60 protein-coding genes and 1 other annotated feature are annotated in these 57,671 nt (G+C 37.1%); of the genes, 39 read left to right on the plus strand and 21 right to left on the minus strand.

Translation table 11 applies throughout. The features are described from left to right. Positions 1-926, plus strand: a 926-nt coding sequence (locus ACQKIH_RS06990) for a hypothetical protein (protein WP_427764446.1), incomplete at its 5' end; no start/stop codon positions are given. Between the two features lie 307 nt (positions 927-1,233). On the opposite strand, the gene ACQKIH_RS06995 is transcribed toward ACQKIH_RS06990, so the two are convergent. Next, positions 1,234-2,178, minus strand: a complete 945-nt coding sequence (locus tag ACQKIH_RS06995; RefSeq protein WP_427764448.1) for a BMQ_0737 family morphogenetic spore coat protein — start codon at positions 2,176-2,178, stop codon at positions 1,234-1,236. Between the two features lie 411 nt (positions 2,179-2,589). On the opposite strand from ACQKIH_RS06995, the gene ACQKIH_RS07000 reads away from it, so the two are divergent. Further along, entirely contained in the window at positions 2,590-2,967 is a 378-nt protein-coding gene (locus tag ACQKIH_RS07000; protein WP_427764712.1) for a DUF3992 domain-containing protein, read from the plus strand. A gap of 365 nt (positions 2,968-3,332) precedes the next feature. On the opposite strand, the gene ACQKIH_RS07005 is transcribed toward ACQKIH_RS07000, so the two are convergent. After that, entirely contained in the window at positions 3,333-3,773 is a 441-nt protein-coding gene (locus ACQKIH_RS07005; protein WP_427764450.1) for a hypothetical protein, read from the minus strand. Here ACQKIH_RS07005 and ACQKIH_RS07010 point away from each other — a divergent pair. Further along, on the plus strand, positions 3,757-4,002 hold the full coding sequence (locus tag ACQKIH_RS07010; RefSeq protein WP_427764452.1) for a hypothetical protein: 246 nt from the start codon (positions 3,757-3,759) through the stop codon (positions 4,000-4,002). The genes ACQKIH_RS07005 and ACQKIH_RS07010 overlap by 17 nt on opposite strands. Before the next feature lie 592 nt (positions 4,003-4,594). On the opposite strand, the gene ACQKIH_RS07015 is transcribed toward ACQKIH_RS07010, so the two are convergent. After that, on the minus strand, positions 4,595-6,904 hold the full coding sequence (locus ACQKIH_RS07015) for an exosporium glycoprotein BclB-related protein (protein ID WP_427764455.1): 2,310 nt from the start codon (positions 6,902-6,904) through the stop codon (positions 4,595-4,597). A 223-nt stretch (positions 6,905-7,127) separates the two neighbouring features. Further along, on the minus strand, positions 7,128-8,207 hold the full coding sequence (locus ACQKIH_RS07020; RefSeq protein WP_427764458.1) for a glycosyltransferase family 2 protein: 1,080 nt from the start codon (positions 8,205-8,207) through the stop codon (positions 7,128-7,130). Positions 8,208-8,715: 508 nt separating this feature from the next. Here ACQKIH_RS07020 and ACQKIH_RS07025 point away from each other — a divergent pair. From ACQKIH_RS07025 to ACQKIH_RS07035, 3 genes are all read left to right on the plus strand, one after another. Further along, the gene (locus ACQKIH_RS07025) at positions 8,716-9,084 is read left to right on the plus strand and encodes a hypothetical protein (protein ID WP_427764460.1); all 369 of its coding nucleotides are present in this window, start codon (positions 8,716-8,718) and stop codon (positions 9,082-9,084) included. An 83-nt stretch (positions 9,085-9,167) separates the two neighbouring features. Then, positions 9,168-9,317: a hypothetical protein gene (locus tag ACQKIH_RS07030; protein WP_427764462.1), complete on the plus strand. Its 150-nt coding sequence runs from the start codon at positions 9,168-9,170 to the stop codon at positions 9,315-9,317. 75 nt (positions 9,318-9,392) lie between these two features. After that, the gene (locus tag ACQKIH_RS07035) at positions 9,393-9,596 is read left to right on the plus strand and encodes a hypothetical protein (RefSeq protein ID WP_427764464.1); all 204 of its coding nucleotides are present in this window, start codon (positions 9,393-9,395) and stop codon (positions 9,594-9,596) included. Positions 9,597-9,705: 109 nt separating this feature from the next. Here the strand turns inward: ACQKIH_RS07035 and ACQKIH_RS07040 are convergent, their stop codons facing one another. Then, positions 9,706-10,077 (minus strand): VOC family protein, encoded by a 372-nt coding sequence (locus tag ACQKIH_RS07040; RefSeq protein WP_427764467.1) that lies wholly within the window; start codon positions 10,075-10,077, stop codon positions 9,706-9,708. Positions 10,078-10,217: 140 nt separating this feature from the next. Between ACQKIH_RS07040 and ACQKIH_RS07045 the strand changes: the two genes are divergently transcribed. From ACQKIH_RS07045 to ACQKIH_RS07055, 3 genes are all read left to right on the plus strand, one after another. Beyond that, positions 10,218-10,760, plus strand: coding sequence for a hypothetical protein (locus ACQKIH_RS07045; RefSeq protein ID WP_057982951.1), 543 nt, complete (start codon positions 10,218-10,220; stop codon positions 10,758-10,760). Between the two features lie 358 nt (positions 10,761-11,118). Beyond that, the gene (locus ACQKIH_RS07050) at positions 11,119-13,083 is read left to right on the plus strand and encodes a methyl-accepting chemotaxis protein (RefSeq protein ID WP_427764470.1); all 1,965 of its coding nucleotides are present in this window, start codon (positions 11,119-11,121) and stop codon (positions 13,081-13,083) included. A gap of 130 nt (positions 13,084-13,213) precedes the next feature. Further along, complete coding sequence (locus ACQKIH_RS07055) at positions 13,214-13,552, plus strand: DUF3889 domain-containing protein (protein ID WP_427764473.1); 339 nt, start codon at positions 13,214-13,216, stop codon at positions 13,550-13,552. 5 nt (positions 13,553-13,557) lie between these two features. Here ACQKIH_RS07055 and ACQKIH_RS07060 read toward each other — a convergent pair whose 3' ends face one another. From ACQKIH_RS07060 to ACQKIH_RS07070, 3 genes are read right to left on the minus strand one after another with little or no spacing between them, the layout of a single operon-like run. Further along, a complete protein-coding gene (locus ACQKIH_RS07060) occupies positions 13,558-14,412 on the minus strand; it encodes a dTDP-4-dehydrorhamnose reductase family protein (protein ID WP_427764476.1) in 855 nt (284 codons plus the stop codon). Further along, complete coding sequence (locus ACQKIH_RS07065; RefSeq protein ID WP_427764715.1) at positions 14,409-15,437, minus strand: polysaccharide biosynthesis protein; 1,029 nt, start codon at positions 15,435-15,437, stop codon at positions 14,409-14,411. The genes ACQKIH_RS07060 and ACQKIH_RS07065 overlap by 4 nt, the downstream gene beginning before the upstream one ends. Before the next feature lie 36 nt (positions 15,438-15,473). Continuing rightward, positions 15,474-16,073, minus strand: a complete 600-nt coding sequence (locus tag ACQKIH_RS07070) for a glycosyltransferase family 2 protein (protein ID WP_427764479.1) — start codon at positions 16,071-16,073, stop codon at positions 15,474-15,476. Between the two features lie 341 nt (positions 16,074-16,414). Here ACQKIH_RS07070 and ACQKIH_RS07075 point away from each other — a divergent pair, with 341 nt between their 5' ends. The 3 genes from ACQKIH_RS07075 (at position 16,415) to ACQKIH_RS07085 (ending at position 19,631) form a co-directional block, all read left to right on the plus strand. Next, positions 16,415-17,515 (plus strand): glycosyltransferase, encoded by a 1,101-nt coding sequence (locus ACQKIH_RS07075; RefSeq protein WP_427764482.1) that lies wholly within the window; start codon positions 16,415-16,417, stop codon positions 17,513-17,515. Positions 17,516-17,554: 39 nt separating this feature from the next. Next, entirely contained in the window at positions 17,555-18,529 is a 975-nt protein-coding gene (locus ACQKIH_RS07080; RefSeq protein WP_427764484.1) for a glycerophosphodiester phosphodiesterase family protein, read from the plus strand. A 157-nt stretch (positions 18,530-18,686) separates the two neighbouring features. Beyond that, a complete protein-coding gene (locus ACQKIH_RS07085) occupies positions 18,687-19,631 on the plus strand; it encodes a methyl-accepting chemotaxis protein (protein WP_057982965.1) in 945 nt (314 codons plus the stop codon). A gap of 81 nt (positions 19,632-19,712) precedes the next feature. Here the strand turns inward: ACQKIH_RS07085 and ACQKIH_RS07090 are convergent, their stop codons facing one another. After that, positions 19,713-20,918: an iron-containing alcohol dehydrogenase gene (locus ACQKIH_RS07090; RefSeq protein WP_057982967.1), complete on the minus strand. Its 1,206-nt coding sequence runs from the start codon at positions 20,916-20,918 to the stop codon at positions 19,713-19,715. A gap of 346 nt (positions 20,919-21,264) precedes the next feature. Between ACQKIH_RS07090 and ACQKIH_RS07095 the strand changes: the two genes are divergently transcribed. The 4 genes from ACQKIH_RS07095 to ACQKIH_RS07110 all read left to right on the plus strand — a co-directional run bounded on the left by ACQKIH_RS07095 (position 21,265) and on the right by ACQKIH_RS07110 (position 24,380). Continuing rightward, complete coding sequence (locus ACQKIH_RS07095; RefSeq protein WP_427764488.1) at positions 21,265-21,759, plus strand: RNA polymerase sigma factor; 495 nt, start codon at positions 21,265-21,267, stop codon at positions 21,757-21,759. Beyond that, a complete protein-coding gene (locus ACQKIH_RS07100) occupies positions 21,752-22,588 on the plus strand; it encodes a hypothetical protein (RefSeq protein ID WP_427764490.1) in 837 nt (278 codons plus the stop codon). Before ACQKIH_RS07095 ends, ACQKIH_RS07100 begins: the two co-directional genes overlap by 8 nt. Positions 22,589-22,762: 174 nt before the next feature. Beyond that, positions 22,763-23,908: a DUF418 domain-containing protein gene (locus tag ACQKIH_RS07105; RefSeq protein ID WP_427764493.1), complete on the plus strand. Its 1,146-nt coding sequence runs from the start codon at positions 22,763-22,765 to the stop codon at positions 23,906-23,908. Positions 23,909-24,251: 343 nt separating this feature from the next. Then, the gene (locus tag ACQKIH_RS07110) at positions 24,252-24,380 is read left to right on the plus strand and encodes a hypothetical protein (protein ID WP_427764495.1); all 129 of its coding nucleotides are present in this window, start codon (positions 24,252-24,254) and stop codon (positions 24,378-24,380) included. Positions 24,381-24,494: 114 nt separating this feature from the next. Here ACQKIH_RS07110 and ACQKIH_RS07115 read toward each other — a convergent pair whose 3' ends face one another. Continuing rightward, positions 24,495-25,127 (minus strand): hypothetical protein, encoded by a 633-nt coding sequence (locus tag ACQKIH_RS07115; protein WP_427764498.1) that lies wholly within the window; start codon positions 25,125-25,127, stop codon positions 24,495-24,497. Between the two features lie 394 nt (positions 25,128-25,521). Between ACQKIH_RS07115 and ACQKIH_RS07120 the strand changes: the two genes are divergently transcribed. Then, complete coding sequence (locus tag ACQKIH_RS07120) at positions 25,522-26,046, plus strand: DUF3841 domain-containing protein (protein ID WP_427764501.1); 525 nt, start codon at positions 25,522-25,524, stop codon at positions 26,044-26,046. A gap of 360 nt (positions 26,047-26,406) precedes the next feature. Next, positions 26,407-27,369 (plus strand): S41 family peptidase, encoded by a 963-nt coding sequence (locus ACQKIH_RS07125; protein ID WP_427764503.1) that lies wholly within the window; start codon positions 26,407-26,409, stop codon positions 27,367-27,369. A 100-nt stretch (positions 27,370-27,469) separates the two neighbouring features. Here the strand turns inward: ACQKIH_RS07125 and proS are convergent, their stop codons facing one another. Then, positions 27,470-28,906 (minus strand): proline--tRNA ligase, encoded by a 1,437-nt coding sequence (gene proS, locus ACQKIH_RS07130; protein ID WP_427764506.1) that lies wholly within the window; start codon positions 28,904-28,906, stop codon positions 27,470-27,472. A gap of 59 nt (positions 28,907-28,965) precedes the next feature. Continuing rightward, positions 28,966-29,185 (minus strand) — a binding site (T-box leader). 87 nt (positions 29,186-29,272) lie between these two features. Continuing rightward, entirely contained in the window at positions 29,273-30,061 is a 789-nt protein-coding gene (locus tag ACQKIH_RS07135) for a GNAT family N-acetyltransferase (protein WP_427764508.1), read from the minus strand. 168 nt (positions 30,062-30,229) lie between these two features. On the opposite strand from ACQKIH_RS07135, the gene ACQKIH_RS07140 reads away from it, so the two are divergent. The 3 genes from ACQKIH_RS07140 to ACQKIH_RS07150 all read left to right on the plus strand — a co-directional run bounded on the left by ACQKIH_RS07140 (position 30,230) and on the right by ACQKIH_RS07150 (position 32,850). Next, entirely contained in the window at positions 30,230-30,526 is a 297-nt protein-coding gene (locus ACQKIH_RS07140) for an excalibur calcium-binding domain-containing protein (protein ID WP_427764510.1), read from the plus strand. A gap of 638 nt (positions 30,527-31,164) precedes the next feature. Then, positions 31,165-31,290, plus strand: coding sequence for a hypothetical protein (locus ACQKIH_RS07145; protein WP_427764513.1), 126 nt, complete (start codon positions 31,165-31,167; stop codon positions 31,288-31,290). A 156-nt stretch (positions 31,291-31,446) separates the two neighbouring features. Then, a complete protein-coding gene (locus ACQKIH_RS07150) occupies positions 31,447-32,850 on the plus strand; it encodes a serine hydrolase domain-containing protein (RefSeq protein ID WP_427764515.1) in 1,404 nt (467 codons plus the stop codon). 100 nt (positions 32,851-32,950) lie between these two features. On the opposite strand, the gene ACQKIH_RS07155 is transcribed toward ACQKIH_RS07150, so the two are convergent. Beyond that, positions 32,951-33,949, minus strand: coding sequence for an LLM class flavin-dependent oxidoreductase (locus tag ACQKIH_RS07155; protein WP_427764518.1), 999 nt, complete (start codon positions 33,947-33,949; stop codon positions 32,951-32,953). Between the two features lie 284 nt (positions 33,950-34,233). Here ACQKIH_RS07155 and ACQKIH_RS07160 point away from each other — a divergent pair, with 284 nt between their 5' ends. From ACQKIH_RS07160 to ACQKIH_RS07185, 6 genes are all read left to right on the plus strand, one after another. Beyond that, on the plus strand, positions 34,234-35,895 hold the full coding sequence (locus ACQKIH_RS07160) for an FAD-dependent oxidoreductase (protein ID WP_427764521.1): 1,662 nt from the start codon (positions 34,234-34,236) through the stop codon (positions 35,893-35,895). A 512-nt stretch (positions 35,896-36,407) separates the two neighbouring features. Continuing rightward, positions 36,408-38,198: a S8 family peptidase gene (locus ACQKIH_RS07165; RefSeq protein ID WP_427764523.1), complete on the plus strand. Its 1,791-nt coding sequence runs from the start codon at positions 36,408-36,410 to the stop codon at positions 38,196-38,198. 400 nt (positions 38,199-38,598) lie between these two features. Next, positions 38,599-39,882: an Nramp family divalent metal transporter gene (locus ACQKIH_RS07170; protein ID WP_427764525.1), complete on the plus strand. Its 1,284-nt coding sequence runs from the start codon at positions 38,599-38,601 to the stop codon at positions 39,880-39,882. A 284-nt stretch (positions 39,883-40,166) separates the two neighbouring features. Beyond that, a complete protein-coding gene (locus ACQKIH_RS07175) occupies positions 40,167-40,616 on the plus strand; it encodes a MarR family winged helix-turn-helix transcriptional regulator (RefSeq protein WP_427764528.1) in 450 nt (149 codons plus the stop codon). Positions 40,617-40,633: 17 nt separating this feature from the next. Then, on the plus strand, positions 40,634-41,983 hold the full coding sequence (locus ACQKIH_RS07180) for an MFS transporter (RefSeq protein ID WP_427764530.1): 1,350 nt from the start codon (positions 40,634-40,636) through the stop codon (positions 41,981-41,983). A gap of 509 nt (positions 41,984-42,492) precedes the next feature. Further along, positions 42,493-43,245 carry a hypothetical protein gene (locus tag ACQKIH_RS07185; protein WP_427764532.1) on the plus strand — a complete coding sequence of 251 codons (753 nt, stop codon included), beginning with the start codon at positions 42,493-42,495 and terminating at the stop codon, positions 43,243-43,245. A 169-nt stretch (positions 43,246-43,414) separates the two neighbouring features. On the opposite strand, the gene ACQKIH_RS07190 is transcribed toward ACQKIH_RS07185, so the two are convergent. From ACQKIH_RS07190 to pgeF, 3 genes are all read right to left on the minus strand, one after another. After that, on the minus strand, positions 43,415-43,990 hold the full coding sequence (locus tag ACQKIH_RS07190; RefSeq protein WP_427764534.1) for a YdcF family protein: 576 nt from the start codon (positions 43,988-43,990) through the stop codon (positions 43,415-43,417). Positions 43,991-44,271: 281 nt separating this feature from the next. Further along, positions 44,272-44,583: a hypothetical protein gene (locus tag ACQKIH_RS07195; RefSeq protein WP_427764537.1), complete on the minus strand. Its 312-nt coding sequence runs from the start codon at positions 44,581-44,583 to the stop codon at positions 44,272-44,274. 251 nt (positions 44,584-44,834) lie between these two features. After that, entirely contained in the window at positions 44,835-45,593 is a 759-nt protein-coding gene (gene pgeF, locus ACQKIH_RS07200; protein ID WP_427764717.1) for a peptidoglycan editing factor PgeF, read from the minus strand. A 547-nt stretch (positions 45,594-46,140) separates the two neighbouring features. Between pgeF and ACQKIH_RS07205 the strand changes: the two genes are divergently transcribed. The 6 genes from ACQKIH_RS07205 to ACQKIH_RS07230 all read left to right on the plus strand — a co-directional run bounded on the left by ACQKIH_RS07205 (position 46,141) and on the right by ACQKIH_RS07230 (position 49,345). Continuing rightward, a complete protein-coding gene (locus tag ACQKIH_RS07205) occupies positions 46,141-46,401 on the plus strand; it encodes a metal-sensing transcriptional repressor (protein ID WP_057983009.1) in 261 nt (86 codons plus the stop codon). Positions 46,402-46,429: 28 nt separating this feature from the next. After that, the gene (locus tag ACQKIH_RS07210) at positions 46,430-47,134 is read left to right on the plus strand and encodes a reverse transcriptase-like protein (RefSeq protein WP_427764539.1); all 705 of its coding nucleotides are present in this window, start codon (positions 46,430-46,432) and stop codon (positions 47,132-47,134) included. A gap of 389 nt (positions 47,135-47,523) precedes the next feature. Then, on the plus strand, positions 47,524-47,757 hold the full coding sequence (locus ACQKIH_RS07215; RefSeq protein ID WP_427764542.1) for a hypothetical protein: 234 nt from the start codon (positions 47,524-47,526) through the stop codon (positions 47,755-47,757). Between the two features lie 55 nt (positions 47,758-47,812). Continuing rightward, the gene (locus ACQKIH_RS07220; RefSeq protein ID WP_340785475.1) at positions 47,813-47,953 is read left to right on the plus strand and encodes a hypothetical protein; all 141 of its coding nucleotides are present in this window, start codon (positions 47,813-47,815) and stop codon (positions 47,951-47,953) included. Next, complete coding sequence (locus tag ACQKIH_RS07225; protein WP_057983017.1) at positions 47,950-48,249, plus strand: hypothetical protein; 300 nt, start codon at positions 47,950-47,952, stop codon at positions 48,247-48,249. Before ACQKIH_RS07220 ends, ACQKIH_RS07225 begins: the two co-directional genes overlap by 4 nt. 238 nt (positions 48,250-48,487) lie before the next feature. Next, a complete protein-coding gene (locus tag ACQKIH_RS07230; RefSeq protein ID WP_427764545.1) occupies positions 48,488-49,345 on the plus strand; it encodes a hypothetical protein in 858 nt (285 codons plus the stop codon). A gap of 143 nt (positions 49,346-49,488) precedes the next feature. Here ACQKIH_RS07230 and ACQKIH_RS07235 read toward each other — a convergent pair whose 3' ends face one another. From ACQKIH_RS07235 to ACQKIH_RS07250, 4 genes are all read right to left on the minus strand, one after another. Beyond that, complete coding sequence (locus ACQKIH_RS07235; RefSeq protein ID WP_427764547.1) at positions 49,489-50,340, minus strand: DegV family protein; 852 nt, start codon at positions 50,338-50,340, stop codon at positions 49,489-49,491. A gap of 268 nt (positions 50,341-50,608) precedes the next feature. Then, positions 50,609-52,027 carry an aspartate ammonia-lyase gene (gene aspA, locus ACQKIH_RS07240; protein WP_057983026.1) on the minus strand — a complete coding sequence of 473 codons (1,419 nt, stop codon included), beginning with the start codon at positions 52,025-52,027 and terminating at the stop codon, positions 50,609-50,611. 306 nt (positions 52,028-52,333) lie between these two features. Next, positions 52,334-52,543 carry a helix-turn-helix domain-containing protein gene (locus ACQKIH_RS07245; RefSeq protein ID WP_427764550.1) on the minus strand — a complete coding sequence of 70 codons (210 nt, stop codon included), beginning with the start codon at positions 52,541-52,543 and terminating at the stop codon, positions 52,334-52,336. Between the two features lie 12 nt (positions 52,544-52,555). Continuing rightward, on the minus strand, positions 52,556-52,747 hold the full coding sequence (locus ACQKIH_RS07250; RefSeq protein WP_427764552.1) for a DUF2975 domain-containing protein: 192 nt from the start codon (positions 52,745-52,747) through the stop codon (positions 52,556-52,558). Positions 52,748-52,845: 98 nt separating this feature from the next. Between ACQKIH_RS07250 and ACQKIH_RS07255 the strand changes: the two genes are divergently transcribed. From ACQKIH_RS07255 to ACQKIH_RS07280, 6 genes are all read left to right on the plus strand, one after another. Next, positions 52,846-53,274, plus strand: a complete 429-nt coding sequence (locus tag ACQKIH_RS07255) for a MarR family winged helix-turn-helix transcriptional regulator (RefSeq protein WP_427764718.1) — start codon at positions 52,846-52,848, stop codon at positions 53,272-53,274. 71 nt (positions 53,275-53,345) lie between these two features. Continuing rightward, positions 53,346-53,642, plus strand: a complete 297-nt coding sequence (locus tag ACQKIH_RS07260; protein WP_427764554.1) for a putative quinol monooxygenase — start codon at positions 53,346-53,348, stop codon at positions 53,640-53,642. Between the two features lie 166 nt (positions 53,643-53,808). Beyond that, positions 53,809-54,339 (plus strand): GrpB family protein, encoded by a 531-nt coding sequence (locus ACQKIH_RS07265; RefSeq protein WP_427764557.1) that lies wholly within the window; start codon positions 53,809-53,811, stop codon positions 54,337-54,339. Between the two features lie 161 nt (positions 54,340-54,500). Next, positions 54,501-55,253, plus strand: a complete 753-nt coding sequence (locus ACQKIH_RS07270) for a GNAT family N-acetyltransferase (protein WP_427764560.1) — start codon at positions 54,501-54,503, stop codon at positions 55,251-55,253. Positions 55,254-55,360: 107 nt separating this feature from the next. After that, on the plus strand, positions 55,361-55,855 hold the full coding sequence (locus ACQKIH_RS07275) for an RNA polymerase sigma factor (protein WP_427764562.1): 495 nt from the start codon (positions 55,361-55,363) through the stop codon (positions 55,853-55,855). Continuing rightward, positions 55,845-56,708: a hypothetical protein gene (locus ACQKIH_RS07280; protein ID WP_427764564.1), complete on the plus strand. Its 864-nt coding sequence runs from the start codon at positions 55,845-55,847 to the stop codon at positions 56,706-56,708. The genes ACQKIH_RS07275 and ACQKIH_RS07280 overlap by 11 nt, the downstream gene beginning before the upstream one ends. A gap of 48 nt (positions 56,709-56,756) precedes the next feature. Here the strand turns inward: ACQKIH_RS07280 and ACQKIH_RS07285 are convergent, their stop codons facing one another. Further along, positions 56,757-57,650, minus strand: coding sequence for an EamA family transporter (locus tag ACQKIH_RS07285; RefSeq protein WP_427764567.1), 894 nt, complete (start codon positions 57,648-57,650; stop codon positions 56,757-56,759). Between the last annotated feature and the right edge of the window lie 21 nt (positions 57,651-57,671).

Genomic DNA, 57,671 nt, shown 5'->3' on the forward strand with positions numbered 1-57,671 from the left:
CAGTAGTTCCGGTGATTCCAGTAAATCCGGTAGTTCCGGTGATTCCAGTAACTCCGGTAGTTCCAGTGATTCCAGTAAATCCGGTAGCCCCAGTAGGTCCAGTGATTCCGGTAAATCCAGTAGGTCCAGTGATTCCGGTAAATCCAGTAGACCCAGTGATTCCAGTAAATCCGGTAGCCCCAGTAGTTCCAGTGATTCCAGTAAATCCGGTAGCCCCAGTAGTTCCGGTGATTCCAGTAAATCCGGTAGTTCCGGTGATTCCAGTAACTCCGGTAGTTCCAGTGATTCCAGTAAATCCGGTAGCCCCAGTAGTTCCAGTGTTCCCAGTAAATCCGGTAGCCCCAGTAGTTCCAGTGTTCCCAGTAAATCCGGTAGCCCCAGTAGTTCCAGTGATTCCAGTAAATCCGGTAGGTCCAGTAGTTCCAGTGTTCCCAGTAAATCCGGTAGCGCCAGTAGGTCCAGTGTTTCCGGTAAATCCGGTAGCGCCAGTAGTTCCAGTGTTACCAGTAAATCCGGTAGCGCCAGTAAGTCCAGTGTTGCCAGTAAATCCGGTAGCGCCAGTAGTTCCAGTGTTGCCAGTAAATCCGGTAGCGCCAGTAGGCCCAGTGATTCCAGTAAATCCGGTAGCGCCAGTAGTTCCAGTGTTGCCAGTAAATCCAGTAGCCCCAGTAGGTCCAGTGATTCCGGTAAATCCGGTAGCCCCAGTAGGTCCAGTGTTCCCAGTAAATCCAGTAGCGCCAGTAGGTCCAGTGATTCCGGTAAATCCAGTAGCTCCAGTAGTCCCGGTGATTCCGGTAGCCCCGGTGATTCCAGTAACCCCAGTAGACCCTGTGATTCCGGTAAATCCAGTAGCGCCAGTAGTTCCAGTGATTCCGGTAGCCCCAGTAGGACCACGAGGCGAACATCCACACCATAATTGCGACTGACAACTTATATTTTCACAAAGATTATTAGTACAGCTACATGGATAACTGCTACATTTGCAACAAGCTTGACGTCTATAATTATCGTCAAAAATCATTATCTCACCGCCTTTCTCTACTATTTTATTCAATAGAAGAGATAGAGGCAGAAGATAAGTAACTATAAAATACTATAAAAAATTGCACATAGAAAAAACAGTATTTTCATACTGGGCAATGAAAAATCTTAAATTAGCAATATAGGGAGGGGGTGTGGAAACGAAACTTTTCTAAACTGTACGAACTGATTTTATACTTTTCCTCGCTTCAACTATATCGCGGGTGGCCTAATATTACATGATGATAAAACTAACTCCTGCCGTGGATGACTGAAAAATCCGTTCAATTCAATAATCACATCGTCTACTGATTTTAAACTTAGACAAATAGAAATAATTATTACAACCTCAATGCATTGGGATTTGCTAGAAAAGGCAGGGATAATATGTGCCCTGCAATTTACATCGAGTGTTTGACAATTGATTTTTGTTCCTGGGGGGGCGCATAAGAACGCGGTTTCAACTTCAGAAAACGGAAAAACACATTGAAAGCATATTTCCCCAGTATCGTTAAGAAATTGAACGCAAACAAAGCCTTGTATTAAGAAATCGATACATTGAAGCATAGTTGTTTCTCCGGGTACCTTTTGAATATAAACGTTAGATCGGTTTTTTGAACTGGTCAATTCTTTACATGCTACGGAGCAATCACTTGTCAAGGAGAGGGGAATACCATGACGATTAGATAAAAAACAAGCCGTTTCCGTAATATCTTGAACAGAATTAAAATTGCTCTGATCATTTGGATAGAAATGAAACATAATTTTAAACTCCCCGTAGCAACTTTCGGTATTCGTACTTTTATCCGTACATTGGACTTCGATTGAATGAAGGCGTGTAAAGGTACCTGAAAATGAACTTCCTTCGATTATATCAGCCTGTTTTTCTCCGTTGACAACTACCGCTAATTTATTGCCATAACCATTATGATAATTAATACAGATGGTGCCTCCGATTTGACCAATTCCGTATGTAGTCCATAAAGTCGTTGGATTTAATTCGCCACATGGTACAGAAAAGTTACAACAAATAAGATCATGAAGCTGTATATCTTCTAGATGAACCTTTTCTTTTAATTTGATGACTGTGGATGTATTGATCCAATCTAGTACACGAGGCACTTTTACACAATGATTGGTTGCATTTTCACTTGGCATTGATACTTTCGTCCCCTTTCTCCCATGTAGTCCGCTTTTATATCATATGTTTATCAATACAAGAAGGAAACTACTGTCGTCACGTATATAAGTTTTTCGTAAAAATTACATCTTTGTCTTTCAAATAGATGCTGCGTAATGATGAACTTGATTGCGGTGGCTGTTCACTTTTCATGCAAATTAATAAATGATGAAGGGATTATGAGTTTTCTTATTTCTGAACATGTAAAGAATGGATAATACTAGACAAAACGAGCCCTTCTTTTAAGTTTATATCGTTATACAATTGAATAAAATATTTAGAGGATACAAGAGTCCATTCTTTTTTAGCAACAGCGCATTTAATATAATGTAACAATAAAAAATGCTAGGAAGGAAAGGAGTTGAATTTATTTTATGTGTCAAAGTTCTATGACTTCGGGAAATTTTAGTTGCTGTGAGCCTAAAAATTTTGTGCAAGATAAAGTATGTAACAATTTTACAGTGGAAGTTGCCACAGAAGCTACTGCAGTAGTCCTTTATGCGACAAATCCAACCGATGTAATTTTTGCATCTGGATTTATAAAGAATTTAGGTACTTTACCAATAACTGTACAATTCGTCAAAGGGGCAGATCCTGTTACAGGTGCAGGTGGTACGGTTGTCAGAGTAGCAGTAGTTCCAGTTGGAGGAGCCTTTACTTTTACAATTTCACGTTTTGATACAATTCGTGCATTTGCTGTTGGGGCCGCACCAGAAACACCAGCGGCAGGGGAATTTTGTATTACTCCTCGTTATGCAATTAGTTAATTGTGTTTAGATTTATATTAGACATAAAAATAGATGTAATTAGGTTGCGTATGTTATAACCTAAATAAGTAGACTCTTTCATATATTGATATTGAAGAAACGCTAGAAAAAATGGATGCGATTACGAGAATGGATTTCTGTTCCCGTATTCGCTCTATTTTTTTAGAATCAATTTAGATTATCTTGTTAATACTTAGTGTAAATACGCACGTATTTGCCAAAATTACCGACCGATCAACAAAACTTTTATGCCTTGGTCGAAAACGAATCAACAGACCTATACAAAATAGCCAACTATCCAAAAAACTAGGATAGTTGGCTATTTTTTATTGGGCTACATTAGGAATAATTAATAAGGTATTTCATTAATTGAGCCTATGACATGACCAAACTATCCCGGCAGTGTTATCGCCACCTAATTTAAGTGGTACAGTTAAATCATCTGCTTCGTAAAATAATTCAATAACGTCCCCTAAAGATAATTCAACTTCACCAGCTAATGTTACGGATCCATTCCCTAAAATTGTTCGCAAAACCAAAACTGCGAGTATGTTGACATTTAATATTGGAATTAAACCATTTATTAAATTTTTTGAATTCGGTGCTACTCTGCGAATGGTGAATAAAGGATCTATTGTTTCAATTATTGGATTAGTTAGTGGGCCGTCTGTAGAATAGTTAATGGTTGCTTCAAAACAATACCTTCCCGTTGCTGGAACTGTAAATAACCCTGTAGTAGGATTAAAATTCGGTGTTGTGAAATAAGGATTTGCTGTACTCCAATTTTCGATGCGGGTAGATCCCATCACGATTACTCCGGAATTAAATGCTGAGAAACCTTCTGTAAAAGCAGGTCCAGTAGGTCCAGTGTCGCCGGTAGCTCCAGTAGGTCCAGTGTCGCCGGTAGCTCCAGTAGGTCCAGTGTTGCCGGTAGCTCCAGTAGGCCCAGTGTTGCCGGTAGCTCCAGTAGGTCCAGTGTCGCCGGTAGCCCCAGTAGGTCCAGTATCGCCGGTAGCTCCTCTTGGTACCCAATAGCAATCTACGGGTATTAAACTACAATTATCTTCTCCAGGATTATCAATACAGCAACAGGGGTAGCTGTTACAAGTTTTACAAATTTTACGTTTGAAAAAATCGTTAGCTTTCATATTTTTACCTCCTTTCTATACTATATTATTCAGTAGTAGAGCTAAAGTGAGTAGACAAGTAACTAGTTTATAAATAAACAGAAAGAAAGAGCTAGTAAAAAGTGAATAGATTATTTATTTCAAAGGTAGGTATTCTTTACGTAGAAGTTCGGTGTATATAAAGATAATTTATCAACTTTCCGGCAGAAGACTCCCGTTTCAAGGGACGTTTGATACAGCATAAAGCCTTTAGGTTTCGTATTTTTAGAACTAAGGAACAGGGAAAACTAACCGTATATGTAGTTATAGATAGTTCAAATGGATTAGGAAGTCGTAAGCGTTGTCAATCAAATAGTTGCATTGTGAGGTATGTTATTTATTTTAGATGGCGAACCTTTTTGTTCGAAATTTTTGGAAATGGATTTACTATGTATTTAAAAATAGAACTGTACCAAAAAGCTCGGTGCTTTAGGTGCAGTTCTATTTTACTGTTGCATTGTTTAACTAATTGCTAATCCAGCACTTGCGTATCCAGCGGCTGTACCTGCTATAGGCAATCCTCCAGTCATTGTTGCAGAGAATACTAATAATAACCGAGTCCCAGCAGTTACAGGGATATTTAAGCCTGTAACAATTGCAGAGTTATGGTCGCCGATAGAGATAAGACCTGGGAAAGCCATACTTACTTGTGCTGTTCCGATTGGACTAAAGATGTTAGTAGATGGTGCGATAGATCGATATACTTGCGCTGTAATGTTAAGAGTAGAACCTACTCCAAGTGATATAGATGCTGTAGTACTAAAGTAAGCAGCTAGAGAGGTAATAACCCCATTCCTAGGAACAGAGAACGCGAAGTTTAAAAGAGTTCCAGCGGCCCCTGTAAGGTCAATTGTAGCTCCTAAAGCAGTTGCGACCAATGCTGAACTCCCAAAACCAACTAGGGATGGTAGACCAACTGCTCCACCAAGAAGAATTGTTGGAAGAATAGGAAGCCCTGATGAAAAAGGAATAATAGCACTACTTCCCGCAGTACCAGTAGTACCAGTAGTGCCAGTAGTGCCGGTAGTACCAGTAGTGCCGGTAGTACCAGTAGTACCAGTAGTACCAGTAGTACCAGTAGTACCAGTAGTACCAGTAGTACCAGTAGAGCCAGTAGACCCAGTAGCTCCAGTTACACCAGTTACACCAGTAGCGCCAGTAGACCCAGTAGCTCCAGTTACACCAGTAGAGCCGGTAGACCCAGTAGCTCCAGTTACACCAGTAGAGCCAGTAGCGCCGGTAGAACCCGTTTCACCAGTAGCTCCAGTAGCTCCAGTAGCTCCAGTTACACCAGTAGCGCCAGTAGACCCAGTAGCTCCAGTTACACCAGTAGCGCCGGTAGACCCAGTAGCTCCAGTTACACCAGTAGCGCCAGTAGACCCAGTAGCTCCAGTTACACCAGTAGACCCAGTTACACCAGTAGACCCAGTTACACCAGTAGACCCAGTAGCTCCAGTTACACCAGTAGAGCCGGTAGACCCAGTAACTCCAGTTACACCAGTAGAGCCAGTAGCGCCGGTAGAACCAGTAGAGCCAGTAAAACCGGTAGACCCAGTAACTCCAGTTACACCAGTAGAGCCAGTAGCGCCGGTAGAACCAGTAGAGCCAGTAAAACCGGTAGAACCAGTAGAACCAGTAGAACCAGTAGAACCAGTAGAACCAGTAGAACCAGTAGAACCAGTAGAACCAGTAGAACCAGTAGAACCAGTAGAACCAGTAGCGCCGGTAGAGCCAGTAGAACCAGTAGAACCAGTAGAGCCTGCTGCTCCAGTTTCACCAGTAGAGCCAGTAGCGCCAGTTACTCCAGTAGAACCAGTAGAACCAGTAGAGCCAGTAGAGCCAGTAGAGCCTGTTGCTCCAGTAGAACCAGTAGAACCAGTAGAACCAGTAGAACCAGTAGAACCAGTAGAACCAGTAGAACCAGTAGAACCAGTAGAACCAGTAGAACCAATAGAGCCAGTAGTACCAGTTTCACCAGTAGAGCCAGTAGCGCCGGTAGAACCAGTAGAGCCAGTAGAACCAGTTGCTCCAGTTTCACCAGTAGAGCCAGTAGAGCCAGTAGAGCCAGTAGAGCCAGTAGAGCCAGTAGAACCAGTAGAACCAGTTTCACCAGTAGAGCCGGTAGAACCAGTAGAACCAGTAGAACCAGTTGCTCCAGTTTCACCAGTAGAACCAGTAGAACCAGTAGAACCAGTAGAACCAGTAGAACCAGTAGAGCCAGTAGAACCAGTAGAGCCTGTTGCTCCAGTTACACCAGTAGAGCCGGTAGAACCAGTTTCACCAGTAGAACCAGTAGAACCGATAGCGCCGGTAGAACCAGTAGAACCAGTTGCTCCAGTAGAACCGGTAGAACCAGTTGCTCCAGTTGCTCCAGTAGAGCCGGTAGAACCAGTAGAACCAGTAGAACCAGTAGCGCCAGTAGAACCAGTAGAACCAGTAGAACCAGTAGAGCCAGTAGAGCCAGTAGAGCCAGTAGAGCCAGTAGAGCCGGTAGAACCAGTAGCGCCAGTAGAACCAGTTGCTCCAGTTACACCAGTAGAGCCAGTAGAGCCAGTAGCGCCGCTAGAACCAGTAGAACCAGTAGAGCCAGTAGAACCAGTAGAACCAGTTTCACCAGTAGCTCCTCTTGGTTTCCACCCACAATCAACGGGTCCCCATCCACAATCATCTGGTATCAGACCACCATTACTCCAAGGGTTATCTAGACAGTGACAGGGGTAGCAGTTACATGTCTTACATATTCTACGTTTAAAAAAATCATCAACATTCATTATTTCACCTCCATTCTCACCTAGTTTATTCAATAAAAGTGTTAGTGAGAGAAGGCAAGCATCTAGTTGATTTGATTTAATTAAATATTACGGAAAGAATAATAAGATATTAAGTAAGGTGAATAGAAATCTCATTTTCAAAGACAGTTATTTATTTTTAGTAAATATTGTTTGAAAAGGTTGATACGAATTATGAAAATTAATAGGGATATTCAGTGGGGGCTTACTCATCGTCCTTTTTAAAAATTCGGGCGAAGTAATCTTTATTAAATTGAATTTTGGGATCGTTCGGTATAAAGGTACCTGCGAGTTCATTATGGGCATGGGCAATTTCGTACTGTTTCAATCGATCATATAAAACACATAGTTGGAGATGGGGTAACCAAGTTGTAAACGTATTGTTTTGGAAGGGGGCATGAGGTTGCTGCTTCGTTAATAGCGCTTGTTCGTACCAGTGAATTGCTTCGTAATTTTTAAACTGCTCCATAAAATGAAAACCGAGTCTACAACATGCCTCTGGACGAGGAATATCATATTCGAAGCTTCTTAATATAGCACTTAATTTATTTTCTTTTTCGTTTAAATGTGTGTAACAATCCGCTAGTTTAAAGCAAGCTCGAATATTATCTTCTACCCAACCCAATTGAGAGGTTAGGAACTGTTCATAGTAAAAAATAGCTTTTTCATACTGAGCATGGTCATAAAGTTCATTCGCATAATAGAATGTATCACGTGGTGACAGTTCTTCTCCTGACTTTACTAATTGATTGTATATGTCAATATTTCGATTGTGGTCATGACTAAGAGGTATATGGCTTACTGCGACATCACTTTGATAAATATTTCCGCCGACTTCTAAGTATTCGTGGACAGCACCAATCCATTGAAATTGTTTTTCCCTTTTCACTAAACGATTTCTTCTTAAAAGAGAACTAACATTGCCATCCGCATCAAAACTTAGATGGTAGTTCATAGATACGGCATCGATGTCAGAGGTTAATGATTTTTTCAATGCTTTCAACTTTTCTTGATCTTCTTCCGAAAAAACATCATCCGCATCGAGCCACAAAATATATTCTTTCGTCGCTTGTTGGAAGGAAAAATTTCGTGCTGCAGCAAAATGGTCAATCCATTGAAAATCAAAAATGCGATTCGTGAACTGTCCAACAATTTCCTTTGTTTTATCCGTAGAACCAGTATCGACAATATTTACTTCATCCACAATATCTTTCACAGAAGCAAGACATCTATCAATGACATCTTCCTCGTTTTTGACAATCATGCATAAACTAATTGTAATCAACTTGTACCCCTCCTAAAATCATCTTTGTAGTATATGTAATTTGTGTGGATTTGTTTGGATGGATAATCGAATCAATTGTTAAAAAACGGATAATTTATTATAATTTTAGAACAATAACGATGAAGTTAAATAAAATATTAGGAATGCTAACGTTTTGTTCCAGGTGCGCGAACTAAAAACTCGCAGCGGTTGTACGTAAATAATATAAATGAAATTAGGTAAGCGCTATGGAAAAAAGGCTGGAATTAATGATTTTAGATGAAATACAAGAGATGAAGAGCCCGAATCTCAATTTTCTCATATATGAATTGCCCTTAGAAAATTCGGTTATAAAAAGCTACTCGATAGTAACACATTTTTTTTAGGGTTAAGTGCATGTGATGCAATGAGTGTCACGTCACTTTTTCTAACCGAAGCCCATCTTTCTGAGAAGTTGCAAAATGAGGTGTTTAGCCACTTTGATAGCAGGAGAGGGATTTTTGAGGAGGGGAAACTAACGGAAGTAATGTTGAGTCGACCAAATGTTGATTCTTTATCATCTGTTCGGTCGAAGCCTTTACATTCTTTAATAAGTGATCTGTTCGATTTTTCCGAAAAACAGGAGGAATTTGAGTGGTGCCCATCAAAAAGGTATAAAATGATTCCTGAGTTTTTTGAGAGCTATGATGATGAAGAATTCCAAGAAGTTTTAAATATATTGCAAGAAACAGCGCACAAATCGATGAATGGTTTTCGCTTACATAATTGGGTAGTCGATGTATCACTAAGGGAAAATAATGCTTTAAAATACTTCGTGCATCATTGTAAAAATGTATATTTATGGGTAGATGAGCAAAAAAGAGTAACACTTATAGAACTGGATATTGGGATAACCTAAATAGGTGCAATTACGTATAATAGGGAATTTCAGGAACTTTTACTATAAATATCCGTTGGGGGATAAAAGGGGGAGCTGTACTGATGAAAAAATTATTTCTAAATATTCTTTTTATTATATCCGCTATTTGTCTTTATTTTATTTATAATTATTTTACTTATGAATTTGCTTATACGGGTGATATGAAAGATGGCGAACCGATCCCTTCTTCAACTGGAAAATATTCAGCTTAAGTTTATTATGAAAATTATGGTGGCGTTTATTTAATCTTAAATATTATTGATCATACGAAAAATGATAAGGAGCAAATGATTTATTATGGCGATGCGAAAGCGAAGCCGCTACTTACCTGGGTTGAACCAAATCGCCTTGCAATAACAAATCAAGATACATTCGGAAATAGAAGTACGGTAGTAGTCATTGGTAAAGAAATATATGATGAAAATGGTAGAGCTTGTGGCAAGTATAAAATCAAAAAACAGTTTGTTTGTAAAAATAAGAATTCAAAATGATATAGTTTGTACACGAAAACAAAAGCAATTAAGCCTCAGCCTAATTGCTTCACGGTTTTGAATTGTACTTACGGACTTACATTGTGCAGGATCTGATTCCAAACTTTTTTCATCTGTGCTGATCGATAAGAATGGAATTACCATCAGGATCTTCAATTGTAAAACTTGCGGGACCTTCACTTGATTCATCTGCTTCAGTCAGTAATTTTATACCTTTTGCTTTAAGCTGTTTCTGAAGATCTCGAATATCCGTAAATGAATGGAGATTTTCAGCATTCTCATTCCAACCGGGATTAAAAGTCAAAATATTCTTTTCGAACATATTTTGGAATAGACCAATAATGGTACTTTCATTTTTCATAATGAGCCAATTTTGGGTAATATCCCCGCCTAAATCTTGAAACCCTAAATTTTCGTAAAAGGCTTTTGATTTGTGAATATCTTTTACACTTAAACTTACAGAAAATGCACCTAGTTTCATATTTCCTCCTATAAAAAATGTATTATTAAGAAAGTATAAAGCTTTACTTTGTATGACATGGTTTAGTTTGTCCAATTTTTGTATAGTTAGTCTAACATCATTTTGTACCAGGTACAAATAAATTAAAAAGGATGTTGTATATGAATTTCAATGTATGGATAATCATCGCGTGTGAAATCGGTTTTTGGGTTGTTATTTTACTTGGACTCATCACACGATATATTTTCAAACGGGAAAGACTTGGCTTTTTCTTATTTGCTTTGACGCCAGTTATCGATTTAATTTTACTTATCGTCACAACAACTAATCTTTACAATGGTGCAACCGCGAATCAAGTGCATGCGCTCGCAGCTATTTATATTGGAGTATCAGTCGCATTCGGAAAAAGTATGATCCGCTGGGCGGACGAACGCTTTGTTTATTATATTCAAAAACAGGGAACAAAACCGATACGGAAAACCGGCCTCGCACATGCCCGTCATTCGATGAAAGGTTCATTACAACACGTTCTTGCCTATATCATCGGAGCTGCATTTCTAGTGTCCATGATTTATTTTATTAAAGACCCAGTAAGGACGGAAGCGTTATTAGAGACATTGAAACTATGGGCACTCGTCCTCGGCATCGACATTGTTTTCTCCATTTCGTATTTTATATGGCCAAGACCAGTGAAAGACAAGTAAGTCCATTCAAAAACATTCTGTAACGGGTTCAGGAACTTTTGTCGGCAACAATAATTAGTGGCTTAACCAAAAAAGCCTTATTGAACTTTATTTTTCAGTAAGGCTTTATGTCGTATTTCGAGTTGAATTATGTATATTCTACATCGGAATTACTATAAGGATAATTGCTCATAGGAATTTGTTGGATAATAGTAAAAATTTGCGTGTGTGTAACAAAAAAGACTTTGAATTTAAGAATTTAGACCGATATAGATGATGGACATACTTTATGAATCGAAAGGGATGTTGGAAAGTGTTTAGATAAAGGGCATCTTAAGAAAAAGCATAAAAGTTTATATAGAAAAAGGAGTACCATTTCATGAAAAATTTATTTAAAAGCCTTAAAAGTAAGTTGTATCTTGCATTTGCACTAATATTAATAATCCCAGTTGTTTTAGTAGGAAGTCTTTCATATCAATCAGCAAAAAATTCAATAGAAGAAGAAATTCTTTTTAGTGCCGATGAAAGTGTGAAAGTATTAAATGCACAAATAGACAAAACGATGAATGAAAAAATGAATCAAATAAGTATCTTTAGTGAGGAAATCAATTCTTCTAGTTATGGTCAAGGGGAAGCGTATTTAAGATCATCTCTTTCACGATATGTTAAGCTAAACTCCGATGCGTTAAGTATCTATGTTGGAACGGCAGAAGGGGCATTCATTCAAGAACCGAAATTGGTTACGGATTCAAATTATAATCCCCTGGAAAGAGATTGGTATAAACAGGCTGTCGAACTTCAAGGAAAACCACTTATTACAGAGCCTTACAGAGGTAAATCGACTGGAGAAATGATTGTTACTGTTGCTCAACAGTTAAAAGATCGTTCAGGGGTTGTAGCGGTTGATATTAAACTAACAGACTTACAAACAGTAGCTGAATCGATTAGTATTGGGAAAAATGGGTATCCTTCTATTTTTGATATCAATACAAAAGTAATTTCACATCCAACAATCGAGGGTGGCGAAGAAGTAAAAGAAAGCTTCTTGGAACCGATGTACGAGGCCGAATCTGGATCGTATGATTATAAATATCAAGGAGATCAACGAATATTACTTTTTACAACAAATGAATTGACGGGCTGGAAAGTTACGGGAACGATTTTTTCAAATGAAATCGATGAATCGGCAGCTTCCATATTATTTACCACAATCCTTGTATTAGTCATTGCCATAGTCATTAGTGGTATTGCCGTTCATTTCGTCGTAAAAGGAATTATTAGACCAATTGACAATTTAAAAGAAAGTGCTGTGACGATCAGTAGAGGAGATTTAACTGAAAAAGTGAGCATCACATCGAATGATGAAATTGGACAATTAGGCCAGGCGTTCAATGATATGCAAAATAGTCTTCGAACACTTATAAAAAAAGTAGAAGTCAATGCAGAAGAAGTCGCATCATCAGCGGAAGAGCTAACGGCCAATGCCGATCAAACGAGCTTGGCAACCGAGCAAGTGGCCATTGCTATACAAGAAGTTGCATCTAGTGCAGACACGCAAACTACGAATGCAAGTAAGAATGCTGAATCTTTAACTGAACTGTCAAAAGCAATTCTTCACATTGCAGAAATATCTTCTACAGTAACGGATCTTTCACAGCACGCTACGATGCAGGCAGATGAAGGTGGCATAGCAGTCCAAGATACAAAAGATCAAATGAATTCCATCCATCAATCCGTTTCAGAATCAAATACAAAAATTCAAACGTTACATGATCGTTCACAACAAATTTCGTCTATTTTAGATGTTATTACAGGCATTGCCGATCAAACGAATCTTCTCGCGCTAAACGCTGCAATCGAGGCTGCAAGAGCAGGAGAGCACGGGAAAGGTTTCGCGGTAGTTGCAGATGAAGTGCGTAAATTAGCAGAGCAATCACAACAATCAGCCAAACAAATTTTCGAATTAGTAAATGGTATTCAAGTGGACACGGAACAATCGGTACGTATTATGGCTCAAGTAACAGAGGATGTACAAAGTGGTTTACGCGTATCGGATGAAGCAATTGCTAAGTTCCAAGTTATCGTAACGAGCATGCGAGAAATTACGCCGCAAATGGAAGAAGTATCTTCCGCATCAGAACAGATGGCGGCAAGTGTGCAAGAGGTTACCGCTGTTACAGAGGACTTAGCATTTACAGCGAAAGGAAATGCTGCGACATCAGAAGAAGTTGCTGCTTCTACAGAGGAGCAATTAGCTTCTATGGAAGAAATCAATGCATCTGCTCAATCTCTATCTCATATGGCGGATGAGTTGAAAATGCTTATTAATCAGTTTAAATATTAGATGACACTCAAAAAAGATGGTCGAAGTTAATTTACTTCAGCCATCTTTTTTGCTTTTTAGTTTGGGAAATCAAAACGAATAGGCAAATAAAACAAGGAAAGACTAAGTTGAAAAAGGAGAGGAGATATAGATGAAAACTTTTCTATCAATCGCCGTCATTTCTTGTACATTATTGTTAGCAAATTTTATGGTGGCGAATTCGAATGATGTTGAAACTGTCGTAAAAGAAGTTCCTCCATATGCGAAATGGGGAGGAATCGCGATGCAAAAGACAAAGGAAAAATATCCAAAAGCAAGTATTATTGATTATTTTCATATTGGGCGAGAGGAAGGTACGGATCGTTCTACTGAAAAATTTAAACTTTGGTTACGTGAAGGCGATAGAGAGTTCGGTATTTTTATCGACATTACATTTGATCGTCAAACGGAACAAATACTAAATATTACTCTAACCGAAACGCCTCGGTGAATACCTTAATGCTTGAAATAATGGGAGTATAGGTTTTGGTGCGTATGCATCCAATCGCGCATTTCTACAATCATTTCTTCATAGTTTGGTACGATAAATGAAAAATCATGTCGGGTATTAACTAATGTTTTATTTAATTGCACGTTGGAAGACGGCAAAATCGAGAGTTCGTTTGCTTTTAGGTGTTTGTTGAATAAATGGAGTAAGTCATACTTATTCACACTATTCGGATGGACAAGATGGTAAAGCCCGGTGAGGTTCGTTGTTGCTGCTTGCTCAATTGCCTTTGCTAATGTTAACGTTGTGACACCGTTCCAAATTGCGCCAGTATATCCATGAATCGTACCAGACTGTTTCATAAACCAGTTTAATAAACCGATACCATTTTCTTTCATGTCAGGACCGATAATCGAATTTCGTAATGTTAAGTGTTTTCCACAATCAACTTCCCCTAAACTTTTCGTGCGGTCATAAAACGTTTCGCCGTCATGTTTACTTTTTTCATTGTATGGCGCCGATTTTCCTGAAAAAACACAATCTGTACTTAAATGAATAAGCTTTGTATCTGTATCTTTCAATAGATGGACAATGGCGTGTGGTAAATAACTATTCAAATAGATGGCGTGGTGCGGGTTTTGGTCACATGCTTCATTTAAAACGCCGATACAATTAATGATGACATCATAATCGTCTACAATTAGCTGCTGCAAGAAAGTAGCATCCGTAATATTACCAGTTATTCCTTTGTTAGAAGAGAAGGGTGTACGAGAATAAGTGGTAACGTGATGCCCTTTTTCACGTAGGTAAAAAGTAATCATATGACCTGCCATACCTGTTGCACCGAGCACTAAAAAATTCATCTTTTTCCATCCTTCCAACTTTGTAATTGTTCTTGAATGTATGGAAGTTTCAGTAGTTTTTCCTTTATTTCTTCAATTGAAAGGATGTTTGTATTATTGGAGTTATATTCATTCGTCCGCGTAATTTTATGGGAACCTTTTTCTAAATATTTGTCATAATTTAAATCCCGATTATCCGCAGGGACTGAATAAAAATTGCCTAAATCAATGGCTTTTGCGGCTTCTTCCTTTGTTAAAAGCACCTCGTATATTTTTTCCCCATGCCGTGTTCCGATAATGTTTAATTTATTTTGGGCATGGAATAATTCCAGTAGAGCTTGCGCTAAATCCGTAATCCGTGCTGCAGGAGATTTTTGTACCATAATATCTCCGTTTTGTGCGTGCGAAAAGGCATACAGCACTAATTCTACGGCTTCATCGAGGCTCATCATAAAGCGTGTCATATTGGAGTCTGTAATGGTTAATGGTTTGCCTGCTTTGATTTGTTCTATGAAAAGGGGAATGACAGAGCCGCGTGATGCCATAACGTTGCCGTATCTTGTACCGCATAGGAGTGTTTGCTCTGATGTGAGCATTCTAGACTTAGCAATAAACGTTTTTTCCATCATTGCTTTTGAAATGCCCATTGCGTTCACAGGGTAAGCAGCTTTATCCGTAGAAAGGCAAATCACTTTTTTGACACCTGCTTGGATCGCTGCTGTTAATACATTCTCGGTGCCAAGTACGTTTGTCTTAACCGCTTCAAGTGGGAAAAATTCACAGGACGGGACTTGCTTAAGGGCAGCGGCATGGAAGACGAAATCCACATGATACATCGCGTTATGGATGCTTTGTATATCGCGAACATCGCCAATGAAAAATTTGATTTTATTATTTTGATAGAAAATGCGCATGTCATCTTGCTTTTTTTCATCGCGAGAGAAAATTCGAATTTCTTTAATGTCGGTATTTAAAAAGCGTTCTAAAACCGCATTTCCAAATGAACCTGTACCTCCTGTTATAAGTAAAATTTTATCTTTAAACATTGTCATATTATGTCACACCTCTTAAATGCGTGGGCGTTACTTAAGCCCTCTTTGATGTAAATCGGATTCGGAGTTTTCACGTGGAAAGTTATACCAATAGGCTAATATGCCAGTGTATTTGCTTAAAGGTTTTTTATCCATGAGAGCGCGATTGAAATCCCAATCCCCAGCGATATCTCGTCTTATCGTAAATTTCGCATCCCCGATAAAACTTCTTCGGATAATTTTAAATTGTCCCGGTAATGAATAACAATTGGATTCATCTTTGAAAAATGAATAGCCTGCTTTCACGTACATATTGTAATAGTAAATGTCATAAGTTCCATCCACTTGTGCCAACACATCGCGAATCGCAGGTAAATAATGGTCATCACTATCAATAATCGCGATATAATCTCCGGTTGCTTCTGTAATGCAGCGATTATAAGATTCACTTGCACCTAAATTTGTTTCATTTTCTACTATTTTTAAGACAGGGAAATATCGTTGATAGTCTTTTAAAATCGCAACCGTAGCATCCGTTGAAGCATCATCACAGACGATGATTTCATAGGCATATTCTTTTGGAATACTATTAAGCATTGTCAAAATCCAATCCCCACTATTGTAAGCAGGCGTTAAAAAACTAATTTTCATTAACAACCCTCCAATCTCTATTCATCTTCATGTAGAAGTTTTTTGTCTGGCAAGTGTAATAGATAATAAGTACGCTAGCCAGAACGAATTCTGAATGAACGCAAAATGCTTTCTCATACAATATGCATGAAAATAAGTTGCTTATAGGCTATTGTTCATTTAGAAATGAGAGATTCAAAAGGATTTATTTAGCTGGACGAGGGGAAGGAAATGATGTGTGAAATAGGGTGATATAAGTGAATGAATCATGCCCGAAGCACCGCTAGATTTGATTGAAGCCGTTCACGTTATGATTCACGGGAACATACGTTAAATTAATGACTTTTTATATGGGGGATATCATGTCAAAAAAAATAGCGTTTATTTGTAGTGTGGAATCGTATAAGCTTTCTGAAGCCCATTTTTTCAAAGATCTTTGTCTTGTACCGATTTTACTTGGAAAATATTTAAATTATGATGTGAGTATTTTAACGACTGAATTGAATGAATCCGTACTCCATCAAACATTTCCTTCCGTTAAATTCGAACATATCCCTTTTGAAAATAATTTTGAGTCGAATATGAATGCCTACTTAATGGAACATGCAAGGGAAATTGATATTGCCTTTGCCATTGGTCCGTATCCATCCTATTTATCTATGTTCAAAACATATAAACACTATAATCCAAATGGTAAAATTTATATGAAGCTAGATGTCAATCGTTATTGGTTGAGCCGATTAATGACGTATTCTTATTTTGAAGAGCTGCTTCAACTTTGTGATTTGGTTACTTCTGAATGCGAATCGATTCAAACAGAGATCAATCACGTATTGAATGTAGATGTCAAACTTATTCCCAATGGTTTTTATGAATACTTTCCGACAGAGCCCGTATCCTTTGAACAGAAAAAAAACAGAATTTTAATGGTTGGTCGATTAGATGCGCCAGAAAAACAAGTGAAGTTCGCTGTCAAAGCCTTTTTAGTTGCTGAGCTTGCGAATTGGGAGTTTCGCTTAGTTGGCCCATTGTCAGAGGCCTTTAGAAATGAATTACACGAAATGCTTGAGGGAAGCCCATTTGCTGATCAGGTAATCATTTTAGGACCCATATACGATAAATATTTGTTAGAGCAAGAGTATAGGCAGGCTAAAATATTTTGCCTTACATCCACAGTAGAATGTCATGCACATGTGTTTTCTGAAGCGGCTAAAAATGGGTGTTATATCATATCTACTAATGTTGATGGTGCTTCGGACATTACACAAAATCAACGTTTTGGCAAAATTCATCCAACGTATGATTGGGAACATATTGGGCTAGAATTTAAAAATGCGGCAGCACAAGAGCAAATACTTGCACATACATGTGACGAACTACAAAAGTTTGCGCGGACTGAATTGAACTGGCAGATTATTGTGAAAAAAATTGCAGGTTTATTGGATGAGGAAAGAGCTGATTAGAGGGCTCTTTTTCTTATTCAGAAAAGAAAGGGTGACAAAATGAATAAAAGGAAAGGGAAAAAGACATGGATTATTTTAGTGGGATTCATTCTATTAGCTGCTTTCGTTTGGTTAAATAATACGAGCTTATTTTATTCAAAAGAGACAAATTATAAGATTATGGCACATCGAGGATTAGCTCAAACATTTGATATTTCAACGGTAGAAAGTGATACGAATACAGCTGAAATCATTTATCCACCCGAGCATCCTTATTTAGAAAATACAATTTCCTCCATGAAAGCGGCATTTGATCATGGCGCGGATATAGTGGAGTTGGATATTAAATTAACGAAGGATCGTCAGCTCGCAGTTTTTCATGATTTCACGTTAGAATATCGTACAAATGGAAAAGGCGGAGTGAAAGATTACACGATGGAGGAATTAAAAAAGTTAGATATTGGCTACCGCTATACGGCTGATAATGGCGTTACTTTTCCGTTTCGTGGTCAAGGCGTGGGTATGATGCCAAGCTTAGACGAGGTGTTTGCTGCTTTTCCAAATCAAGCATTTTTAATTCACGACAAAGATGGCGATATGGAAACAATGAAAGTATTGTGGGATAACTATTTAAGCAAAATAACTAAAAACCAATTGAATCAAATAACCGTCTATGGAGATGGAGACAGTGAAGGATTTGACTTTTTACGATCAAACAATAGTGAGATGAAGCTGTTAACAAAAGACATGATGATAAATGCCCTTTTAAAATATGAATTACTCGGGTGGACAGGCTATATTCCAAAAGAATTGCATAATATGGAGCTTCACCTACCTTTAAATTATGCAAAATACTTATGGGGTTGGCCGAATAAATTTGTGGATCGAATGGAATCCGTTAATACAAGAGTCGTAATTGTTGAAGGAAATGGTAAATGGTCAGAGGGATTTGATACAAAGGTCAGCCTGGATAAAATTCCAGCTGGGTATCAAGGATATATTTGGACAAATCGGGTGGATCGGGTTGCTGAGTGATTTTCGAAATAGGATTAAGCGAGTACACACATATCATGGAAAAATGAAACCAAAATAGGCTTGGTTTCATTTTTTAGTGGGCTAAAGGCGAAATTGATTAAAAGTTAGAAGACGAGTAGAATAAAGAGAGAATGTGTTTTACATAGGAGGAAGTTGAATGTTGACATTATTTCAATCAAAAAAAGAAGATATTGAGCAGTTTAAAACGAAGATTGACGAGCTCAATGCAAAGCTCGATAAAAAAGACCATGAATTTCAAATATTTTTAAATGAGTTACATATAAAACTGATTGATACAATCGAACAACATGATAAAGTAAACGATCAACATACTATTTTAGGCGAAATGGTTGGCGAAATTTTGAAAGAATTCAATAAAGTTGAGCATAGTACGGTTCAATCGACAATGATTTCTGAACGTGCCCTAAGCAATGGCAGCACCCTGTTATCTTCATCCGCTGAAATGGTTACATTATCTGAAAGTAGTAAAGAAGCGGTACATGATGTGGAGCGATTAATTGATTCATTAGGACTACAATCAGAGAAAACATCGGCGAGCATGGGGGATTTAAGCGAACGTTCGAAACAAATTTCAGAAATTGTCCGCGTGATTAGTGATATTTCAAATCAAACGAATTTATTAGCATTAAATGCCTCGATTGAAGCAGCACGAGCAGGAGAACACGGTAAAGGTTTTTCGGTTGTTGCAGAAGAAGTAAAAAAATTGGCCGAAAGTACGAAAACAAGTACAGAAGATATCGCAAATTTAACAAAGCAAATTGAACAACAAGTTGCGCAAGCCTATACAGACAACAAAAATAATATGCAATTAGTAACAGAGGGTATTACAAAAAGTGCAGCTACCTCTTCGCAAATTGATCATTTACTGCAAATTATTTCGAACGTCCAAACTGGCGTGAATGAGTTGTTGACGTTTATAGAAGAACAAAAAACTTCGAGTGAAGATGTTATGAATAAATTTAAAACGACGACAGCACTTTTCAATGATACGAATGTAGTGCTCACAAATCATATTGATGAGTCCGAAATTGTAACTAGGAAATTATTACAAGCTGTGGACCAAGTGAAAAAATTTATGTAATGATGTATTAGCTAGGTGCGTGAATAATTCCGATAAAAAACCTTTGGATAAAATAATCCAAAGGTTTTTGTGTATTAATAATTAAGAAACGGTAACAGCTTCATTTTGGTTAGCTGTTACTACAACCGGTCCCATTGCATTTGTAATAATTTGTTTAATATCTTCAAGAGTAGCTTTTCGTGGGTTTGTCGCTGCGCAAACATCTAACATCGCATTTTTAGCTAAAATTTCGATGTCTTCATCTTTTACGCCAAGTTCACGGAAGCCACTTGGAATATTTAAGTCTTTTGCTAACGCTTCAATTACTGAAATTGCTTTTTCAGCAGCATCACGTTTACTTAGACCTTCAATATTTGCACCTAATAACTCAGCGATTTTTGCAAAGCGTTCTGTGCGTGCTGTTAAGTTGAAACGGCAAACATGTGGTAATAAAATCGCGTTACATACGCCGTGTGGTAGGTTATAGAAGCCACCTAATTGATGGGCAATGGCATGTACATAACCTAATGAAGCGTTGTTGAACGCCATTCCTCCTAAAAATTGAGCGTAAACCATTTGCTCACGTGCTTCTAAATCAGCACCGTTTGCATAGGCACGAGGTAAAAACTCAGGAATTAATTGCAGTACTTTTTCACCACAAGCATCTGTAATTGGCGTTGCATTTGTTGATACAAATGCTTCAATTGCATGTGTTAATGCATCTAAGCCAGTTGCTGCTGTTAATGCTGGTGGTAAACCAATCATTAATTCAGGGTCATTAATCGATACAAGAGGGGTAACATGTTTATCGACAATGGCCATTTTTACTTTACGCGCTGTATCTGTAATAATTGTAAAGCGCGTCATTTCGCTCGCTGTACCAGCAGTTGTATTGATAGCAACTAGCGGAACTAATGGGTTTTGTGTTTGATCTACGCCTTCATAATCATGAATGCGTCCACCATTCGAAGCAATAATACCGATACCTTTTGCTGCATCGTGTGCACTACCGCCTCCAAGCGATACGATTGAATCACAGTTCTCGGCAATATAAACCGCGATACCATCTTCAATATTTTTGTCCGTTGGATTTGGTTCTGCTTTCGGGAAAATTGCAACTTCAATACCAGCAGCTGTAATGATATTAGCAATTTGTTGTGAGAGACCTAATTTGTGTAAGCCCTCATCTGTTACGATTAATGTCTTTTTCACTTCTAAATCGTTTAGTTTGTTACCAACTTCTTGAATTGCACCTGGTCCAAATAAGTTTACTGATGGCATGACAAATTGCTTTAGAACGTCTGACATGTTTCCAACCCCTTTTCAATGTTAGATATTGCTTGAATGGTGAAGTATCACCCTTCGAAATTCATATTATTCTATTTATTTTGGAAACTCAACTGAAATCTTCCAAAAAATTGTAAACGTTTAGTGAACGTTATTGCAGAAAATTTTATTGATTTTATCATATCCAATCATAATGCGGGCGTAGGTTTATTGAATCGAAGGAAATTGTTTTTCTATGAAAATAATAAATTGGGTGTAAAATTTAATGTATTTTTTGGGGGCTTATACTTTAAAGTACATTACCTTTAAAAAATTTGCGTCCAATTCTTTATTCATTCCGTCTATATAGGTGAGAGGAGGGCAGAACATGGATATTGAACAATGCATTCATACATATGGCGATTATTTATATCGCATTGCTTTTATTTATACGAAGGACCGATCGGCTGCCGAGGAAGTGGTGCAGGATGTGTTTTTTAACTATTACCGAAAAGGGCATCAATTTCAAGGGGATGCGACTTTGAAAACATACTTAGTAAAAATGACGATTAACCGAAGTTATGATTATTTACGTAGCTGGAAAAATAAAAAACACATTTTTCTTGAAATCCTTCAGGGAACGGCAAAAGGGAATGATCAAATTTATGTTGAAAAAGAGCTGCGCGGAGAGGTGACAGCCGCTGTGTTAGCATTGCCAGTAAAGGACCGTGAAGTGTTGCTACTTTATTATTATGAGGAAATGACTGTTACAGAAATTGCGGCATTGTTAGAGCTGGCTGTTTCTACTGTAAAGTCAAGATTACAACGGGCACGAGAAAAATTAAAGCCGAAGCTAAAAATGGAGGTGATGGTAGATGAATAAAGAAAAATGGCAAGCTGAAATGAAGCAAATTCATTTAACAGAACAGCAAAAATCAAGCATGCTACAACATGTAAAATCATCAAAAAAAGAGAAAGTAAATTGGACATATAGGCTTGTACTGCCAACATTTGCGATATTGTGTACCGTGTTTCTATTTTTAGTGACAGGTAGTGAGAGGCCTGTTTCAATTTTGAATCACGGAGCGGAGCAAGCCGTTGTAACGACTCAACTTGAAATAACAATGGAGACATTAATTTATTTCATCATTGCTTTAAGCTTCTATATAATCAACTGTATTTTAGCATTTTGGATTGTCAAAAAAACAATTCGCTGGCAACCTGTCATTGCGCATTATCAGGAAAAATGGGGACATTATTATTGGTTGTTCGTTAGTTTTATAATCATTGCGGGTGCATGTAGTTTATGGTTCATTTGTTCGACGCAATTCGGTCCGAAAATAATCATTTTTGTCCTCATTTTAATGTTCATCCTATTGCCTCAGCTTTATTTAGCACGCAATGCGAAAAGACCGTTGTCATGTCCAGTTTGTCAACATACGTATTCAACACGTGAAATAAGGAAGATCGCATTTTCATTTATAGAACAAAAATGCCCTGTGTGTGAAAAGCCTGTTTTCTATACGAAAGCATCGAGGAACAAATTTGGTTTAACATCTTTGTTTGTAGGACTACCGTTTTTCACTGCCAATATGATTGGGCTTCCTTTTATGGTAATGATTTGTATTTTGATTCCTAATTTTTTCATTGTTTGGTGCTTTATTTTACCGCTTTATATTGAGTTAGAGGACAAAGAAACGCCGATGTGGTAATTTATTTTTCTCCAGGTTATGGAATGATGCTTACATCGACTAATCACACAATATATAGCTTTTACATCTTTGGATTTTGCTGATTAACCTAATAAATCAACTTTTTCCAATAATTATGAAACTATTTTTCGCTACATTCGTATAATAATTAATTACGAAAAAGTGGGTGAGAGATTGAAAGTAGAACGTGTAGATATGATGGACGCATTGAGAGGTTTTGCGCTAATTGGTATTTTGTTAGCGAATATGCTCCATTTCCAATTTGGTTCGGCAGGTGCAGAAATTATTGAATCGGCTAATGGGCTAAATCAAATAAGTTATTATTTTGTGAAAATTGTTGTAGAAGGATCATTTTATCCGATTTTTGGTTTTGTGTTTGGTTATGTTTTGATGAAGATGGTTGAATCTCGAGAAGTTTCGGGGGTAAAGTACAAAAATATCGTGTTTCGCCGGGCAGTTGGTTTATCCGTATTAGGGGCGATGCATATTGTATTTTTGTGGGAAGGAGATGTTTTATTAACATATGGCTCAACCCTTTTCATTTTATTATTGTTTTTCTTAAAACGCCAAGTGAAAACATATTTTGTGTGGGGCGCTATTTTAACTGTAATCCTCGGAGTGGGTGCCTTTTTTGGTAGCAATTTTTTACAACTCATAAAGCCATTAACTACAGCGGATATTATGATTTATCAGGACGGTACATATGTAGAAATATTAATGCAACGTGTTGGAGATTTTATTGGAGCTGGTGGCCTATTCTTATTGATCACGCTGCTAATTGTATGGCTATTCTTTTTAGGTGTTAGTTTCCTTATGGTTGGTCCATTCGTATTATTCGGGATGGGCATGGCGAAAAAGGGCGCATTTTTACAGCTAGAAAATGGAATGCAAACCTATAAAAAAATGGCGCTTCTCGTACCAGTAGGACTATTGCTAAAAGGGATCATTATTTTTGATACACCGTACAGCTTATTTATTTATTCAGCAGGGACATATGTGTTAGCTATTGGTTATATAGCATTATTTGCATGGTTATTTAACCGCTATCAAACGCAAATGAATCATTATTTTGCTCCAATCGGAAAATTATCGCTTTCGAACTATTTAATGCAATCGATTATTTGTACAACGATTTTTTATGGCTACGGATTCGGATTGTTTGGGCAATTAGGCGTCTTTGTTGGAATTCTGTTATCGGTCATTATCTATGTGATTCAGCTAAAGATCAGTCAACTATATTTAAAGCGTTTTTCACTCGGACCGGTAGAAACAATTTTAAGATGGTTCATTTATTTTAAGAAGCCTCAGAAACCGGAATGAAAACTTAAAAATATGCAAAATGCCGAAACGTTCATTAACGAGCGTTTCGGCATTTTGATGTAAATTATTTTCAATGTACTTGTTTATAAATCATTTAGGTTTAAATAACTATATAAACGGTTATTAGTAATTATATAATACTGGTTTCCAAATAGCAGCTAGTAGGATAAATCAATTGAAAGTTCATAAATTTACTGACGATTAGCGGTTATTACATAGTGCAAGGGGGAAATAAAATGCCAAATGAATCCACTCTAATTTTCAAGAATCCCTACCATTTATTATACCGCAATATAAACTTTGTTGTAGTATGGAAGTTTCCGTTTTTCCCCACAATGGAGAAATGGCATATGAATTAGTAAATAATGCGGATATCGTACTTTATGCTGTTAAAGAAAATGGGCGAAATGGCTATTCTTTTTTTCAGAAGGAAATGAAAGAAAGGTATATTTTAGAACAGAGGCATAAATAAAAAAAAAGGAATGAATTTTAATGATTCATTCCTTTTTTCCATTACTTTTACAGATTTTGCACCCACATCAACTAAAATATTTTTGCGTTCGTTTCTTTGTAAATTCCCATCAGATTAGCAAGAACTACATTTTGGGAATTTTACGTTAACGTGATACACTAAATAAAGTTTATCATCACAAATAATGGCTTGCTTAAAATCTACATCAACTTTTGAATCGCAAAGGTCTACAGGACATTCGTAATCATTTTCTGGAACATAGCAAAGTACTTGATCTACGAAACCTGTTCCTTGACCTGCTGCAGTTCTAAAGTCAAATCTTCTCTCACATTTGTTTAAAAAGACTTCTTCAAAATTGAACCAGTATCCGAACTTTCCAATAATGTGAACAGCGTTAACTTTTGTTTTCAAATGTTTTTGCTTACATCCGTAAATATCAATAGTTGCTTTTGTAAAACATGGTTTAATCACACAGTGAAGGTCTGAAAAATCTGCGACAGGGTTTACTCCATCAGAAACAGCTACTAAATTTAAAGGTGCTTCTTTAATAAAACATGTAGTGAATTCGCGCTTACATGGTTTATCACAAATTGAAGATTCACATTTTAGCGTGTTTGAGTACTTTTCCATCATCTCTTCTTTCGTATTAACGAAATTGATTTCTTTAACACCATATAATGCTTCAATTTGTTGTAATAAACTAGAATTATTCTCAAATTGTGCGACTTTATAATATTTATCTAACATTATTATTTCCCTCCTTTCCTTTAAAATGTACTACAGTTATAATCTATTCACTTTCAAGAAAAGGTTATGGTTAAATAACCTAGATTCTATTAATTTTTCAATTAACTATTTTTTATTCTTACCAGTACAGGAGCCGTACTAGATTGCTGTCACGAAAAGGGTCGTACAATTTGAGTGATAACCAGGAATGTTTGTATAATATGGATATTTGGTTAATTAAGTTAGCAAGTAGAAAATTTAGCGTGATTAATGATTTGGAAATACAATTTATTGTACTTTGTGCGATATTATTTCTCGGGAAATGATTGGTTTTTCAAAATACCCTAGTGAGTATATAAAGGGAATTGTAAATATATATATATGGCTGTCAAAAACAGAGTTATGAGAAAGGTGGGTGCAAAAAGCGATTATGGCAACTTATTGGACGATACAAGTAATGGAGAAATGGAAGGATGTACAAAATGTCGGTTATTTATCAGGAAGTGCCGAATATATTTGGGAAGAATTTGTGGAACCGTACGAATGGATGATGATGCAAATGAAAAATCGGCTCCCAAATTATGCGGGAGAATATCCGATATGGCTGTGGACAGAACGACCGGATCTTAGAAGGAGCGGTCATTTAGCAAAAGGTGAAAAAGGCGTCCTTTTAAAAGTAGAGCTTGATGAGAGGGATGTTTTACTAAGTGAGTTTCAAGCGTGGCATATTGTGTTTTATAACGCATACTTGGATTTAGATGTTAATGAGGATGATCATGATTATTCTTTAGATGAAATACATAAGAGCTGGGAACTAATTTTTGAGATTGAGATGCTAAAACGTTCTGAAGGATGGGGAGGAACGCTTCATTTACAAGGCGTAACCGGAAAAGTAATGGCTAACCAAATGAAACTTGTCAAAACATTTATTGCGCGGTAGAGGAAAAGAGCGACAACTAGAGAATGGATAACTAGTTTGATTGAGCCATTTTATAAGTGTGGCAAGCTATTTATTCGAGCGGTTTGTAGGAGGAGTAATGTTTGTCGGAAAATTGTTAATAACTTAAATAATGCGAATCTTATTCGTGTAGTATTACGTAATAATATTATATATCAAAGTTCAGTTAACTAAGAGGTGATAAATATGTATATAACTAGTAAGAGGATATTTGTTTCTATTATTCGAATTGGATAAGAAGAGTAAGACATAAATACAGATTTTAATAGGGTGTCTATTAATATGAAAGATATTCAAAAATTAAAGAGGAACTAATTTTTCATATTGGAAGTAGGGATGAAATTGAAACTTATTAAGTGGGTAATGTTTATATTGAGCATTATTGTGGTGATAGGCATTATTCTCGTTTATCAGTTCGGTCCAGTTGTGGGTGCACAATTCGGCAAACCAATTTATATTTTCCCGCCAAGCGCTGAGAGGTATGGGAAAGTAGCGATTGATATGATTGAATTTAATGGCTATTATGCAGTAGGTGAAAAGTGGGAAGAAACGAAAGAAAAACTTGAAAAGGAAATGGAAAAAGCCATTACTTATGAAGATGTATATCCTATCCTTGAAGAGGCTTTGCAAGAGGGGGGAGGAAAGCATTCCTTTTTACTGACGAAAGAAAATCGACAAACTCTGTCTATAAAAGACGAGATGCCTGTAGTAACGCGTGAAGGTGACATGCTTCTTATAGATTTACCAAAACATTCAGATGCTACTACAAACGGGAAACAATACGCTGAAACTGTCTTAAAAGAAATTCAAAAAAACACCGACATAAAAGGAGCGATTGTTGATCTTCGTGGAAATAGTGGAGGAGATATGGGACCAATGGTTACTGCCATTTCTCCATTTTTAAAAGATGGTGATCTTTTTTACTTTGAATTTTTAGAAGATAGTATGAGTGTTATATTAGAAGATGGGAAGTCAATAGGAGGAGGCACGCAGGTTACAACTGATATCGCACCATTTAAACTGGATGTGCCAGTAGCCGTTTTAATTGATAATCAAACAGCAAGTTCTGGGGAAGCAGTGTTAATGGCATTTATGGGACAACCACATATAAAAACATTTGGTCAACCCACAGCAGGATATGCTTCTGCAAATGTAACACTTCCTTTGTATGATGAAGCCGTGATTAATGTAACGGTTGCTTATAATAAAACGTTGGATGGGAAAATATTTTTTGACAATCCAGTCCAACCAGATGTTGAAACGGATGATCCACTAGAACATGCGAAAAAATGGTTAACAAAATAAATACTGAACAAGAGCACCTTCCTATTATGGTAGGTGCTCTTGTTCGTATTTAACACTAGGAATACAAATAAAATAATCCAATTTTCAAGCTAGGTTATTGTTAGTACGCACGAGCAAACCATACTGTATGCTTAGATTCTTTTCCACAATGAATGCAAGTTTGCTTTGTTTGTGGTGGATTGAATGGAATGTTTCGAGTTGTGAATTTTGTTTGTTCCTTTACTTGTGTTTCACAAGCATCGTCTCCGCACCAGCCTGCTAAAATCCAACCAGGAATTGTTGAATTTTGTTCGGATTGTACGAGATGTTGCTTTAATTGTGCGATTGTATCAATATAATGGTGTGAATGTTCTGCGCGGAATGCTTTTGCTTTTTCGAAAAGGCGCGTTTGCATTGTTACGAGTTCACTAATAATGCTTTCAACAATGGATTCTAAAGATACGGAAACTTTCGCATCTTCATCACGAGCCTTCATTAAAGCCTGGTTATTTTCTAAATCACGAGGACCGAGTTCAATACGTACTGGTACACCTTTCAATTCCCACTCATTAAACTTAAAGCCAGGTGATTGATCAGAATCATCAAGACGAACGCGGATACCTTTTGTTTTTAATGCTGCAAAGATTTCATCTAATTTTTCCATAATTATCGGGTTCTTTTTCCATGGGCCCGCTGGAATTAAAACAACTTGGGTCGGTGCAATTTTCGGTGGTAAAACGAGACCTTGTTGATCGCCATGTACCATGATGACAGAACCAATCAAACGTGTTGAAGTTCCCCAAGATGTGGTGTGCACATATTCATGCTTATTTTCTTTTGTTAAGTACTTAATATCAAATGCTTCCGCAAATTTTGTGCCTAAATAGTGTGAAGTACCTGCTTGTACGGCTTTTCCGTCCTTCATCATTGCTTCAATAGAGAAGGTATCGATTGCGCCAGCGAAACGTTCGGATGGTGTTTTTTGCCCGTCATATACTGGAATGGCGAGTAATCCCTCTACAACTTCCTTATAAATTGCTAACATTTGCATCGTTTCTTTCCGTGCATCCTCTTCATCCACATGAGCTGTATGACCTTCTTGCCATAAAAATTCAGAAGTTCGAATGAATGGCAGAGTTTTCTTTTCCCAGCGAAATACATTTGCCCATTGATTAATCAAGACAGGAAGATCTCGATAACTTTTAATCCAGTTTGAATATAAATGACCAATCATTGTTTCAGAAGTAGGGCGTAGTGCTAACCGTTCTTCTAATTTTTCTCCTGCAGCTTCCGTTACCCAAGGCAATTCTGGTGAAAAACCTTCAATATGGTCCTTTTCTTTTTGGAAGAAGGATTCTGGAATGAGCATTGGAAAGTATGCATTTCGGTGTCCGGTTTCTTTAAAACGTTTATCCATCTCTGCTTGTATATGCTCCCAAATTTCATAGCCATCTGGTTTAAATGCGATACAGCCGCGCACAGGAGTATAATCCATTAAATCAGCTTTTTGAATTGTTTCAATATACCATTTTGAAAAATCATTCGTTTTTTGAGTCATTTTGAATTCCTCCTAAGTAAGTGAAAAGATTGAAATAAAAAAAGCATAAAGAGTCCTTAAAAAAGGACGTCTTTATGCTGATAGACGTGGTACCACCTTAGTTCGACATTAATAAAAATTATTAAGTGCCCTCTATACGTTTGTAACGAAACGACCCAGTTAGTTTTTACGTAACATCTCCGTGGTAGGATTCAATAAGAAGGGGTGATATAACTTACAGCCAAGGTTATATTCTCTAGTTCACAATTCTTATTTACTTAATCACATCATTGATTCAATATTAAAAAATACTATATCATTTTTTTAATGTAATTCAATAGTTAGGTTTGAATATTTAGTAAATTGAAATCTGGGAGGACATGTAATTTAGTAGCGAATCATAGTCCACATACCGATATCCTCAAATCCTAAACGCTTATAAATTGCACCTGCAGCAGGGTTGTCATAAAAGAGGCAGAGCGATTTTCCTTCATCCAGCAGCTCACCACATATTTTTTGCATACATTTTGACGCATAGCCTTTTTTCTTATAGCCCTCACGTGTGGCAACACCGACAATCATAGCAGACATACGATTCTCTGCGGATGTAGAGGCGGAGGATACCATAATGCCATCTTCACGCATAATGTATGTGCGCCCAGTTTTGTTTTCTTCCGCACGTAGCTTGCTTTCGACAGTAGAAGGGCTCCCCGCAAATTCGGGAATAGAATGAATCAATGCGATGTTTTCCTCAATTGCATCTAATGTTAGAAGTTCCACATCGGTTATTTCAGCAGCAGGGTAAAGAGGCTGTAACATGGTGCATTTGGCGTAATACAGCTCTTTTTTACTCGTAAACGTTCTGTTAATTTTGGGCTCTAATTGGTCTATTAGGTGCTTTAAACCAGATAACTCTTTCGCCTCTTCATCCGAATTAAAAATGGATGCGAAACCATCTACATCAAAAGAGCACTGTCCATATGGAATATAATTGCTGTCATATTTGAGCAATACCGCAACTAGTGTACCCATTTCAAACTGTCCCCAAATTTTTTGAAATGGCTGATCGTAGCCATATGCCTCAATGTCCCCAATAATAAATAAATTTTCAGCAGGCTGCTGTTGGACGAGAGCCATACAAATTTCATTGTCTGCTTCTGTTAACAATCGAATCATAATATCCCCCCTCATGTAAAATTAATAGAATGATATGGTAAATGATGTAATTTGTCAATGGGTGTTTAATATAGGGTAAGTAAAAATAAGGTACCTAGTGCACAAATAATATAAAAACCGCTATAATATTTACCTATATGGTTTAATTTACTAAATGGAGGTATTTAAATGAAAAAATCAATATTGGTATCAGCAGTTTTAACAATTGGATTAACATATACACTTGTAACAGCTCCACAAGCAGTAGAGGCTGCAACAAAAGAAATTTCCTACAAAACATGTAAGGATTTAAATAATGTATATAAAAACGGAGTCACTAAAGCTAAAGGTACTAAAAACACAATTGTAAATAGAAAAACTAATAAGGCTGAGTATAAGAATTCTAATGCCATTGTAAGTGCTAGTTTGTATAAGCTAAATACAAAATTAGACAACGATAAAGATGGAATTGCATGTGAAAAATAAAATGACCAAGGTAAAAATAAAATACCCAGTGCAGAAAAAATTGTAGATGTAGACATGGATCAAAAATGCTGAAACGAAATGAGATGAGGGATTCCCCACCTCATTTCGTTTGAGTAGAGACGGCATATATAGGAAAAGTAATTAAATAAATGACTAGCGCTGAATAGTGGTATCTCAATGATTATTATAGCCTTTATTGGTTATTTAGTTCTGTTTTACGTAAACTTCCTGGTCTCGAGAATGTAAATCTGATTAAGAATAGTAAGGTTGAGGCATAAGGACTTCACTATGTTACGGGTGTACAAATTACTAGAAATATAAATTGACTTTTCCTAACTTTCGGCTTATTATTATCTGAAATTTCAAATTCATTTAAACGCTAAAATAGTGATATGAGGTTTGATGATCGATTTACAGAGAGGGAAGACATGGTGAAGCTACCTAATGCCGAATCAATTTTACTCATCTTGAGTAACGTATGGAAACATATGTCTTTTGTACTACGTTATAAGTACATTTGAGCAATTGGTTATTTACCGATAGAAATTTAGGTGGAACCACGGGTATACAAACACATACTCGTCCTTTTGTAGGCGAATATGTGTTTTTTATTTAAAAAATCAAAAAGAAGTGGTAGTATGTCAAATTTAGAAGTTATAATTCAAATTCCAAATGCAGAAAAGAAACATTATGCCAAAGATGTTATGTTAACCGATTTTGCGAAAGCGATTATTCCAATTGTAGAAAAAATCAATTGTAGGTAGTGTAAATACCATGTCAACTAATTTGGAACGACCAGTTCTCGTCGCTGCAGAAATTTTCCTTTATGTGAACACATGGTTCCTATCAAAAAGAAAGTGTCGTTACAACAATTTGGTGCTGGGCAGTTAAACAATTAATTGAAAGGGGATATAGACTAGATGATATCACAACAAATACTAACGACACTTGATGAGGTGCTTCATGATAAATGTTTGACGGCTAATATTCCTGGGATGGCGTTAATTATAGCAAAAAATGGACAGCCGATTTTTGAGAAATATTATGGTTACCGTGATGTAAATAAGGAATTACCTGTTACGAAAGACACGATTTTTGGCGTTGCTTCCATTACGAAATCATTAGCTGCTGTAGCTGTTTTGCAATTAGAGGATGCAGGAAAGCTCTCAGTGGAGGATCAAATGCTTCAATGGTTGCCTGAACTCCACCTACCAAATGAACAATATCGTGAAAAAGTGAAAATACATCATTTACTTTCGCATACTAGCGGTTTCCCAGGGATGAATATCGTAAACTGTGCAAGGGCAAATAGTATTTTGAGTGATCCACATGGAGAGTATTTATTTGATAGTTTGTCACTAGGCTCTAACTATAGAAAAATTAAAACGGTTGCAGAACTGATTGAGATCATGAACGAAACAGATTATGCATTACTTGGTCCCCCAGGTTCACTATTTAACTACTCAAATGAAGGCTATGCATTGCTGCAAGAAATCATCGAAAGAGCTAGTGGAGAAAACTTCATTACATATGTACAAAAAAATATATTCCAGCCGTTAGAAATGAATCGCTCCTTTTTCTTAACTTCTGACCTAAAGAGCTTTGAGAATGTTACGGAACTCTATGCGTATAGAAAAGAAGCAGATAACCTTTCAGTTTTCAACTCACCAGCTTGGTGGGATGTAGGGGATATTTATTCAAATGGCTCACTTAAAACATCTAGTTCTGATTTGATGAAGTATTTAGAAGTTTTTCGTCTTAATGGAATGGTAAACGGAAATATTATTCTCTCCAAAGAGGGTGTACAAAAGATGATTTCCATTCAAGCAACTATGCCAACGGGTGCTCATTACGGATATGGCTTACAAGTAGATTGTTTATCGGGAATACCCGTGTTTGGGCATGGTGGTAGCATTAAGGGGGTTTCTTCTCATATGAAAGTCGCGAAAGAACAGGGAATCACGGTATCGGTACTTACGAATATCGCTGAGGCGAATGCAGAAAAAATGGCGACTACATCATTAAATCACATACTGCAATTACCAGATGTTACGAGTATGGAATTTACAGAATACAAGCTTTCTGAGGAACAATTAAAAGAATTTAGTGGTATGTATCAATCAGATGAGGGACAAAAAGCCGAAATTTTATTATATGACAACCATATCCAGTTGAAGGTACAACAGAATCTAGTTCAAATGAAGGCTTATACGGTAGATGGTTTTATGACTTCAGGAGGTGAAAGAATAAAATTTATTATGGATGATCAAGGGAAAGTAAGCGGGTTATTTAAGGGCAGCCGTTTTATACCGAAGAGAAACTAAAAAAAGAGGTATTTTGGAAGGTTTGCTACCGAATACTTATTTAACGACACAAACAAGAGCACTTCCTAAAACAGGTAAGTGCTCTTGTTATATTTACATATTATTTTTTCAACATTTCCTCACCAAGCAAACGGTAAGCAGTTAATCTTTGGTCAATGGAATACAGATTGCAGTTAATCATGGCTTCATCAAAACCATATTGTTTTTGCTCTTCTAAAATTTGTGTTGCGACTTCTTTTGCTGTGCCAATGAGCATGAGCGGACGGTTTTTATCTAAAATCGCCTTGTCCATTTCTGTCAGTGGGTAGTCATTTGCTTCTTGTGGTGTAATCGTTGGGAGTAGGCGACCTTGCATTAAATTTAAGCGCATAATTTGCATCGGCATTGAATTATATTCGGCTTCTTCCGTTGTTTCGGCAACGCTTACGGCATACGTCGTGATAATTTGTGGCTTCTCCATAAAGTAAGAAGGCTGGAAAGAATGGCGGTACGCATCGAAAATAGCCTTTGACATTTGTCCGTTAAAAAATTGGGCAAACGAATAGCCGATTCCTGCTGTTCCTGCTTGTCTTGCACTTTGACCGCTTGAACCGAGTAGCCAAGCTTGTGGTAAAGTCACTTTAAACGGTGTGGCTACAACTTGATCGTAAATCGGTTCACCAGTACTTTTCTCATTCATCAAGTTTAAAATAATTTCTAGCTTATCATATTGTTCCGTCATTTCCGGTCTGCGTCCACTTGCGAGCGCGGTCATTGAAGGTCCATCGCCACCAGGAGCTCTTCCTGCACCGAAATCTATACGGTTTGGTGCTAATGCCGCTAATGTTTTAAATACTTCAGCTATTTTTAATGGGGAATAGTGCATCATCATTATCCCGCCCGTGCCTACGCGGATGCGTTCTGTTTTCGCCGCTATGTAAGCTGCCGTAATTTCAGGTGCAGAGCTTGCCAGTGACGTTGTATTATGATGTTCTGCAAGCCACATTCTCTCGTAGCCAATTGCATCTCCAAGCTGTGCAATTTTTACGCTATTTGCCAGTGCCTCTGTGGAAGTCATTCCCTTTGAAACTGGCACTTGGTCTAATATACTTAATTTCATGTTTACCGCCTCATTTCATACTCTTAAAATACCGAAACTTATGAAGGAAGTAAAATGATTGAACCAACATACCCCTCTCTAGGTTTGTAATAGGCCACTTTAGCTTAACCAAACAACCTTCAAATCTTTTCGTGAAAGCGAAATACGAATCATTAATAATATATACCAACTTAATCATATACTTTGAATTGAATCCGTACATATAGGGGGAGATAGTATAAGCACTAGTTATTATGATTTTCGCAATGGTAGGTCAAGAGACAATACTAAAAGGGGATGTATAAATGGTATGGGATTACGAATATGATGTTGTCGTCGTTGGCTCCGGTGCCTCGGGTTTTTCTGCAGCAATCACAGCGAAAAAAGAAGGGTTAAGAACGTTATTAATTGAAAAAGAAAAGTATTTTGGAGGAGCATCTGCTTTATCAGGTGGTGGTGTATGGATTCCGAATAATAAATATTTAGTTGATGCTGGTGTTGCTGATAGTTTTGAAGAGTCTAAATTATATTTAGATTCAACGGTTGGCGATTTAGTGAGTGATAAAAAGAAGGAAGTTTATTTGAAACAGGGAATTGAAATGTTGGATTATATGCATAATTTAGGCCCACATATGAGATTCTCCTATGCAAAAAATTACTCTGACTATTACCCAACACATCCAGGGGGCAAAGGAAAGGGCAGGTCGATCGAGCCCGAAGTGATTGATTTGAATAAATTACAAGATTGGAAGACGATGCTTCTTCCACCTACAATGGATACAAAAGGTTTCGTTATGACAGGACAAGATTTTGTAAAAGTGAATATGATTACTAGAACTTGGGCGGGGAAAAGAGCTTCCCTAACACTCGGTTGGCGATTAATTAAGCATAAAGTACTCAAAAAAGATTATGCCTCTTTAGGAAGAGCTTTAATAGCTCGAATGGCTTTAACTTACAAAAATCTAAACGGTGAAATTTGGCTTGAAGCACCATTTGTTGATTTTATTTATGAAAATGATAAAGTAACCGGCTTAATCGTAAATAATAAAGGCGAAAAAGTATCAATTAAAATTAATAAAGGCTTAATTTTTGGTTCAGGTGGATTTTCTAGAAATCAAGAAAAGAGAGAAAAATATCTTCCAAGCCCACAAGATGTAACTTGGACAAGTTCACCAAAAGGTCAAACAGGGGATATTATTGAACCATTTGCAAAACTCAATGCTCAGTTTGGTTTAATGGACAGAGTTTGGGGTGCACCTACTGTCATTAATCATTTAGGCATGCCGTTTTTCTTAGTGGCTGATCGAGGCATTCCAAATATGATTATCGTTGACCAAGACGGAAAAAGGTATATTAATGAACCGACACCTTACCATGAATTCGTTGATAAAATGTATGAACATAATGAAAAAACAGGTGGTAAAGCGATTACTTCCTGGATTATTTTAGATGCACGAGCTAAGAAAAGGTATATCTTTACCGGATTATTCCCAGGGCAGGATTTCCCTAAAGAATACTACGAAAATGGTATTGTTTTAACAGGAAATACAGTCGAAGAATTAGAGAACAAATTAAATATGCCAAAAGGAAATTTAGTAAATACAATGGATCGATTCAATGAATTTGCTCAAAATAGGAAGGATTTAGACTTCCATAGAGGAGAAACCGCGCATGATCAATATTACGGTGATCCTACGTTACCAAATCCAAATTTACTTGAAATCAATGCAGCTCCTTATTATGCAATGAAAGTTTATCCAGGCGATATCGGTACTAAGGGTGGAGTAGTGACGGATGAGTGGGCAAGGGTCGTAAAAGAAGACGGAACCGTATTTGATAATGTATACGCTTGTGGTAACTGTTCAGCATCGATCATGGGGCAATCTTATCCAGGACCAGGAGCAACATTAGGACCGGGTATGACTTTTGGTTACTTAGCCTCCATGCACTGTAAAGAGAAAATATAAAAGACTTTTCTTTAACCGCCTTTACCTATGATACGGTTTTCCGTGACGGGTATAAGTGCGGTTTTTTATTTTTCAATCCAATATCACCAAATAACGCTTATTTTAACTTAATTCAGCAGAAGTCCCCTACTTATATAAGTGGGAGATGAATGCCGAATATACAATTCTATTCAGTGGGGGGTTCAAACCCCGGCGGATGTCACAAAGTTTTTCGAGCAAGCTCGAAAAAAATCTGGACGCAATTACGCTGAGGCGTAATTGATTTAAATTTCAAGCACGTATCAAGTTTTCTCCTTTAATCTTAAACTTTTTTGCGCGGTCACACGTCTAACGATAAGAACATCAATTAAAAAGGAGCTTTAAACATGAAAAAAATATTCGCAGTTGCACTAAGTACTACTGTTTTCGCGACATCCATCATTCCCAGCATTGCTTCCGCTGAAAGTGATAATTATACCCCAATACATGAAAGTGAAACAGGGGATACATACAAATATGCAACACCTGTAGCTTTGTTCTCTCAAGTCACTGGCACAATCAATTCGAACAATACAGACGTAGATTATTATACGTTGCGGGTGACTGAAAAAACGGATATAGACATCACACTTTCCATGCTGGAAAAGGATATAACATCATCATTAAGGCTAGAGCTTTATAATGATCAACTAGAGATGATGGGCCAAGCGAACTACGCCTATGAATTGGAATTTTATGGCACATCAAAGATCCAAACATTTCTTGAGAAAGGTACTTATTTTATAAAAATATACGCAGACGCCAATCCAGCAATTGTCGATAATCCGTATTCAATAACTATCGACAACAGTAATTCACCACCTTTCACGGAAGGTTCGACAAAAGTAAAGTTATTGCCAATCAGTTCAATTCGTTTGAGTGATCAAGCAATCACAGACTATGTCATAAAAAATGATAGTACACTTAAGCAAAATTATGAGTGGTTTCAGAAGTGGGTGAAGGTGAATAACAGTGATATTACTAAATATAACGATCCACAGATGAAGTACCAATACCATCTCGCACAAGTCAATGCTATCAATGCATGGAAAGAAACAACTGGTGAACAGAACATTATCGTCGCGATTATAGATCAAGGAATTGATATTAAAAATTTTGATCTGAAAGCTGCAACAATGGACACTGTCAATATGTTAGGTGATTCAGATTCAGTTCCAATGGATCACGGGACGCATACTTCGGGTATTATTGTTGGTCAACAAAACAATCGTGTTGGAATTAGTGGGATTGCTCCAGGTGTCACATTAATGCCTATAAATGCTTGGGATGAGACAGGCAGTGATAGAACGGAAGAGAGTACTGCTAAGGCAATTCGATATGCAGTCGACCATGGGGCAAGAATCATTTCTATGAGTATTTTGAGCAACGGATTTGCCGAAGATAACAATGGAGATTCTCAGATTATTAGAGAAGCAGTAAAGTATGCCTTTGACAATAACGTCGTCCTTATTGCAGCGGCAGGAAACTCCGAGGAGGAAATTCCAAATTATCCAGCGAATTATCCGGAAGTCATAGCCGTTGGTGCGGTAGATGGTGATGATGAATTATGGGAATACTCAAGTAAAAAATCGGATATCGTTGCACCTGGATATGAAGTGTTCTCAACCGGAATTGACGGAAGAAATTTGAGCATATCAGGTACATCGATGGCAACACCGATCGTGGCAGGAGCAGCAGCTCTTATATTGTCCAAAAATCCTGAGTTGACAAATACGGAAGTTTATGAATTGCTATATGCTTCTGCAGTTGATCTTGGCGACAAAGGAGTAGACACTACATTTGGCAATGGTCGACTTGATATTGCGAAGGCACTCCAATTGACACCTGAACCAAAAGTCAAGGTCGATCGATTTAAAGGGGTATCGGGAAAATGGTATAAAGATGTAGTTTCTTCGTTTTATGAGAACAGATTCATCAATGATGAAATACTTTCAAGTCATCCATTTGATCAACCGATTACAAAAAAACAATTCATAGATCTCGCTACAAAAGCAGGTATCATTATGGATGAGGCAGCTATGACTAAGGACAAACTATTGCGCGGAGAAGCCTTTGAAATGCTATTTGAAGGGTATACAGCGCTTTACGGGGAACGGGATGTCGTTGAAAATAATGCACTGAAAACGTTAGTCCATCTTAAAATTGTTAATGGTAGAACAAGTAAAGATGGCAAAGTCAGTTACGATTTAGAGAAGCAATTAAGTTATGCTGAGGCGATGCAACTCCTATATAATTTTGAGCAATCTAAAAGAGCTAATCGCTGAGAAGTATTAGTTGCATGACATCTTGACAGACAAGCAAACAGAAAGCAGAGGGCGTTTGTGAGACACATGGAAAATGTATAGTTAAATAACGTATACGAGACCACCTGCCGCGCCAGGTGGTCTTTCCTATTGTGCGGGCCCACCTTTCTGAGGCCAGTATGTTCTTGATACAGAAAATCCCTTCAACTTTTAGGTGCACTTTATTGAAATAAGTCTAAGTGAGGTTTTTAAATCTTCAATCCAATTCGTCAAAATTTGATTGTCCATCCATTAATTAAGATGGTTAATCATTTTAAACTATTTTTTTTTAAAAGTCATGTACATATTGAAAAAATGCGCATATATTTTCCTTAAAGAAACTTTTATTCCCTAACGAAAGTTTAAAATAGGAGATGGTCTCATGAAAGAAAGAGAGGAAAGACGCGGAAATGCAGAGTATAAAGAATTTAGGGAGGCAACATCTTCTCCAAATCGGCTGAAAAGATTTTGGATTTTTCTCGGACCCGCTTTTATAGCAGGTGTCGCTTATATTGACCCTGGAAATTTTGCAACAAATATTAGTGCTGGATCCGATTATGGCTATTTACTTCTTTGGGTAGTTCTTGTTTCAAATTTAATGGCGATCCTCATTCAAACTTTATCTGCAAAATTAGGCATTGCTACAGGTAAGAACCTACCTGAAGTATCAAAAGAAAACATGCCTAAGCCTGTATCAATTGCCATGTGGATTCAAGGGGAACTGATTGTAATTGCTACGGATCTTGCCGAATTTATTGGTGCAGCATTAGGCTTGTATTTGTTGTTTGGGATACCGCTATTCACGGCTGCAATTATATCTGCAATTGGATCTTTCGTTATTCTAGAATTACAACGTCATGGTGTTAGAGCACTTGAAGCTGGAATAACTGGGATGGTGTTTATCGTTGTTATCTCATTTGTTTTACAAGTATTCTTTTCCCAACCAGATGCTAATGCGGTTTTACATGGCCTTTTTACACCTCAATTTGATGGTGTAGACAGTGTGATGTTAGCGGCTGGTATATTAGGGGCGACAGTTATGCCACACGCAATTTATCTACACTCGTCATTGACACAAAAAAGAATTATTGGGCGTAATGAGTCTGAGAAAAAAAGAATCTTTCGTTTTGAATTTATCGATATTTTAATCGCAATGGTTATTGCCGGTACGGTGAATGCATGTATGCTCATCGTTGCTGCAGCATTATTTTTTCACAATGGGCTCAGTGTACAAAGTCTAGACGCGGCCTTTACGTATTTAGGTGAGCTCATTGGACCATTTTCTGCGATATTATTTGGAGTGGCTTTACTATTTTCTGGTATCGCAAGTTCTACGGTTGGTACGATGGCTGGAGATGTTATTATGCAAGGGTATATCAATCGTCGAATTCCAATCTACTTAAGACGAACAATCACCGTAATTCCGCCACTTATTGTGATTGGTATTGGAGTGGATTCAACACTAGCATTAGTCATTAGCCAAATTATTTTGTCTTTTGGTATTCCTTTTGCCTTAATTCCCTTAATTATTTTTACAAGCAAAAAGAAAATAATGGGCAGTCTGGTCAATCATAAGATTACTACATTCGTTGCCTGGCTCATTGCATTGGTCATCATTGCACTAAACATCTTTCTATTAGCCCAAACAATCCTTACTTTTATTTAATAGTAAAAAAAGAATGTCCACTGCACTCTGAAAGATTAAAGCCAAGTAATTGTATAGGATGTTTTATTACATCATAGCTTGTTTATAATGTTACACAATTTATTGAAATGCACATTACTAAAAGTAAATTTTAGTAATGTGCATTTTTTTGGCTAACAAACTTAATATAACAAGTTGAAATTTTTTTCGTAGATTGATTGTCCACATGTTGACTATTATGGTGAAAGTAGGTAAGATTAAAAAAGTCAACATGTTGAGTAATTATACTTAGAGGGGGAGGAAATATGGAAGATAAAGATACCAAGCTGGCAAACACCATATTGGATATTGTCCGTGTAGCTAACATTTTGGAAAGACTAGGTGGCAAGTATGCGCAGGAAGCAGATTTAAACAGTGTACAGCAATACATGATTTTGTCACTGTTAAACGCTACACCTAATTTAACTATGGGGGATCTCCAGCAAAATACTTTAGTGACAAAACAAGCAATCACAGGTGTTGTGGATCGGCTAAAAAAAGGAGGCTATTTAGATTTATACAAGGATTCAAAGGATCGTAGAATTACCCGCGTCCTTATGACTGAGAAAGGTAAGAATGCATTAGAAGCTACACGTCCAAAGAGAATTGCTGGGAATCAGGAAGCCTTTTCTATTTTAAGCGAGGAAGAAATTTCCCAATTATCAGGGATTTTTTCTAAGCTAATTTTACATTTAAAAAATATAGAAAACATTTGAACAGGAGGATGTCATTCATGAGTAATCAATTAAAACGATTAAATTATTCTATTTGTTTTATTCTCATATTCGCTACTATGAATACGACAATGATGAATGTTGCATTGCCGAAATTTGCCGAACAATTTTTTTTAACCCCTACTGAAGTGAGCTGGGTTACTTCAATATTTAGTTTGACGTTTGGTATCGGTGCCGTTATTTTTGGGAAATTGGCTGATATCTATCCGATTCGACGTTTACTTGTTATAGGTCTCATCATTTTCATGATCGGTTCACTGATTGGATTTTTCAGCATTAACTTTGGGTGGGTTATCGTCGCACGAATAATCCAAGGATTTGGTGCAGCAGCGCTCCCATCATTAAGTATGGTTATGGGGCCTCGATTTTATCCACCAGAATACCGTGGTAAAATGCTCGCAATGGTCTTTTCAATTGTTGCACTAGGGGCTGCAGTTGGTCCTATTTTGGGTGGTTTTTTAACAGATTGGTTTGGTTGGAAATCATTATTCGTAATTAATTTCTTAAGTTTATTAGGACTGCCTATTTTCCTTAAATACGTACCTAAAGAAGAAACAAAAACTGGGACTTTCGATATTCTCGGTGCGATTATTTTTATGCTTGCGATCACGGCAATTTTAATGGGAATCAACGTTTCTAGTTGGTTACTTCTGGTGGCAGCTGTTCTTTTATTTATTTTCTACTTGCAAAGTAAGCGAACTGCCGATCCATTTGTCGAGATTCAAATTTTTAAAAACCGCTCGTTCAGCTTAGTACTTTTAATGAGTTTTTTAAATACGATCACCTATATGGGAACGCTATTTATCCTTCCGCTAATGCTTTCAAAAGCGAACGGTTTATCTACTAATTGGATTGGGCTTGTTTTATTCCCGGGTGCGCTTCTTACGGCTATATTAGGCTCACAAGTTGGCCGTTTAATTCAAATAAAAGGTAGCCAATTTGTCAATCAATGTAGTTTTGTTTTGATGGCTATCGCTTGTTTAGGACTTTCTACACTTGTTGGCTTTTCTCCGATTTGGATTTCATTAATGGCCATTTTCGTATTTTTAGGGTTTACAGCGAATCAAACAGCATTTTCTAATTATATATCACAAATTTTACCACCAGAGAAAATAGGAATTGGCCTGGGCTTATTCTCATTAATGACATTCTTAGCTTCCGCTATCGGGATTTCATTATACGGTCGTTTCCTTGATTTAAAAATTGGGCATTGGAATATATTGAACATCTCTCCTTATAGCTCTTATAGCAACGCACTACTTCTGGCAGCCATTGTTATTGTGTTAGCGATAATTGTCCTTACTTTGGAAAAGACAGTGAAGAAGCGAGAAGTTTTGAAATCTCCTTAAATGATGGGTAATACGATAACTTTGTAATGTGTACCCCTTGTAAGGGAATTTAAAAAAAAGCTTGGATACTTGAAGGTGGTGTCTGTATTTTACAGGCGTCATCTTTTTTAGGTTCCATTGACTACGCTAATGGAAGTGGTTGTGACATAAACCATATAATCGCTTCTTAACTAACTTCTGAAACTTTATTAATCATCGATATTGACATGATGAAGTTTTCCATTTGAATCCTTTTACTTCGGTTCTTTAAAATCCTATAACCTTTTTTACTTATGATATGGTTCGGCGTAAGTGGTTTAAGGGCTTTTTTTCTCGGGATTAATTATATTCTCATATTTTAATATGCAGCACAATATAAGATGCATTATACTTAAAAGGAAAAAATAGGTTATATCAAGCGTTACTTTAATCCGTGGAGATTTTCTCCATCTCACACTAATTATTAGTATATATCTATCGGCTTTTACGTGCAGTTAATTGGTGAGAAAGTTGATATAGGGGGGAGAAAGTTGAATCCAGCTGAAAATATTTATTTTTTCCTACTTGGTTTTGGGGTATTGTTTGCGATCATTGTAATCTGTTTCATATTCCAAAAACGAAAAAAGATGGCGATTGTTATTTCAATTGCATTCGTAATTGGTTTTGCTGGCTACTATTGCTACTATCCTACAATAAAAATGAACACGCATGCAGAGCGCTTTCAACAAATTCAAGCTTATTTGGAGGAAACATATCCCGATAAACAGTTCGCTATTTCTCCACAACATTATGAACCAGGATATATAGTCGGTGAATTCGAAATTAATGATATGAAAACACCTTCAATGGGCGTGACATTACGTGTTAATAAAGATGGAAATGTATCTCAAATTGCCACTTTGTCAAATACAGAATATCCAACGCAGCAAGAGCTATGGCGGGAAATTGAATTCTATTATGGAGAAACCTATTCATTAGATAAAGAAATGGTAGAATTAACCAATAAAGATTACTGGATTGATGGTGAACTGACGGCATTTGCTCTAACGATTAATGATGTACCTTCAATTGCCATCTTTAATTATTCAACTGCGGGGTACAGCTTATTAGAATTAAAAGAGGGCGAACGTGGGAAATTTGTTGCTGCTGAGTTGGATGGTTATCTATTCATATATATTGATGACAACTATGAAGGGGAACTGGTAACGATTCATACGGGAGCGGGCAATCAATATACTCTAAATGCTCTTGAGCAAAAAGGGAAATTAATCGTTAAAAAATAACATTGTGATTCATAGAAATAAAAAGCCTATCTAAGATTTTTATTGATCTTGGATAGGCTTGTTTTATAGCGGCAAACCTTGCCAGTCAAATTTTAATACAATTAGCGCGTTTCAAAATCTATGATATGCACTAGAAGATGTATCTTTGTTAGGTGTGTAGCTGAAACACTCACTGACCTAAGATATATGTCTTGAGTAGTGCAAGACGTTCACGTAGTCTCATTTTTGCCTCGACAATTTTCGGGGTAGGGGCAGCGACGACATCTGCTTGAAAACCAATTTTCTCGGCTAAATAGTTTGCTCGTGTTAAGTGAAAATCATTCGATATAATCGTAATATTCGTCACATCTTCAGGTAATAACTGTTTGGAATAAAGTAAATTTTCGTATGTAGACGTTGCTACCTCTTCCACAAGTATTCGCTCGGGTGTGATGCCTTCTGCGAGTAAATAGTCCTTCATTACCGATGCCTCAGTTCGGTCCTCATCCGCACCTTGTCCGCCAGATACAACTGCGATGACATGAGGATATTTATGTAAATAATCTGTAGCGACTTGCAAACGGTTCGCTAATGCTAATGAAGGCACACCGCCTGGATTGACTTTAGCACCTAAAATAATGGCGTATTCATTTTCGCCAGTTGCTTTTTTCTCAACACCACGATCCATTTCATTTCCTAACCAAACGTATAAAAGGCCACCACTTATTAAGGTTAAACCAAAAGCGGCGAACAACCATTTCTTCATGGACAATCACTCCTTCAATTGTATTACGAAATATGGGGAGATAAAGTTTCTAATTTAAGAAAAGTTGTGAAATGATTTTTAAATACGGGATTTCGTTTTAACTCGCCATAATTCCTCTTCAAGAAACAGCAAAACCGCTTACTTATGTTAGTAAACGGTATCTATGGAAAGGTTATTATTATTGAGAACATTTGCTAATTTGTAATTTAATCGATCACATTACTTTCATAGCGTTTTTTCGCCGTATATTCAATTTCAAAGGTAGCATCAAAATTGAATGCTTAAGGCATTTGCTTTCCGTATGCTTCAAGACGTTCAACCTTACCTTTTTCGGCAAATAGTTTATTGTATGAATATGTTAATTTGTATGTTTGATATGTATCCAAATCGATATGCTGTAATGAACCTTCGTTAAGCATTAATTTTCGGTCATTATACAAAATATAGTGTTGTTCATTCTTTGTAACAATTTGCTCAGGTTGTAAATCGACTGTTACAGAAACGGTTACATTCGTAAACAATATTCCGAATCCAATGACCCCGATTAGAAGTAATGCGATAAATATCGTTTTAAAAGCCTGTAATTGCGTCATATAATCCCTCCTTTGATAATGCGCCAATTAAATGTAACGGATCCAAAAACTGTATGAAAGGCAACTTTTATATTCAGTTTATTATAATAGTAAAATTTTATCAATTCCCTTTTTTAAAAATCGACTATCTAAACGGTGTAGCAACTTTTCTTTGTTGGAAGGTTAAAACAAACCTAATCTATTTCCATCAGAAATAAAAAAAATAGAAAAATTGCTATCTCGACCGTAGTCAAAATAGCAATTTCTATTTGTTATTTTTGCATAATAAAGCTTAAATGGCGGCCGGCTTGTTTCGATTGACGATAGGAAAAACCAGATTCATCTAAAAACGTACACATCGGATCAATTTGGATATTTTCAGCGGGCACACCGGCTAATTCACATTGCTTTTGTACGGTTAATTGATTGTCAATATGATATTTATTCGAGGCTTCGTTGTAATACATGAAATCATCCGCATAGCCGAGTGCTTTGAATTGTTCATACACATCCGCGTCTACTTCGAATTTTTCCTGACTCAGTGCAGGGCCAATCCAAACGTGTAAATCATTCATAAGACAAGCTTCATCTGTCTTTAAATGCACGAATAAATGGCGCGTAATTTCCTTCACAGAGCCTTGCCAACCCGAGTGTATCGCTCCAATTAACTCGATTTTTGGATTGTAAAAGAGCACTGGCACACAATCCGCTGTAAAACTACTTAGGACAATGTTTTTTTCAAACGTGTAAAGGGCATCGGTATTCAAAACGGCACTTTCATAATTATGTGCGCCTAAACCGATATGCTGTTTTTCCACTTTTAAAAAATTGGCGCTATGCGTTTGATTAGCACAAACAAATTGGCTCACATCCGTTTGCAACACATCGGCAAGTTGTTGTCGATTTTCCAAAACCGTAATTTTATTTTGGCACACATTGAATGCCATATTATTTTGTTCTGTAAGTGAGGCATCCTTTAGTGTAATGCCCGCAATTATTTTGTCATTTTGAACGTAAAGTTTTTGCTTCATTTTCATCACCATCTGTACTATAGCGCATCGTTCATTTTTTGTATAGTTGAATTGGATTTGTTATAATAAAGGAAAATAGTAGGTGATGGAATGCGGCCGATCCACGTTTTGATTTCTTCACTGCTACCTTTTCTAGTAGGGCTTCTTGCTGTTTTTTTCATGCTTTTCGAAGCAGGTGGAGTCAATTCCTTTCCATTTGAATTGGTTATAATCGTTATTTTTTATATTTTTCCAACGTATTGCCTGTTTTGTTTGCCATTTTATTTTGTCGTTCATCATCTCAGGAGACAATTGAAGCGTATCAGTTTTTGCATTACCGTTCTTGTCCTCGTTTATATACAAGGCTTTATCGTTTCGTTTATGTTGAACGTCCCGCTTTTTAGTGAGGAAATGGTGCGCGGTGTCTTCCCGCTATTTTCCATTATGATGCTATGCTTTGTTTGCTGTATTTTTGTGTTTAAGTTTAATGAAACGAATCAATCGATTTAACAACATACCTCTAGGGGATTATTGTATAATAATAGTGATAGGTAAGGAGTGAACAACAATGGAATACGAAACAAAAACAAAAAGCCGTTTAAAACGTATAGAAGGTCAAATTCGTGGGATTCTGCGCATGATGGAAGAGGGGCAGGATTGTAAAGATGTCATTACACAACTGTCGGCAGTCCGTTCAGGTGTGGATCGTACAATTGGAGTCATTGTCAGTGAAAATTTAGTGACTTGTGTACGTGAAAGTGAAGGCGACGAAGAAAAAATGAATGATTCAATCCAACAAGCCGTAAACTTGTTAGTAAAAAGCCGTTAATCAAATACGGCTTTTTTCATACGCAATTTTGATTGATTTTCAATTAGAATATGAGTTAGGGGATGATATTTTGAAATTATCGATTGAATGGCATTATGTATCTGCGAAAAAGCAGCAAACGATTTTTAACAGTGAGCCGCTACCTGCTGCCCATGTGTATACACTTGTTGAGGATATGCAAAAAACAGGTCGTGTCAAACAAGTGATTTTAACAGATGCACAGGATAGTACTTGGACAATGAAGGAATTGAAAAAATATTTAACTGAAATGGAAACGGAGCCGCAGGATGTGTCGGTTTATTTTGATGGTGGTTTTCATCGTGAAGAACAACGAGCAGGACTTGGCGCGGTTATTTATTTTCAGCAAAATGCGAAAAGTTACCGCTTAAGAGTGAATCAACAGGCAGATTATTTAGTTTCGAATAACGAGGCGGAATATGCTGCCCTTTATTTTGCGTTGGAATTATTCGACGAGCTCGGTGTGCATCATCAGGAAGTGGCCATTTTTGGTGATTCACAAGTGGTCATTAAGGAATTAAACGGGGAATGGGCAGTGACAGACAATGTACTTTCTAAGTGGGCAGATCGGATTGAACATAAGTTAGGTCAGTTAGGGATTACAGCTGTTTATACGCATATTGACAGAGCAAAAAATGATGAAGCAGACCAACTAGCCAATCAAGCCCTTGCAGGTACAGCTATTCATGCACAAAGGGAGATTCGGAAAAAATAAGCATCCATGGGGGAAAGGCTTTGAAAAAAATGTTGTACTATTAGGGGTTCTAGGACTTCTCAAAATCGGTAGCAGTTGGTATGCGAAGTCAAAAGAAATAGAGCCAATCGTTTTGACCGTTGATTATAATGAGGATTTTCGGTCTCTTGCAAGCTCTTTTTTAAACAATCTCCTAAAATTATTACAATATATTTTGAAATTGGACGTGTGTGTGTTGTCATGTTGATTCCTCCGCTTTCTGTCAATCAGTTTGTTATAGAGATAATAACCTATTTTAAGAGGAATGAAACCTATATTTTAATAAAAAAATGATAATTAATGAATATGAGAAAATAGATTATTTGTTATTTTATTAGATTTTAAACTTTAGAACTATTGGAGGGAGCTATATGAAAAAATTATTAGTCGGAATTTCATTATTGTTAATTGCTGCGTTACTTTTTTCAAGTCAACTGATCGCGGCGGCAATTTATAGTGAGAGAACCATGCAAATAGGAAATGGAGTAACTCTATTCTGGTCGGCCTTTTTTACAATTGGTTCCTGGTGGCTCATTTCCATTACGTTGCTCATTGCAGTCGGTGGCTATGTACTTGTTATGAACGGGATGAGGGAAAAGGGTTAAATTAAAAATGAGGCTGTAATTTAATAAATTTTGATAGTAGAGAAGAGGGTCCGAGTTGGGTATAATTATAATCGTACTAATAGTAGTTGCCGTACTTTACATGCTTATACAAGCAGAAATGACGTACATTCGTGCAGATAAGATGAAAAAGCAACAATACATAGAGCAACAAAAGAAAGAAGGGAATTCACAATGATACGTTCCGTTGGGGCAGGTAGCGCAGGACTCAGTAATCAAACACGCCGTAAAACACCGCAAGAGCAGACAATCCCATTTCCTAAAGTAGGAGATGGCACGATTTCGCTAAATAAAGAGGAAATACAAGAAACCTCACAGAGCAAAACACCACTAATGGTTGGAGTTAAAGCAAAAGCCGAGCTCAAATCCATTTTTGATGAGGAAAATGGCGTCGTAAAGTTAAATGCAGATGGTGACCGTTTAGATGTAAGTAAGCGTGCGATTTCAATGGCGAAGGAAAAATTGTTTTATTAAAGTAAAGACATCCACCCGCAGCAAGAATGAGCGAATGGATGTCTTTTTTTATTCGGCATCAAAATCAAACCTTTTAAATTTATCGCAAATAAAACGCAAATAAAACACAAATATTAAAACTACTCACGCATTAAGATGTAAAATAATTAATAGAATGAATAAGTAGACTTGACCGACCACATACATAACATCAGTCATCTTTTGTAATCCAATACGAATGAGTAAAGGGTGATTTAATTTGCTAATTGCTGATGCAAGGCTTGTTAAAAATGCAGAGGAAAAGCTAATCAATATTCAAGAAGTTTCCAAGCAGCTGTATGATACTAATTTCCGTGACTTTTTATATTGCCCAACACCTGGTTGTCCAGCAAAACTACTCTATATAAATAGTGACAGGGCGCATTTCCGGACATGGAAATATCACGCGCATCATGAGCGTTGTGATTATCATTCTGAAAGAAGATGGGTGGATCATGATGATCAAATTGAAGATGTAACGGTTGGGTTTGAATTCCAACGCCGACAAATAGCATTAAGTAGGGCTTACCGAGCAACAAGATTTCCAGAAGAGGAGCTACCCGCCTTAAAAACAGAAAATAGAACAGAGTTGATCGTCCAAAAACCGACGCTCTCAAGGCGCAGAAGAGTCACAGGAGTCCAAACTAAATTGTTTGATGATGAAACTTTGCAAGGCCTAATGAGAAAGAGACCACCCTTAAGAAGGAAATTCGTCTCAATGATCAATTCGAATGATATAGGGAAACATAAGCTCGTAATGGGTTTTGTTCAAAAAGTAGAGCTAATAGAAGATGTCGCAAAAATTACGCTTCTAGAAAGTGACAAAGAGATTGATATTGTATTTGAGCGATCATTTACCGCAGAATCCAAAAATAGTAGCTATTTAAATAAATTTGCTGCTCTCCAACACATTACCGATCAAAATTTAGAAATCGCTTTTGTAGCAATCGGCGAAGTAAGGCTCAATCACAAAACCAATCGCTTCGAACATCAAATTTTCTTCGGGACAGATTTTAGGATTGAGGATATGGACTTGCTGGCGTTATCGGCTAAAATGGCATTAGATGGAATGGAGTAGGGGACATATAAGTGTTGGGGGATGGGTAAAATTTCCGTATTGTCGTAAGTCTGAATTTTCCTAATGCTACAAGTAAATAGGTCTAAAAAAGGCTTCTTGTATAGATGAAGCCTTTTTAGATTTTCAATGTACTGTACAAAAGGTTAAACTTCCAATCCCGCAATCCCAAACCCACCAGGGCCAGAATGAGTAGAAATCATAGCACCTGCTTGAATCCAAGTTATATTTTTGAATCCATTTTCTTGTGCGATTTCAGTCATTCGTTGCTTAATATTTTCACTAAGTCCGATTGAGTACATTAAATAGATTTGATTTCTATCAATGTCATATTGATTTAAATAGTCACGCATTAATTTTTCAGCTACAGTGCTCATATTGCCACGATATTTTCTAGTTGAAACTAGCTTTCCTTCTACTAATTCGATGCATGGTTTGATTTTTAACAAAGCACCCCCGAGATAAGCTAAATTACTTACGCGTCCACCTGCTTTTAAAAAGTCTAAGCTACCGGGAATGAAAGCAAGCCTAGATTTCGGAACTTTGGCTTCGATTTTTTCTATAAGTTGAGCAGGGGGAATGGTAGGCTCTTTTTCTAGCATATTAACAGCGTACATCACAACTGCAGTTAATCCACCTGTAACGTTCAAAGCATCGATTAAATAAAGGTCCTGAAAATCTTCTGCTGCAATTAACGCATTTTGAAAAGAAGCAGATGCTTTTGACGTATAACCAACATGAATAATGATACTATCAGGGAAATCTTCTCTAATTTTCTTGAAAAGCTCATGATACTCATGGACATTCGTAGCAGATGTAGATGGTATCTTTTTTGTACGATCATAATAATCATAAATTTCCAGTACGGGTAGATGACCATCTAAATAATCCTGATTATCCATGATTACGTGCATCGGTACGACTTGCACATCATGTTTATTGGCTAAAGTTTCTGGTAAATCGGCCCCACTCTCAGTCGATAAAATAATTTTTCTCAAAGTATTTTTCCCCCTTCAGCATACATCTATCTTATTAGTGCCATTAAAATTTACTTTAACTATACATTAAAACAGGGGATTTATGTATAAATGAATTAAATTTGTAAGGAAGTGGATTTTTCGGTAGACGGGTAGAAAATCGAAAGTAATGGATAGTTAGTAAAAAATGATGGATAGAACAGTTAGAATTGTGATTTATTTTCAAACCTCACAAAAAAAGACACGTCTCGACCAAATGAATCGAGAGGTGTCCTTTTAAATGTTTTAATTATTTAAGTGAAGCTAAACCTTTTTCACCAGCAATACCTGGTTGTGTTAGCTCGAATGGATTTAAAATGATGTTTAATTGCTCTACTGTGAAGTACTTGTATTCTAGGCATAGCTCACGAACTGATTTGCCGCTATGTAATGCTTCGCGGGCAATTTGGCTTGAACGCTCGTAGCCTAAATGTGGTGCTAATGCAGTGACAACACCGATTGAGCTCTCTACATAGTCATGCATACGGCTTTCGTTTGCTTCGATATGATCTAAGCAGTGCGTCGTAAATACAGTGAAACCATTTGTCATAATTTCGATTGATTGTAATAAGTTGTGTACTAGTACGGGCTCCATTACATTTAACTCGAATTGACCAGCTTCAGAAGCCATTGTGATTGTCACATCATTACCCATTACTTGGAAGGCAATTTGGTTAATAACTTCTGGCATAACAGGGTTTACTTTCCCTGGCATAATTGAAGAACCTGGTTGGCGCTCTGGTAAACGAATTTCGCTGAAGCCTGTTTTCGGACCTGAAGCCATTAAACGTAAGTCGTTTGCGATTTTTGACATGTTTGCCATTGCGATTTTAAGCATTGCTGAAACTTCTGTATATGAATCGGTATTTTGCGTACCGTCAACTAAGTTATCTACTTTAGTGAATGGGAATCCACTATATTCAACAATATTTTTCACGGCAAGTGTCATATATGCTGGATCGGCATTTAAGCCTGTTCCAATCGCAGTTGCACCGATATTAATTTCTAACATTGTTTGTCTAGCATTTTTAACGCGTTGGATATCGCGCGTAATCACTGCTGCATAAGCGCCGAATTCTTGTCCAAGACGAATTGGTACAGCATCTTGTAAGTGTGTACGACCCATTTTTACGATGGAATCAAATTGAACAGCCTTTTTTAAGAAGCTTTCTTTCATATTTTCCATTGCTACGATTAATTTATTTAATGTTGCCACTGTTGCGATATGAATCGCAGTAGGGAACGCATCATTTGTTGATTGTGCCATATTTACGTGGGTGTTTGGACTAATAATCGAATATGATCCTTTTTCCTCACCGATAATTTCTAACGCACGGTTCGCAATCACTTCATTGGCATTCATATTCATTGAAGTACCAGCGCCACCTTGAATTGGATCAACTAAGAACTGGTCATGGTATCGACCTTCTAAAATATCATCAGAAGCTTGTGCGATAGCATTAGCAATTTTTTCATCTAATTGACCGATCGCTGCATTGGCAAGTGCCGAACTTTTTTTCACAACCGCTAATGCACGCACTAATTCAGGATGCATCGTCATGTTTGTAATTGGGAAGTTTTCCATTGCTCGTTTTGTTTGCACGCCATAATATGCGTCCTTTGGAATTTCTAATGTGCCTAAAAAGTCTTTTTCAATACGTGTACTCATCTGTACAAACCCTCCAAGAGAATTGAATAATATTGTAAGGTGAATCGGCAGTAGGTGAGAGGTTCATATAAACTTCACCAGTTGTTACAATTCACTAATCGGGCCTTTACGGGCAGTCTTTCTTCGTTTTAATTAGTGGAAACGAAAATTTCCTGCTCGCTCATGCGGGACAAACAAATACATTATACGTCATATTTTGTAGAAAAGGTAGTTGTTTAATGAAGTATATTTTTATTTCGTTTGCGGTGTATATCCGCGTAGGGTTTATGCGGATTAATCGCAATATTCAGCGAACAAATAAATGGTCTATTCTTCATTTTTATAATCTAAAATATCACCAGGCTGACAATCAAGTGCCTTGCAAATTGCCCCTAAAGTGGAGAAGCGAATGGCTTTAGCTTTACCATTTTTTAAAATAGATAAATTCGCCATCGTAATGCCAACCTTCTCCGTAAGTTCTGTAACAGTCATTTTTCGTTTTGCGAGCATTACATCGATATTAATAATTATGGCCATTTTTTTCCCCCCTTACACAGTTAATTCGATTTCTGATTTCATTTCAATAGCATTTTCTAATAATTTTTGTAGAATAATCGCGGAAATTGCAACGCCCATCGCAGCAATCATAAAAGCAATACCTAAAAAAAAGGCTTTCAATTGTATTCGTTTTATAACAGTTAAATTTGGGTTAGAAATCGTTTGATTTGCATGTAGGGTCATACAGTACTATATTTGTTGATGGGTCAATCATTGTTTAGTCAATTAATTGTAAATACACTAATTTGTTGACCTCATAATTTATTTAGGAGGTCATTCGTATTTGCTGTTCACTATCTAATCAAGAAAAAATTTTACATCTGCTTAAAGGACTTAATAATCAAATTAGCCCTAAATTTGAACGGTGTACAGGCATAAGTGCGTCACGTTATGAATTGCTACACCAGCTTTACGAAACGGAAGAAATTAATCAATCCAATCTTCAAAAAGCTGTAAATATAGATAGTGGGGCAATCACTCGTCACCTAAAGCAACTTGAGGCAAACGGCATGGTGACAAGACGTAGAAACCCTACCGATAACCGAGTAATATTTGTTCGCTTGACTTCGGAAGGACGCAAACGAATTGTCGGCTACCAAAAAGAAAAGATGAGTTTCGTGAACCAAATGCTTCATGATTTTAATCCAGAAGAATTGGAGTCTCTATCAGACATGCTTAAACGCATGCAAAACAATATAAGTGAATACTGAAGTTTTCGGAAATCAATTGACCTGGAAAATAAGAATTTTTACAATAAATCTAATAATAAGGATGGATAACTATGATTATTATTCACGCACATCTGCAAGTAAAACCTGACCAAGAACAAGCATTCTTGGAAGAAGTCAAAATACTTCTTTCAGCTACAAGAGATGAAAAAGGTAATATTAGCTATGAATTAATGAAATCTACTGAACAAGAATGTCATTATACAATGGTTGAAATTTGGCAAGATATAGAAGCTACTGCAATCCATAATACGAGTGAACATTTCACCGCGTTTACTCAAAAAGCGCCAACTTTCATGGCTGCACCAATGGACCTTAAAGTATTTAGCGGAGAACCTATAAAAGCTTAATTTTGTATTAAATAGCAAACACCCCAAGTAGTTCATTCTTGGGGTGTTTATTTAATTTTTATTGGACTAACCTACAAGTTGGTTGAAGAAGGATTTCACATTTTTAATGTTGAATTACTAAATTGCAGCTAAATGAATGAGCTAAGAAGAAAAGAGGGAGCTAATTTTGAGGAAAATTGAAATTATAGCTTGGACAGAAGAATGGGAGAATTTATACAATTTAGAAGAAGTACTATTGAAAGAAGTATTGAAGGATGTGTTATATGGTATTTATCATATTGGTAGTACATCTATACGAACAATAGGTTATGCAAAACCGATAATTGATATGTTAATTGTTGTAAAGGATATTGATCAAGTGGATTTTTACACGAATGAAATGTTGGCATTGGGTTACGAGCCAAAAGGCGAAAATGGGATTGCTGGGAGAAGTTATTTTACCAAAGGGAAAGAAACTAGAACACATCATTTACATATTTTTCAGGTTGGAAACGAAAACATAGCAACTCATATATATTTTAAAGAATATCTAATAAATAACCCTTCAGAAGCTAAAAAGTATGGGAAACTAAAAGTGAATTTAGCAAAACAGTATCCTAATGAACATTTGAAGTATCAAGAAGGGAAACAACAGTTCACCAATGAGTTAGTTTCTAAAGCAAAAGAATGGGCGAGACAGAAGAAAAATTTTTATTGAGTTCAGTGATTAAAAACTTCAGGATTATAACCTTGCATTAGTTAGAAAATAAAATGTCGAATAATATGGGTAATTATAACAAAAACAAATGGTATAATGACTATTCAACTGAAATTCATTAAAGTACATAAAAAATATCGAAAGTTTAGGAGCGATACAAAATGAACTTAACATTTAGCAATATTTATAATCCCGGTATCATTGAAAAAGATACAAATGATTTCACCCATGTTGCGTTTATAGAAGTACCTGAAATGTATGATGGCAATTTTATTAAGTGGAAGGAAATACCTACGCTCGAAACGCTTAAGCAGGTGGAAAATTATATGAAGGAAATGCATCTCGCGCGTGGGCAAAAGCATGTGAAATTTGTTTTCCCTCAGGATGAAAAACTTCCAGATGAGCTTGTAGCGTATTTAACGGAACAGCATTATGACATGGGCATTTTGGAAATGTATGCAATCGATCCGAAAACCTTTCCCTCAAACGATAGAAGCTCTGCGCAAATCCAATTTATATCAGAGGAAACGTTACAGGCATACGGTGACATCCATTATGAAGAAGCAAAACAATGGGGAGAATCGTATGCATTATCGAAGCGAGAGATGTTGAAAAAGGATTACCGCGACCAACGAAAACAGCAAATAATCGCGCTTGTGGATGGCGAAATTGTCGGTTCAGTCGATATCATTGTGCGAGATCAAACAGCGGAAATTGACAACTTTTTTGTACTAACAGCATTTCAGCGACAAGGGATTGGCTCACAAATTCAGCAGTTCGTCATGCAGCATTATGCAGAGAAAACGATTATATTAGTGGCCGATGGAGAAGATACGCCTAAAGATATGTACGTCAAGCAAGGCTACCGTTTTATCGGATTTCAATATAATGCATTGAAGGCGGATATTGAATAATGAAAAAGGTGTATTCCGAAAACAGGAATGCACCTTTTTAAATGTTTTACGTTATTTTACTAATAATCTCCACTCGTTCGTCTAACTAAGTAAGAGAGGTGAGAGCCATGGACTTTGAGCAAATTTATGAGCAACATTTCGGGAAAATATACCAATACATACGCTATATGGTGACGAATGCCGAGCTAGCCGAGGATTTAACACAGGAAACCTTTCTCCGCGTGTATAAAAATACATTTCGTCAGGAGGCAAGCATCACTACTTATATTCGCCAAATCGCTCGTAATATTGTGTATGACCATTATCGTAAGAAAGCATTAATTCAGTGGTTACCGTTTACAAAATCACATGAGCAGGAGGAAATGACCTATGTGCCGCATGATTGGGTTGTGCAATCGGAAAACCGAAAAGCATTATATGAAGCATTGCAACAGCTCAAGCCGCTTCAGCGAGAAGTGTTGATTTACCGAAAAATCGAGGAATTATCCATTCAAGAAACGTGTGAAATTATGGGCATATCTGCAATGAAAGTGGCGAACACGCAGCGGAGTGCAATGAAAGCATTGGAGCAGCTATTAGGGGGTGAGCAAGATGGATATTGAAAAAGAACTAGCGGAATTGAATCAATTACCTGAGGATGAGCAGGTGAAGAGGAAAATTCGGTCTTCAATCATTACGCAAAAAGGCCCGAAAAAGCGCGGAAATGTGTGGAAGGAAATTGCGATGATCGTAGCGATTTGTAGTGTTGCTTTCTTTTTATTCGTGACGGGTACATCGCAAACTAACCAAGCGACGAGTAATGAAATAGAACATATTTATACGTACTTTGGGGGAGAAGAAAATGAGTTCCGTGCACGAACTTCGACTTTATATGTGGGTGTTCAAGAAATGACGAATGCTACAACAACCGCCTTTTTTGAACATATTGAGACGATGGAAAAAATGGAGAATGGCTATTTAGGTGACTATATTGTTGATGTCATCGTCGTACAAAATAACGAGCAACATCGTTATCAAATTTCCAATGTTTCATTATACGATGTGGATAACGGGGTTTATTATAACGGTGAAGGGGCACTTTTTGGGGAGGTCTTCCAAGTGCTTCATAAACCTAAAATAAATTCATATTCTTTTATCGTCCCTTTAGGAGTTATTCTCATGAATTTTTTACAGTGGGCTTACTATAAATATCGGAAAATTAAAGCAGAAAATCCATTTGGAGATAACTGGGGATTTTTTGCGGTTCCGTTGTTTAGTCTTGTTTGTATTTTTGCTTACCATGCGTTTGTCGGTCCGCTATATAAGCCGATTCTAATTATGTTGTCTATTTTGTTCGGCTACAAGTTACTAAGGGTTGTGAAGCGTCATGCAAAAACATATATCATTTTAAAAGTTGAAACGTATAAGGCAATTGCCACAACAATCCTATTAATTATTTTAATCCTCATATATTAACAAAATGCCCCTTCTTATTTCGCAGAAGGGGCATTACACTAGGCATCTTTAATCCGACTTTAACGCAATATAAACCATCATAAATAAAATAAAAGACGTGCCAAACCATTGGAATGCGCCAAATGGTTCGTTGAGCCATATAACCGTTGCGAGCACAGCGGTAAGTGGCTCGACATTGCCAAGCAGGCTCGTTTCCTTTGCTGATAACGTTTGTAAGCTTTCTATGTAAAACCAAAATGATAGCATAGTCCCAAAAATGATGACAATGATCAAGTAAATAACCGTAGTTGCGGTCCAACTGCTAACGTCCACTTGCCACGGTGGGTGGATAAAACTCATCGTTGTACCTGCCAGCACCATTGCCCATCCAACAACAACGAGTGAATCAAATTGTTTGAGTAGTGGAATGGCATACAGTGTGTAAAAGGCAAGGCTCACACCAGATAATAGCCCCCAAATAATAGCTGGCATCGGAACCGCAAGTGCGGATAGAGAGCCATTCGTTAATAAAAAGAAACTTCCAGATAATGCGAGAACAATTGTAACGGCATCTTTTTTTGTAAATTTGGACTGACCGCGCAATGCGACGTACACAATAATCATGACCGGTGCTAAGTATTGTAGCAACGTAGCAACCGCCGCATTGCCTTCTTTAATCGAAGCCATATATGTATATTGCACCGCGAGCATTCCAACAATCGCAAAAATAACGAGGCGCAATGCAGTAAATTTTTGCTGCCAAATGGCGATTATTTGCGTACGATCTTTAAATATTGCTTGTGTGACTAATAATAATGTTCCTGCAATGAGCAGGCGAGTCGAAACAAGCCAGCTTACTTCAATGCCTTCTGAGAAAAGCTGCTGGGCGACCGTTCCACCGAGCCCCCAAAAAAAGCACCCTACTATAACAAGTATAAATCCTATGTATCGTTTATTTTGCATGACGAACCTCTTTATCTAGTA

Source organism: Solibacillus cecembensis (genome assembly GCF_050272495.1).
In the GTDB taxonomy this organism is placed as follows: Bacteria; Bacillota; Bacilli; order Bacillales_A; family Planococcaceae; genus Solibacillus; species Solibacillus cecembensis.

Bases quoted from the DNA above. Each gene is read 5' to 3' on its own strand.
- ACQKIH_RS07005 (WP_427764450.1), bottom strand. From the start codon at position 3,773: ATGGGATCTACCCGCATCGAAAATTGGAGTACAGCAAATCCTTATTTC.
- ACQKIH_RS07000 (WP_427764712.1), top strand. From the start codon at position 2,590: ATGACTTCGGGAAATTTTAGTTGCTGTGAGCCTAAAAATTTTGTGCAA.
- ACQKIH_RS07115 (WP_427764498.1), bottom strand. From the start codon at position 25,127: ATGTTAGATAAATATTATAAAGTCGCACAATTTGAGAATAATTCTAGT.
- ACQKIH_RS07075 (WP_427764482.1), top strand. From the start codon at position 16,415: ATGTCAAAAAAAATAGCGTTTATTTGTAGTGTGGAATCGTATAAGCTT.
- ACQKIH_RS07055 (WP_427764473.1), top strand. From the start codon at position 13,214: ATGAAAACTTTTCTATCAATCGCCGTCATTTCTTGTACATTATTGTTA.
- ACQKIH_RS07190 (WP_427764534.1), bottom strand. From the start codon at position 43,990: ATGAAGAAATGGTTGTTCGCCGCTTTTGGTTTAACCTTAATAAGTGGT.
- ACQKIH_RS07275 (WP_427764562.1), top strand. From the start codon at position 55,361: ATGGACTTTGAGCAAATTTATGAGCAACATTTCGGGAAAATATACCAA.
- ACQKIH_RS07160 (WP_427764521.1), top strand. From the start codon at position 34,234: ATGGTATGGGATTACGAATATGATGTTGTCGTCGTTGGCTCCGGTGCC.
- ACQKIH_RS07285 (WP_427764567.1), bottom strand. From the start codon at position 57,650: ATGCAAAATAAACGATACATAGGATTTATACTTGTTATAGTAGGGTGC.
- ACQKIH_RS07195 (WP_427764537.1), bottom strand. From the start codon at position 44,583: ATGACGCAATTACAGGCTTTTAAAACGATATTTATCGCATTACTTCTA.
- ACQKIH_RS07045 (WP_057982951.1), top strand. From the start codon at position 10,218: ATGAATTTCAATGTATGGATAATCATCGCGTGTGAAATCGGTTTTTGG.
- ACQKIH_RS07015 (WP_427764455.1), bottom strand. From the start codon at position 6,904: ATGAATGTTGATGATTTTTTTAAACGTAGAATATGTAAGACATGTAAC.
- ACQKIH_RS07215 (WP_427764542.1), top strand. From the start codon at position 47,524: ATGAAAAAATTATTAGTCGGAATTTCATTATTGTTAATTGCTGCGTTA.
- ACQKIH_RS07090 (WP_057982967.1), bottom strand. From the start codon at position 20,918: ATGTCAGACGTTCTAAAGCAATTTGTCATGCCATCAGTAAACTTATTT.
- aspA (WP_057983026.1), bottom strand. From the start codon at position 52,027: ATGAGTACACGTATTGAAAAAGACTTTTTAGGCACATTAGAAATTCCA.
- ACQKIH_RS07145 (WP_427764513.1), top strand. From the start codon at position 31,165: ATGTCAAATTTAGAAGTTATAATTCAAATTCCAAATGCAGAAAAGAAA.
- ACQKIH_RS07225 (WP_057983017.1), top strand. From the start codon at position 47,950: ATGATACGTTCCGTTGGGGCAGGTAGCGCAGGACTCAGTAATCAAACA.
- ACQKIH_RS07280 (WP_427764564.1), top strand. From the start codon at position 55,845: ATGGATATTGAAAAAGAACTAGCGGAATTGAATCAATTACCTGAGGAT.
- ACQKIH_RS06995 (WP_427764448.1), bottom strand. From the start codon at position 2,178: ATGCCAAGTGAAAATGCAACCAATCATTGTGTAAAAGTGCCTCGTGTA.
- ACQKIH_RS07010 (WP_427764452.1), top strand. From the start codon at position 3,757: ATGCGGGTAGATCCCATCACGATTACTCCGGAATTAAATGCTGAGAAA.
- ACQKIH_RS07260 (WP_427764554.1), top strand. From the start codon at position 53,346: ATGATTATTATTCACGCACATCTGCAAGTAAAACCTGACCAAGAACAA.
- ACQKIH_RS07040 (WP_427764467.1), bottom strand. From the start codon at position 10,077: ATGAAACTAGGTGCATTTTCTGTAAGTTTAAGTGTAAAAGATATTCAC.
- ACQKIH_RS07180 (WP_427764530.1), top strand. From the start codon at position 40,634: ATGAGTAATCAATTAAAACGATTAAATTATTCTATTTGTTTTATTCTC.
- proS (WP_427764506.1), bottom strand. From the start codon at position 28,906: ATGACTCAAAAAACGAATGATTTTTCAAAATGGTATATTGAAACAATT.
- ACQKIH_RS07205 (WP_057983009.1), top strand. From the start codon at position 46,141: ATGGAATACGAAACAAAAACAAAAAGCCGTTTAAAACGTATAGAAGGT.
- ACQKIH_RS07135 (WP_427764508.1), bottom strand. From the start codon at position 30,061: ATGATTCGATTGTTAACAGAAGCAGACAATGAAATTTGTATGGCTCTC.
- ACQKIH_RS07100 (WP_427764490.1), top strand. From the start codon at position 21,752: ATGAATAAAGAAAAATGGCAAGCTGAAATGAAGCAAATTCATTTAACA.
- ACQKIH_RS07095 (WP_427764488.1), top strand. From the start codon at position 21,265: ATGGATATTGAACAATGCATTCATACATATGGCGATTATTTATATCGC.
- ACQKIH_RS07030 (WP_427764462.1), top strand. From the start codon at position 9,168: ATGAAAAAATTATTTCTAAATATTCTTTTTATTATATCCGCTATTTGT.
- ACQKIH_RS07060 (WP_427764476.1), bottom strand. From the start codon at position 14,412: ATGAATTTTTTAGTGCTCGGTGCAACAGGTATGGCAGGTCATATGATT.
- ACQKIH_RS07050 (WP_427764470.1), top strand. From the start codon at position 11,119: ATGAAAAATTTATTTAAAAGCCTTAAAAGTAAGTTGTATCTTGCATTT.
- ACQKIH_RS07110 (WP_427764495.1), top strand. From the start codon at position 24,252: ATGGCATATGAATTAGTAAATAATGCGGATATCGTACTTTATGCTGTT.
- ACQKIH_RS07175 (WP_427764528.1), top strand. From the start codon at position 40,167: ATGGAAGATAAAGATACCAAGCTGGCAAACACCATATTGGATATTGTC.
- ACQKIH_RS07085 (WP_057982965.1), top strand. From the start codon at position 18,687: ATGTTGACATTATTTCAATCAAAAAAAGAAGATATTGAGCAGTTTAAA.
- ACQKIH_RS07155 (WP_427764518.1), bottom strand. From the start codon at position 33,949: ATGAAATTAAGTATATTAGACCAAGTGCCAGTTTCAAAGGGAATGACT.
- ACQKIH_RS07070 (WP_427764479.1), bottom strand. From the start codon at position 16,073: ATGAAAATTAGTTTTTTAACGCCTGCTTACAATAGTGGGGATTGGATT.
- ACQKIH_RS07250 (WP_427764552.1), bottom strand. From the start codon at position 52,747: ATGACCCTACATGCAAATCAAACGATTTCTAACCCAAATTTAACTGTT.
- ACQKIH_RS07140 (WP_427764510.1), top strand. From the start codon at position 30,230: ATGAAAAAATCAATATTGGTATCAGCAGTTTTAACAATTGGATTAACA.
- ACQKIH_RS07035 (WP_427764464.1), top strand. From the start codon at position 9,393: ATGATTTATTATGGCGATGCGAAAGCGAAGCCGCTACTTACCTGGGTT.
- ACQKIH_RS07080 (WP_427764484.1), top strand. From the start codon at position 17,555: ATGAATAAAAGGAAAGGGAAAAAGACATGGATTATTTTAGTGGGATTC.
- ACQKIH_RS07170 (WP_427764525.1), top strand. From the start codon at position 38,599: ATGAAAGAAAGAGAGGAAAGACGCGGAAATGCAGAGTATAAAGAATTT.
- ACQKIH_RS07270 (WP_427764560.1), top strand. From the start codon at position 54,501: ATGAACTTAACATTTAGCAATATTTATAATCCCGGTATCATTGAAAAA.
- ACQKIH_RS07065 (WP_427764715.1), bottom strand. From the start codon at position 15,437: ATGTTTAAAGATAAAATTTTACTTATAACAGGAGGTACAGGTTCATTT.
- ACQKIH_RS07150 (WP_427764515.1), top strand. From the start codon at position 31,447: ATGATATCACAACAAATACTAACGACACTTGATGAGGTGCTTCATGAT.
- ACQKIH_RS07245 (WP_427764550.1), bottom strand. From the start codon at position 52,543: ATGGCCATAATTATTAATATCGATGTAATGCTCGCAAAACGAAAAATG.
- pgeF (WP_427764717.1), bottom strand. From the start codon at position 45,593: ATGAAGCAAAAACTTTACGTTCAAAATGACAAAATAATTGCGGGCATT.